This window comes from Celeribacter sp. (assembly GCF_048259695.1).
GTDB lineage: Bacteria > Pseudomonadota > Alphaproteobacteria > Rhodobacterales > Rhodobacteraceae > Celeribacter.
Window position 1 is genome coordinate 1 of the sequence record NZ_JBLXHL010000006.1, and the last position, 57,355, is coordinate 57,355.

Consider the following 57,355-nt stretch of genomic DNA (forward strand, 5'->3'; position numbering starts at 1 on the left):
GGGGCGGGCGTTAGAACCCCAACCGCCCCTCCATCATCCGCCGCGCGTGGCCCCCGATGGTCACACCGGCGCTGTCCACAGTCACGGCAATGCGGGACGGGCGCCCCATGTCGTCGCCCTGGTGGATCGTGAGCGAGAGCGGTGCGTTGGCCTCGGCGCACAAAAGGCGCCCCAAGGCGGCCGCGGCCGATCCCGTGGCGGGGTCTTCGGGGATGTTGTCGAGCGGGGCGAACATGCGCATATGTACGGTGTCGCCGTCGCGCCAATAGGGCGCTTGGGCAAAATCGAGCCCCATGGGATAACGGGCGTGTCCCTCACGCATCGCGGCGATGTCGACGCAGGCCCGCGCAAGCGCCGCGCGGCTGGCCAATTCGGAGAAGGTAAAGGTCAGCCCCATGCCGGCCATGACCGGCGCACCTTTGAGGTCGGACGGGGCGAGGCCAAGCGTGCGGGCCACGAGGTCCGCCTCGGGACGGGCAAAGATATCAAGGGCTTGCGTGGCGGTAAAGGTGGCATGGCCATCCGCCGCTTGGGCCATGATCAGCCCGACATCAAGTTCCAGCCGTAGCGCGGGGCCGTGGCCCGCCTCCGATAGCGCCACCGCCGCGCCAATGGTCGGGTGACCGGCAAAGGGGACTTCCATTGTCGGGGTGAAAATCCGCAACCGCGCGGTATTGGCGGGGTCGCGGGGGGGCAGGATAAACACCGTTTCCGAGTAATTGAATTCGCGGGCGATCTGTTGCAACTGCGCCTCGGGCAGGGCGGCGGCCTGCGGGATCACGGCCAGTGGATTGCCGCCGAACGGCGTGTCGGTAAAGACATCATAGGTGAGAAACTGCGTCATACATCCAACTCCGGTTCACGGCCCAGACGGGTGGCCAAGGGGGCCACGGTCAGCCCCTGTACGATGATTGAAAACACCACGACGATATAGGTGGCGGTCAGGATCAGCGATTTCCATTCGCCATCGGGAAGCGATAGGGCAAGGGCCACGGAAATCCCGCCCTTTAGCCCGCCCCATGTCATGATCGGGATCACGCCTTTGGAGAAGGTGCGAAACGGTTTGAGCAGCATCACCGGCACCGCCACGGCAAAGAACCGCGCGACGAGCGCCAGGACGACGGCCATGAGGCCCGCAAGGACGGCCTGCAGGTCAAAGGTGACGGCGAAGACCTCGAACCCGATCATCAGGAACAGCACGGCGTTGAGGATTTCGTCGATCATTTTCCAAAAGGCGTCGACGTAGTGGCGGGTTTGTTCGGACATGCCGAATTTGGTGCCGACATCGCCGATGAGCAGCCCCGCCACCACCGCCATGATCGGGGCGGAGACATGCAGCGCCACGGCCAGTTCGTAGCCGCCAAAGGCAAGGCCGAGGGTCAGCAGCACTTCGAGGGAATAATCGTCAATGCGCCTCATCAGGCGAAAGGTCAGCCACCCGAGCACGAGGCCAAGCACCGCGCCGCCCACGGCCTCCTGGAAAAACAGCTGTGCGGCGGCGGCGAGGGGACTGGCCTCGCTTGTGGCGTGCGCGTCGCCGTGGCCATCCGCGCCGCCCGTGGCGGAAAAGGCCAGACCCGACAGGACCAGAAACACGACATAGCCGACGCCGTCATTGAACAGGCTCTCGCCCGCGATTTTGGTTTCAAGGGATTTGCGCAACGCGGCCCCGCGCAGCACGCCCAGAACGGCCACGGGATCGGTCGGGGAAATCAGCGCCCCGAATGTGAGCGCGATCAGCAGCGGCATGCCCGTGAGCCATGAAAAGCCTACGCCGACGATGGTGGTGGACAGCGCCACGCCAAGCGTGGCCATCAAGAACACCACCCGCCATTCGCCGCGCAGGTCGGAGATCTTGACATGCAGCGCACCGGCAAACAGCAGCAGCCCCAACATGCCCTCAAGCAGCGCGTCCGAGAAATCAATCGCCGTGACCTGTGCGCGGATGGTTTCCTCGACGCTCATGGCGGGCCAGATGGCGTCCAGACCGATGATGGCCAAAGAGGCGATGAGCGACACGATCAGGATGCCGATTGCGGAGGGCAGTTTCAAAAACAGGTAGTTGATGGCCCCGAAGGCCCCCGCCAGAACGATGAGCAAGGAGGCGATTTGAAGGAGGGTCATGGGCAGGCCTTTTGCGATGGGGTTGCCTGTGTCTAACAGAGATCCGTGCAGGGCCAAACACAATCAGGGGCTTGGCCGGTGGACTGCCTCACCGCGCCGCCTCACCGTGCCGCGTGGCCGTCTCCGTGGGTATTAGGCCTGTACCCCTGTCAGGTCGGCCCAGATCGGCAAGTGGTCCGAGGCGCGGCGTGACAGGGCGGTTTCCACCACGCCCGCGTCGTACAAGGTGAGCGCGTGCGGCACCGCGATGCGGTCAAGGGCGGCCATGGGGCGGGCGGCGTGAAACGAGCGTCCGGGGGCCACGATGTCAAAGGCATCGCGCAGGGGGTCAAGCCCGTGGGTGGGCGACCATTCGTTGTAATCGCCCATGATCACCGTGGGACGGTCGTCAAGCGTGGCCAGACGGGCGCGAATGGCGTGCAGTTGCTTTTGGCGCGAGGCACGCAGGAGGCCAAGGTGGACCCCGACAATGCGCAGGCCCGCAAGGTCGACGGCAACGGCACCGCGCGGCTCCAACCCCGGCAGGTCAATGCGGTGGGTGGCGGTTACGGCCGCCCCTTTGCGCACGAGGATCGCATTGCCGTGCCACCCGAGCGAGACGGGCGAGGTGGCCACGGGCAGGGCGGTGAAATCGGTATGCGTCTCGATCAGCCGCGCGGGCAGGGCGGCGGGGCGTGCGCCAAGGCGCATATCGGCCTCTTGCAGGGCGACCACATCGGCCTCGATCCCGTTGATCACGTCCAGAATCCGCGCCGGTGCCCGCGCGCCATCCGTCCCGCGACATTTGCGCAGGTTATAGGAGGCAAGGCGCATCGCGCCGGTTTGGGTTTTGGGTCTCATGGTGTTAACATAAGGGCGGGCGCGTTGCATTACAGCCCCTTTGTGACCATATGACCCCTCATACCCTCCCGAAGGCCGTCCAGAGAAAACCGCCCACAGAAAGCTGTCCCTTTTGATTGTATCGCGTGCCACATTCCATTCCGTGCTCAAATCCGTGCCGCGTCCGACATGGGCGATCTGGGTGCTGTTGTTGGGCGAGTTTGTCGCGGGGCTCTGGACCGCGCGGTATTCGGCGTCCTTTGTGGCGCTTGGCACCTTGGCGCTGACACTCGCGCCGATCTTCTTTGCCCGCCGGTACCACATCTACGTCCCGCGCAGCTTTATGGGGATGATCATCCTGTTCATCTTTGCCACGCTGTTTCTGGGCGAGGTGGGTGATTTTTACGAGCGCTACTGGTGGTGGGATGTGGTGCTTCATGGCGGGTCGGCCATCGGGTTCGGCCTGATCGGGTTTGTGGCGATGTTCATGCTGTTTCAGGGCGACAGGTTCGCCGCACCGCCTTTGGCCATCGGGCTGTTTGCCTTTTGCTTTGCCATGTCCATCGGCGGGCTGTGGGAGATATTCGAGTATCTCATGGATCAGTTTGTTGGCACCAATATGCAAAAATCCGGCATCGACGACACCATGGCCGATCTGATGGTGGATGCGGTCGGCGGGGTGATCGGCGCGGGCGCCGGCGTGCTGTACCTGTGGTACGAGCGCTCGGTGTTTCTCGCCGGTTGGATCGGTGAATTTGTCGACCGCAACCGCCGCCTGTTTTCCAAATACCGCTCTAAATAGCGCTTAAGTCCCGCAAAAGGTTGCCGGCACGATCTCGTCGCGGCTGGGCGGGGCCATCAGGTCACGGTCGGTGTCCGCGACGGCAAAGGGCGCGGACAGGACACGCGCCAGTCGCTGTGCTTTGGTGAAATCGCCCTCGGTCGCCGCCACAATCGCCGCCTCCAGACGGTGGGTGCGCGGGATCACCTGTGGGTTGGCCCGCGCCATCAGGTCGGCCCCCTCGGCACCACGGTCGCGCCGTGCGTGCCACCGTGCGGCCCATGCGTCAAAGGCGGGGCGGTCGGTGAACTCGTCGCGGGCCGTTTCGGTGCCCAACCGCGCGAATACATTGGTGAAATCGGCGTATTGCGCGGCCATCATGGTCAGCAGGTCCTGCGCCAGATCCTCGTCGCCATCGCGGGGTGTGACGATCCCGAGCTTGGCGGCAAAGACATCGCGCCATGCCGATTGATAGAGCGCGGGAAAGCCGTTGAGCACCTCGGTGAGGGCCTCGATTGCGGCGTCTTGCGACCCTGTTTCCTCGGTGATCATGCCCACGAAACAGGTGCCGAGTTGGGCCAGATTCCATCCCGCGATACTGGCCTGTTGGTCAAAGGCATAGCGGCCGTTCCGGTCGATGGAGGAGTAGCATGCGTTCGGGGCATAGGCGTCGATAAAGGCGCAGGGGCCGTAATCAATCGTCTCGCCCGCGATGCTTGTATTGTCGGTGTTCATCACGCCATGCACAAATCCCAGCCCCATCCACCGCGCAACCAAAAGCGCCTGAGCGGCGACGATCTCGCGGTAGAGATCCAACATGGTGCGGGCCTGCGGGTAGTGGCGGTCGCGGACGTGTCCGGCCAAAAGCCGCACGGCCTCGGCGTCCTCTTGGGCGGTGAAATATTGGAATGTGCCAACGCGGATATGCGAGGCGGCGACGCGGGTCAGCACCCCGCCCGGGTAGGCGCGTTCGCGTTGGACCCGTTCGCCCGTGGCCACAGCGGCCAAGGCGCGGGTGGTCGGCACGCCGCACGCGGCCATAAATTCGGAGACAATGTATTCGCGCAACACCGGCCCGAGCCATGCCCGCCCGTCGCCGTTGCGCGAATAGGGCGTGCGGCCCGCGCCTTTGAGCTGGATGTCGAACCGGCCCGTTTCGGTGACGACCTCGCCCAGCAGGATCGCACGGCCATCGCCCAAACGCGGCACCCATCCGCCGAACTGGTGCGCGGCGTAGACCTGTGCCAGTGGCGCGGCACCCTCGGGGATCACATTGCCCGCAAACACCGCCGCGTCGCGTTCGGTCACGCCGAGGCTGTCGGCGAGCGCATCGTTGAACAGGATCATCTCGGGCGCGTCTACGGGATCGGGGTCGATGTGCGCGAAAAAGCGGTCGGGCAGGCGGGCGTAGCTGTTGTCGAATTGGGTCATGTGATCTTACTTAGCCCGCCTTTGAGATGCGTAAAGAGGTCGCGTAGCCGTGGGTTACAGCGTGGCGAGCCGTGCCGTCAGCAGGGCGAAAAACGCATCGGCATCCACTTCGCTCATGAATGTGGCGTTGGGCGCACGGTCGGTGACGCCCCACCAATCGGCCACGGTCATGCCGCGTGTCAGCTCCGAGCCCGTCTCGATCTCGACGTTGATGAAACGGCCGGAGAAGATTTCGGGCGCGACGAGATAGGCAATCACGGTCGGATCATGCAGCGGACCACCCGCCGAGCCGTATTTTTCGATGTCGAAGCGTTCAAAGAAATCGAGCCATCCGGCGACCACATCGCCCACGTGGTTGCCAAAGGCGGCAAAGGCCTCGAGGCGCGGTTTGGTTACAAGCACTTTATGGGTGACGTCAAGCGGCATGACGGTGAGTTTGACGCCGGATTTAAACACGATATCAGCGGCTTCTGGGTCGACGTAGATGTTGAATTCGGCGGCGGGCGTGATGTTTCCGACTTCGAAATAGGCCCCGCCCATCAGCACGATTTCCTGAACGCGCGCGATGATGTCGGGCGCCTTTGTGAATGCGGTGGCGATGTTTGTGAGTGGCCCGAGCGGACAGAGCGTTACCGTACCTGCGGGCTGTGTGCGCAGGGTGTCGATGATGAACTCGACGCCGTGTTGCGGGTGCAGCGCCATCGTGGGGGCGGGCAGCTCAATGCCGTCGAGGCCGGTTTTGCCGTGGACATGTTCGGCGGTGACAAGCGTGTGGGCCAGCGGGCGGTCGCAGCCTGCGAATACTTTGACATCTGGACGTCCCGCCACTTCGCAGACCTTGAGCGCGTTTTCGGTGGTACGCGCAATCGGCACGTTTCCGGCCACGGTGGTGATGCCAAGCACATGCACCTCGGGCGAGGACAGCGCCAGAAGGATGGCCACGGCGTCGTCCTGTCCGGGGTCGGTGTCGATGATGATGTTACGGGCGTCCGGGTGCGGGTGTGTCGTGGCCATGTGTCGTGTCCTTTGAAGGCGTCAGAGGGTCACACTGGCCAAGCCGCGCGGGGATGTAAAGCGCTCAGCGCCGTATTTGACGCGATCCGTTTGCGCCACGCACGACGATGCGTTTGACGCCCTCAAGCTCGGGGAAGGTCAGCGAATAGGCCGCGGTGATGCGGCGCTGTTGCGCGGTACCCAGACCCGGTGAGGTTTGCGGCGCACGCACGCGGAAATCATAGGTCAGCGTGCCTGCGGCCTCGGACGGGACCGGCACCAGTTGCGCGTCATAATAGCCAAGCGCGGGGACAAGGCCGGTGGCGGTGACAATCGCGCCTGTGGTCGAGCGGGCGATGGACATATCCGCGATGGCGGGGATCAGGGGGCGGGTGTCGACAAAGTCGGGGAAGCCCTTGCGCGGGGCGAGCGATTTGAGCACCGTCACGGATTGGCCGTCGACGGATGTGGTGACCGCTTCGGATTTGCCGAACCAGTTGAGAGGGTTGAGTTTTGATGTGCTCATCGTGGCGCAGCCCGACAGGCCAAGCACAACAAGTCCAGAAAGTAATACCTGACGCCGCATCGGAAATTCCCCTTGCCCTCAATTCAGTCGTTGGCAAATGCGTAACGGATGTGACGCGGCTTGAAAAGGGGGCGCAAGGGGGCGGTGTGTTGCGAGCGGTGTCTGGACGTCTGATCCGTGGCGGATTATGTCCAAGGGAAGCACGACTGCGCTAAAGTGAAAAGGATGAGCGACGATGGCCAATGCCCGTTTCGAAGATCTCGTAGAGACGTTTGAATTTCTGGATGATTGGGAAGACCGCTATCGCCATGTGATCGACATGGGCAAAGCGTTTGCGCCGATGGACGAGGGGCTAAAGGTGCCCGCGACCAAGGTGGAGGGCTGTGCGTCGCAGGTCTGGATCGTGCCGACGGTCGAGGGTGGCAGGTTCGCATTCGAGGGCGCGTCGGACGCGATGATCGTACAGGGGCTGATTGCGGTGTTGCATGAGTTGTATGCGGGTCTGAGCGTGGCCGAGGTGCGTGATGTGAACGCGGTGGCCGAATTGGGTCGCTTGGGGTTGAACGAGCACCTCTCGGCGCAGCGCTCCAACGGATTGCGGGCGATGGTCGAGCGCATTCAGGACACGGCGGCCCGCGCGGCGGGGTAAGCCCGACGACAAGCAAAGCGCGGGTTATGGCGCGAGGAAGCGGTCCAGATCGCCATAACCGGTAAAGCGCCGCTCGAACACGAGGCCAAGGCGGTCGGCACAGGTTTGCGCCGTTGCGGTCAGGTCGGGATCTTCGGTCTGGGCCAGATAGACCAGTTTTTCGTAATTGCCGAAATACATCTCCAACAGATCGGGATAGCGATCAAGGCCCAATGGCCGCCATACAAAGGCGTCGAATTGGCGGGCAAGAAAGTCGGTGAGATAGAAACTGGTGACTTCGCCGCGTTCGGCAAAGACGGCAGACCCGTCAAAAAACGCATAACAATGCGGGGCATCGATCATCTGTGCGCCGTATGTGTTACATAAATCAAGCAATTGCCCGCCCGTGCCGCAATCGCCGTAAGCCACAAGGATATGGTCATAGGCGGCGCGGTGTTCGCGGATTGCGGCCTCGACGGCGGGGGTGATTTTATCGGGCGTGTTGTGCAGGATCGCGGGCAGGCAGGTCAGCGTGAGATGCGACAGGCCGTTGGCCTCGATCAGGGCGAGCACCTCACGCGCCAAAGCCCCGCAGGCGATGACAAGGGTTTTCCCGGCGCCAAACTGCGCAAGGCCCCGCTCGCGCAGGGCCTCGTCACTGATGTCATCGGGCGGGGTCACGGCGCTCAGGCGTTCGGTTGGCGGGCCGCGATCAGGCGTTTTGCCGTTTCCACCGCAATCGCCGCGTCGTCGCAATAGGCGTCCGCACCGATGGCCTTGCCGAACTCTTCGTTCAGGGGCGCACCGCCGCATAGCACGATGTATTTGTCGCGCAGCCCTTGGGATTTCAGGCTCTCGATCACGGTTTTCATATAGGGCATGGTGGTGGTCAACAGGGCGGACATGCCGATGATATCCGCGCCTTCGGCCTCGGCCGTGCCGATGTATTCGGCGGCTTCGGTGTTGATGCCAAGGTCGATGATTTCAAAGCCCGCGCCCTCCATCATCATCGCGACAAGGTTCTTGCCGATGTCGTGAATGTCGCCTTTGACGGTGCCAATGACCATTTTGCCCATCTTGGGCGCACCTGTTTCGACAAGCAGCGGTTTGAGAATGAACATGCCGCCCTTCATCGCCTGCGCGGCTTTGAGCACCTCGGGGACGAACAAAATCCCGTCGCGGAAATCGTCGCCCACGATCTGCATCCCCGCGACGAGGGATTTGGTGAGGATGTCGTAGGGGGTCCATTTGCGGTCCAGCAGGATGCGCACGGCCTCTTCGATCTCGTCTTTGAGACCGTCATAGAGATCGTCCATCATCTGTTCGCACAGATCGGTATCGTTGAGGTTGGAGAGGACCAGATCGTCGTTGTCATCAGACATGTGCGTATCCTTTTTCGCCCGCTTGGCGGTGTCGTCAGGAGGGAATGTGGCGGGTCAGCCCCGCCACATCAATCAGTCAGCTGCGGCGCCCGCGGCGCCCTGTGCGTTCGCGGGCGCTTGGCCCCTTGTCGTCGGTGCCGTCGGAGGCCGATGAAAATGCGCCGAGTGTTTCGACGATCTGCTCGAGGGTGGGACGCTCGCCGCGTGGACGGGTTTCCAACGCGGCCTTCATCGCGACCAGATGCTCGGGCGTGGTGCCACAGCAGCCGCCAATGATCCGTGCGCCGGCGTCACGCGCCATGCACGCGTAATCGGCCATCAGTTCGGGGGTGCCATCATAGTGGATGTGGCCGTCCATATAGCGCGGGATGCCCGCGTTGCCCTTGGCAATGAACGGACGTTCGTTCCCTTGGGCGGCAAAGCCCAACACGGTGCGCATCAGGTCGGAGGACCCCGTGCCACAGTTGGCGCCGTAGGCCACGGGCGGGGTGGGCAGTTTTTCGACCATATCGGCCAGTTGCGCCGAGGTGACGCCCATCATGGTGCGCCCTGCGGTGTCGAACGACATGGTCCCGACCCAGGCCAGACCTGCTTTGGCGGCGCCTTCGGCGGCGGCGGTGTATTCCTCGGGGGCCGAGATTGTCTCGATCCATGCGACATCCGCGCCGCCCGCCTTGAGGCCCTTTGCCTGCTCGTAAAACATTTCGACGGCGGCCTCATAGCTCAACGCGCCCATCGGCTCCATGATTTCGCCTGTCGGTCCCATCGAGCCCGCGACAATCACGGGGCGGCCTGCGGCGTCGGCAACTTTGCGGCCGATTTCGGCGGCGGCCTTGTTCAGTTCGAACACGCGGTCCTCGGCGTTGTGCAGTTTAAGACGCGCGGCGGTGCCCCCAAAGGAGTTGGTCAGGAAGATGTCGGAGCCTGCGTCCACGGCGCCCTGATAGAGGGCGGCGATGTTTTCGGGGCGGTCGACGTTCCACAATTCCGGTGAGTCGCCCGATTCCAGTCCCATGTTGAACAGGGTGGTCCCTGTCGCGCCATCGGCCAGAAGCCACTCGCGGGTCTCAAGCAGTCTGGTCAGGGCATCTGGGGTCTGGGCGGCGGTCATGGGCGGGTCTCCGGAACTGGGCGAGGGCGCGTGCCATGTGGCGCACACCCGTGAAACATTGCGCCCATGTGCCATGCGGGAGCGGATTTGGCAAATTCATTCCCGTCATAACGATTATGAACCATCCGCACATTCCGGCCGCATACGGTCTGTGCGGGGGGGGGAACGCGGGGCCAAAAGCGGGCGCGTCGGGGGCGGGTTAGCCCGGGCGTTTGCGTTTGAACGCGTGCCACACGGGATGCGTGGCAAAGCGGCTTGCCTTCATCGGGTTGGTGGCGGGTTTGCGCGGCGGTGCGGTGATGCGGCGCAGGATGTCCATCGCGGCCACGCTGAGCGCCAGACGGGAGGGGGCGGCGAGATAGAGCACCTCCCATTCGGGGCCAAAGGCGGATTTGAACCGCCGCAGGCCCGCTGCGCCCGATTTGGCGAGCATTTTGGTGCGCAACCGGCCAAGCAGCGGGTTCGTGTCGGTGCCTGACCATGGCACAGCGGCCAGAGAGACGCGCGGACAGCCATAGGCCTTGGCGGCATCAATGGCATCGAGGATGAGCTGTTGAATGGTGCCGTCGGGCGCGTCGGCGGTTTGGCGCATCAGGTCGAGCGTCATTTCGGCGCGGGTTTCGTGGAAGGTGACAAAGGCCACAAGGCGGTCGCGGCGGTAGGCCAGAAACACCCGTTGGCACGACACATAGTCGCGGTCATAGGTCCCCATGGAGAACCCGCGTTCGCCGCCACGGGCGTCTTTCCAGTCCTGCGCCACACGGTCCATGTCGTCGAGCGGCAGGACGCGACCGCCCTCGCAGGTGGCAATCTCGGCCTCCTGGACTTTGCGCAGTACGCGGCGCAACTGGCGGCGGTTTGCGCCGTCGAGGGTAAAAGAGCCCGGGGTGATCCATGCCTCTTCGGCGGTGGGGATGACGGCCCATCCCGCGCGGCGTGCGCAGGCGGCCATGCGACGTCCGCATTTGTAGATGGCGGGCATCCGGAACCGGTCGCGGGCGGTGCGGGTCAGCACATCGCGGGCCGCCTCGGGACAGCCACTGCGCGGCAGGGGATCGGAGAGCATGACAAGCGATTGGCCGATGGGCGCGGCCAAGGCGATGGCGGCATTGGTATCATCGCGCAGCACCGAAAAGTCGCGGGTGCGCAACAGGTTGGCTTCGGCCCGTGGGGCAAAGAACACCTGACGTTCCAGTTCGGGTGGCAGAAAGGGCGAATGCGAGGTCCGCGACAGGCGCGGCTCGGTGGCCAGATTGCAGCGGCGCGGCCCGAGGGCGACAATCACCGCCGAGAGGGCCGCGGGCAACAGGTAATACACGGCGCGAAACGCCAAGACCGAGCCAAGCAGCACTTCGAGCGGAACAGCGGGCAGCAAATGGGCCAGGGTGGCCTCGAACGGGCCGACGCCACCGGGGGTGGAACCAACCAGACCCGCACCAAGGGCAAAGAGATAGGCGGAAATGGCCTGGGCCACGGAGACCGCCACCTCGGGCGGGAGCAGCACGAAAAAGGTCGCCCCCGCAAAGACCGTATCAATCCCCGCAAGCCCGACCACGGTGGCCATCGTGCGCAAGGACGGCCATGGCAGGCGGACAAGCGGGGCGGGGGGGTAGACCGATATGGCGGCCATGCCCGCGGCGAGCACAATGGCGAGGGTGGCGAGGGTCTTCATCCATGGCAGGTCCGGTTGCAGGACCAGAACGGCAAGGGCCGCCACCATCGCCCAACCGGCCAGAAACGACAGGGCCACCGCACCGGACAGGCGCAGGGATTGCCACAGGGACAGTTCGGGCAACAACCGCCACCGGATGAGACTGCCGGTGAGGGCGCCAAAGCCGAGGAATTGCGACAGGCCGATGGCGGCGATGCCGGAGCGGCGTGCGGCGGTGCGCGAGATGCCGGTGTCGAGTTGGGCGTGTAGCACGGCGTCATAGCGGCCCACCGCCCAAAAGCTGACGGCGGCAAACAGCACGGCCAAGGCCCAGTTGACGGGGGCGATGTCGGCCGCGGAGGCCCGGATCGCGCCAAGGTCGAGGGCGGCGGCATGGTCCCAAAAAAACCATCCCATCCCCACGACCATCGCCAATGGCACAAGCTGTTTGCGCAACAGTTCGCTCCACACCACGCCCGTCCCCGCCGCCGGTTTATCCGTGCCGCGCGAGGGGGCGGCGGACACGGGGTCGGGCGGGGTGATCAGGTCGCGATCCGGATGTGTGTGGCGCATAGCGTAAAGCGTGCTCCTGTGGCTCAAGGGTTGGCTCAAGCTATAGGCCTCCATTCGCGAAGATCGGGTTAATTGACCTGATGGTCGGGGCTGTTACGGGCGGGCGTTGCGTGCGGGGGGGGGCAGGGGACAGGGCGGGGTGACAGGGCTGAGGCGTGCTATGGGCTCTGCGCCGCCCTGCAAATCACCCCGCAAGCCACCTGTGCCACACGCCACCTGTGTTGGCCGTAGGCGGCGCCCCATAAAAAAGACCCGCAAAACGGTGCGGGTCCTTGCAATGTCGTGGGCAATGTCGTGAGCCATGTCATGGCGCATCTGTTCGGGGCCTGCCCGGTTACAGCCGCGTGACAGCGCTGTGACGTCCCGTTCGGGGGCTTAGTGCTCTTCGAACAGTTGGGTTTTGGCAATCGCGAGGCAGTTGGCGCGTTTGGCGCGGATTTCGTCCTCGGTGGCTTTCGTGGCCAAATCGCCTGCGACCTTGCGGATCACGTCATCGTGGCCGGCTTCCTCGAAATCGGCTTTGATCACTTCGAGCGCATAGGCATCGGCATCAGCGCCGGTTTTCCCGAGCATTTCAGCGGCCCAAAGGCCCAGAAGTTTGTTGGCGCGGGCGTCGGCCTTGAACACCATTTCGGCGTCATGGGCGAATTTGTTTTCAAATGCGGATTCGCGGTCATCGAAACTGGACATATCTTTGGGTCTCCTCAGAGTAAGTGTTACCTAACCATATGCCCGTGCGGGCGCTAAGGTTCAAGTCGCGAATTGGCCCTTGAACGGGGGCGGGGCGTGTGCGGACGGGGCGGGGACGGGGGGCGCACGCGGGTTCGCCGTGCAAAAGGGGCGGCTGTCCTTGCTCCTGTGCGCCCCTTGGCCTAAAGAACCCCTAACGGGGGCGCGATCCCATGATTCTGCGCCTTGCAATCCATTGGAGGCCCACATGGCGCGCCGTAAAAAGATTTACGAAGGCAAAGCAAAGACACTCTATGAGGGTCCCGAGCCAGGCACCATTGTTCAATATTTCAAGGACGATGCCACCGCGTTCAACGCGGAAAAGCGGGCAACGATCGAGGGCAAGGGCGTTCTGAACAACCGCCTGTCCGAGTTCTTTATGAACGGGTTGACCAACCTTGGCATTCCCAACCACTTTATCCGCCGTCTCAACATGCGCGAGCAACTGTGCCGCCAGTGCGAGATTGTGCCGCTCGAAGTGATCGTGCGCAACTATGCCGCCGGATCCATGTCCAAGCGTCTGGGGATCGAGGAAGGCACGCGCCTGCCGCGCCCGATCATCGAGTTCTCGTACAAAGATGACGCGCTGGGCGATCCGTTGGTGCCGGAGGAATATATCATCGCTTTCGGGTGGGCCTCGCAACAGGACATGGACGATATCGTCGCACTTGCCCTGCGGGTGAACGATTATCTGTCCGGTGTGATGTACGGCGTGGGGATCAAGCTGATCGATTTCAAAATCGAGATCGGCCGTGTGTGGGACAATGATTTCATGCGCCTGATCGTGGCCGACGAGATTTCGCCCGACAGCTGTCGTTTGTGGGACATCGAGAGCGGGCAGAAGCTCGACAAGGATGTGTTCCGTCGCGATTTGGGCAACCTCACCGACGCCTACACCGAAGTGGCGCGCCGCCTTGGCGTTTTGCCGACCAACGGTCCTGTTTCTACGGGCGACAAGCCCACATTGATTAACTGATCCAAAGACAAGAAGGTTTGAGCCGATGAAAGCCCGCGTACATGTCATGTTGAAAACTGGTGTTCTGGACCCGCAGGGCGCAGCCGTGCAACACGCCCTTGGTGCGTTGGGGTTCGATGGCGTCAACGAAGTGCGCCAAGGCAAGGTGATCGAGCTTGATCTCGCCGATGGCACCACGGAGGCGACGATCAACGAGATGTGCGACAAGCTGCTCGCCAATACCGTGATCGAAAGCTACACGGTCGAAGTTCTCTAAGGCGGCGACGCCTGATACGGTTGAAGCCGACACGATTGCAAAAGCCGCTCCTCATCAGGGCGGCTTTTGTCGTTTTGTCGTTTGGTTCTGGGGCGATGGGGCGTTTGGCGATGGGGGGCGGGCGTGCGGGTCAGGACAGGGGCGCGATGTCGAGGGTCGCGGCCACGCCACGGTCGCACGCCACGGGGGTCCATGTCCCGCCAAGCTGTGCCGCCGAGGCCTCGATCACCCGCAGCCCAAGGCCCGATCCGGTGGCGGCACCGTCAAAACCCACGCCATCGTCGCTAAAGGTCAGGCGGATTGCGCCCCCGGGCGTCATTTTCCCCGTCATAGACACCGCGCCTGTGCGCCCGTCCGGAAAACCGTGTTTGAAGGAATTGGTCGCAAACTCGTTGAAAATAACCGCCACGGCGGAGGCCTGTTCCGAGGTGAGCGTCAGCGCGGGAAGATCGGCGGTGAGGGTGACGCCTTTGGGCGCAATCGCGGCGATGATATGCACCAGTTTGCGGGCGTAGTCCGCCATGTCGATGCGGTTGCTGGCCGAGGTGCGATACATGGCCTCGTGCAGGGCGGCCACGGTTTGAATGCGGGTTTCGACCTGTTTGAGGGCCTCGCGGGTGGTGTCATGGTGGCTTGCGCGGGCTTTGAGGCGGATCTGGGCGGCCACGGATTGCAGCGAGTTTTTCACGCGGTGATCCACCTCGTGGCGCAACAGTTCGGCATTTTTGACGGCGCGGCGCAGGGCAATCTGGCTGCCGACCTGGGCGGCAAGCGTGGTGAGGGATTTGCGTTGCAGCGGGGTCAGGCGGGCGGGGGCCATGCCGATAACACAGACCGTTCCCATCAAGGCCCCCTCGGAGGTGCGCAGCGGCACGCCGGCATAGAACCGTGCGCCACCGTGGGTCACGGGGGCCAGTCCCTTGGTGCGCGGATCAAGGCGCAGATCGGGGATTTCCACCATTCCGTCACCGGTCAGAACATGGGTACATAGCGCGTCCTCGACGGTGTTGGACGGATCGGTCAGCCCGCAGGCCGCCTTGAACCACTGGGTATCGCCGCCGATAAAGCTGACAAAGGACACGGGCATTTCGCAGATGTCCGAGAGCAGTTCGGCCACATCGTCAAACATTTCCTCACGCTCGGCATTGAGCAGGTTGAGGCCTGCGAGTGTGTCGAGGGGGGCAATCGTTACGCTGTGCGGCGCGGGGGGCGCATCGGTCATGGGGCGGCGTCCTTGTCGTCGGGTGTTGTTGGGGCGTCGGATGGGGATGGCGGGTCGCAACCGGAGCGGCAGCGGTCCGGTGCGTGATTAGTAATGGAGACCGGACGGGATATTCAATGGCGTCTCCCGACGGCGATGTTCATTTTCGCGTGTGCCACGTTTCGGCTGCATCTGTCGTGTCGGGCGCGCAGGGATCACGGTCGGGGCAATGATCTGTTCGCAGCGCGGGTTTGGCAAGTGCCAAAGCGACCTGTGCTTGCCCCGTGCCAAAGCCGGACATCCCGGTCAGGGGGGAGGGCGGCACGAGACGACAGGGGGGGGGCGCAAGAGGCGGGGCCGCTTTTGCGCCTGAGGCCCGTTTCAACCTGTATCCGCGCTTGAATGCGCGCCGGACCTGCTTTATTGCCTGCGGCAAGACAAATCCAAGGCGCACCCGCGCCGCTGCCCTTGTGCTGACCTGTCAGTGCTGACCCATCGGAGACGCCCCATGAAAGCTGCTGTCCTGCAATTCCCCGGTTCCAACTGTGACCGCGACATGGCCGTGGCCCTGCGCAATGCGGGCGCGGATGTCACGATGGTCTGGCACAAGGATGCCCAACTGCCCGAGGGGCTTGATATCGTGGGGGTTCCGGGTGGATTTTCCTACGGCGATTATTTGCGCTGTGGCGCGATTGCGGCGAACTCGCCCATCACAACAGCGCTCAAGGCGCATGTGGAACGCGGTGGCTATGCCTTCGGGATTTGTAACGGCTTTCAGGTGTTGACCGAGGCGAAGCTCTTGCCCGGTGCCTTGCTGCGCAATCAGGGCGTCAAATACATCTGTAACACCCAGGAGTTGATCGTCGAGACCACCGATAGCGCCTATACCGCCGATTACGCGCAGGGTCAGCGCATTCAAATCCCGATTGCCCACCACGATGGCAATTACACCGCCGACAAGGACACGCTTGACCGTCTTGAGGGCGAGGGCCGTGTGGCGTTCCGTTATGGGGCCAACCCCAACGGTTCGGACCGCGATATCGCGGGCATTCTGTCGGAGAACCGTCGCGTGCTTGGCATGATGCCCCACCCCGAGCGGGCCGCCGAACCTGCGCATGGCAACGAGGATGGCAAAGCCTTCTTTACCTCGCTGCTTGCCGCTGTTGTGTCGGCCTGACGCAGTCCCCGACGGATCTCGCGCCGTGACGGGCGCGGTCAAGCCGTGCGCGTTGAGTAACTGATTTCAAGCGGAAAACCGCCAGATCACGGGGCCGTGGGACAATCGTGTCGCACGCCCTCTTGCGGCTGCCGCGCCCGCGTGCATACCCTCTTGCCATGAGTGATCACGGGCTTCCAACACACCACGGCACCGCCGAGGTCCAGAATGCGTCTTTGACGTGGCTGGGGCGGTTTGCCATTGCGGGATTTGTCGCGGTGGCCATTGCGGTGGTCTGGGTGTCGAACCTGTTGTTGACCGAACGCTATACCATTTTGACGCGCAACCGTGCCGAGGTGCGTCAGGCGCTCTATGCGGGCAACCTGATGTCCGAGTTGCAACGCAATTCCATCGTGCCGTTGTTGTTGTCGCGCGATCCGGTTCTGGCCTCGGCCCTGTCGACGGACGATTATGTCACGACCTCGCAGCACCTGATCACCTATGTCGATGAAATCGGGGCTGCGGCCTTGTTGTTGCTCGACGAATCCGGCCGCGTTGTGGCCGCCACCGATCGTGCGGAACTGGGGCGCAACGGGCGTTTGAGCCCGTATTTCGTCGATGCGTTGCGCTCCAACGACACCACGTTCAAGGCCTCGAAACTGGAAAGTGGCGCCTATGAGTTCACCTATGCCCGCCGTATCGAGGTGGGCGGCGTTCTGGCGGGGGTGATCGTGGTCGAGGTCGATCTGGCCAAATTCGAGACCCAGTGGGCAAGCATTTCGGACGCGGTGTTGGTGGTCAACTCCGAGGGCGATATCATCCTGTCGACGGAGCCCAAATGGCGCGCCCGCAAAGAGGCGGATGCTTTGGAGGTGCGTGATGCGCCCACCGCGATCGAGCGGGCGTTGCGGGCCACGTCCGATTGGACCTACCCCACGCCAGAGGTCTATTTGGGCGGCGAGGCCGTGATGCGGTTGGAAAGCCGGATCCCGTTTCGTGGGTGGCGCATGGCCTCGTTCACCACCTACACCTCGGTGCGCGAGCGGGTGAACGGGTTCCTCGCGTTGGAGATCATGGGCTTTGCCATTCTGTTGTCGCTCGGCTTTTACCTGACATCGCGGCGCGCTGTGTCGCGTGCGGGCCTGTTCCAACGCGAAAGTGCCGAGTTGCGTCAGCTCAACACGCGGCTGCAACGCGAGATCGCCGAACGCGAGCGGGCGGAAAAGAACCTTGAGGTTGCCGAGCAAACCCTCGCCCAGTCAAGCAAACTGGCGGTTCTGGGGGAAATGTCGGCGGCGGTCAGCCATGAGTTGAACCAACCGCTTGCGGCGATGAAAACCTATCTGGCGGGGGCAAAGCTGTTGTTGCAGCGCAAGCGCCCCGACGAGGCCCTTGCCTCCTTTGGCCGTGTTGACGACCTGATCGAGCGGATGGCGGCGATCACCAAGCAGTTGAAATCCTACGCCCGCAAAGGCTCCGAGCATCTCGAACCGATTGATCTGCGCGGCTGTGTCAATGCGGCGCTGTCGATGATGGAGCCGCAGATGCGCCAACGCGCGGTGGAGATCACGCGGACCTTGCCGCCCGAGCCCGTCATCGTCGACGGCGACCGTGTGCGCCTTGAACAGGTGCTTGTGAACCTGCTACGCAACGCCTTTGACGCGGGCAAAACCGCGCCCGACCCACAGATCGACATTATCGTCGCGGGCGGGGCGCATGCCTCCGTGTCGGTGCGCGACAACGGGTCGGGGATTGAAGATCTCGATACCCTGTTCGAACCGTTTTACACCACCAAGGCGCCCGGGGACGGGGTGGGGCTTGGCCTTGCGATTTCCTCGGGGATCGTGACCGAGCTTGGCGGGCGTCTCACGGCGCACAACCGTCCCTCGGGCGGCGCGGTGTTCGAAATGATCCTGCCCTTGTCCAGACGGGACGAGGACGCGGACACCACAGATATACGCGCGGCGGAATAACCCGATCCGCACCGTTTCCCAGACCTAAGACCTCGAAGAGGAAGTGACCAATGGCCAGTGCAATGAAAATCGCAATCGTGGATGACGAACAGGACATGCGCCAGTCGATCAGCCAGTGGCTTGCCCTGTCGGGCTTTGACACCGAAACCTTTGCCAGTGCCGAGGATGCGGTCAAGGGGCTTGGACCCGATTACCCCGGTGCGGTGATCACCGATATCAAGATGCCGGGGATGGACGGGATGCAGTTTCTCAAGAAACTGATGAGCGTCGATAGCGGCTTGCCCGTCATTATGATCACGGGCCACGGCGATGTGCCGATGGCGGTGGAGGCGATGCGCATCGGCGCGTTCGATTTCCTTGAAAAGCCGTTTAACCCCGACCGGATGACCGAACTGGCCAAAAAGGCCACGAATGCCCGTCGTCTGACCCTTGATAACCGCGCGTTGCGGCGTGAATTGTCGGGGGGGACGGGGATTATGAACAAACTCATCGGCGCCTCCGATGTGATGGAGCGGCTGCGCGAGGATATCCTCGATCTGGGCCAAGCCGACAGCCATGTGTTGATCGACGGCGAAACAGGCACGGGCAAGACGCTTGTGGCGCACGCGCTGCACGCGGTGGGGGCGCGGGCCTCGAAGAAATTCGTGACGTTTTCGTGTGCGGGGCGCGAGGAAGCCGCGCTGTCCAAACGTCTGTTCGGCCCTGATCCCGATGGCGCGGCGCAACCGCTCATTGAGGAGGCCCGTGGCGGCACTTTGGTGATCGAGGATATCGAGGCCCTGTCCGAGGGGTTGCAGGCGCGTTTGCTGACGTGGATCAACGAACAGGGCACACCGCCCGAAACCCGTGTGATCGCGATTTGTAACCTGCAAGAGCAGGGGCGAACCTGTGAAAGTGCGCTGCGGCCCGACCTGTATTTCCGTCTGGCCGCGATGAAAATCACCACGCCGCCGCTGCGGTCGCGGGGCGAGGATATCCTGTCGCTGTTCACCCAGTTGAGCCAGCAGTTCTCAGAGGAATACGGCTGTGACGCCCCCGAGATTGCCGCACAGGAGGCCGCGCAGTTGCTACAGGCCCCGTGGCCGGGCAATATCCGTCAACTGATCAATGTGGCCGAGCGGGCCGTGTTGCAAAGCCGGCGCGGGTCGGGATCGATTGCCTCGCTGCTGTTGGCCGAGGACGACTCGCCCGAGGCGCAAACCATGACCACGGACGGCAAGCCGCTCAAGGAGTATGTCGAGGCGTTCGAGCGGATGTTGATCGACAACACCATGCGCCGCCACAAGGGATCGATCGTGGCGGTGATGGACGAGCTGTGCCTGCCGCGGCGGACGTTGAACGAGAAAATGGCCAAATACGGCCTGCAGCGTTCGGATTATCTCGGCTGATAGGCGCGCTGTTGCGCACTGGCACACCAAGGGCTCCGATAGCGGAGCCCTTTTGTCATTTGTCCTGATCGGGTGTGCGGGCTGCGGTGTCAGGGGGGGGCGGGGGATTTGCGCCGCGCGTCAAACCCCGCCTCCCTGTGGATAAATGCGGCGCGGTTCAAATTGCGTGTTGTATTTAAAGGGGCGGATCACTACTGATGGGGGACGCAGGTCTCGAACTTGCATCGCCTTAGGGTGCTGCTGCTTTGGGAAACCGCGACGACAGATTCGCTGCGCACGTGTGCAGGACGTTGCCTTAGGCCCGTGAACGAACGGGAAGGCCATCCGCCCGTACCGCAGACCGATACCGCCGCGTGGCACGACAAAACCGCATGGCATTGAACGCTCAGACCCACTTTTAAACGGGAACGAGATCTTAAACTGGGCGCCGGATAACATGCTGTTACTCGGACGCCGGAGAAAAACGCGATGCAACGCGCAGAGGCAAATTCAGAGCACATGACGGGCGCTTGCGCCCGCGCGCTCTCGCCCGCGCTGTCACTCGCCCCTAACAATCACCCGAAACCAGCCCCGCTTGCGCATGCGCATAACGGGCCACCTTTGGGTGTCGAAAGACAACAATGGCTAAGAAAATGCTCATCGATGCCACCCACGCGGAAGAGACCCGCGTTGTGGTGGTCGACGGAAACAAGGTCGAGGAATTCGACTTTGAATCGGAAAACAAACGTCAGCTTGCTGGCAACATCTATCTCGCAAAAGTAACACGGGTCGAGCCGTCGCTTCAGGCGGCGTTCATCGACTATGGCGGAAACCGTCACGGTTTCCTCGCCTTCTCCGAGATCCACCCCGATTATTACCAGATCCCTGTGGCCGACCGTGAGGCGCTGCTCAAGGAGGAACTGGAGTACGCCAAACAACAAGAGGAAGAAGAGGACCGCGAGAAGCCGAAGCGTTCGCGCCGTCGCCGGTCGTCATCCTCATCCTCGTCACGCGGGCGCAGCGCGTCGGTTGCGGCCGATGCCTCCAATGATGATGCGGTCGAGACCAAAGAGGTCGCCCCTGCGTCCGATGACCTGTCCGGCGAGGCCCCCGCGGGCGTCAAGGGCATGGATGTGGTCGAGCCCGAAGCCTCCGAAGCGGATGCGCTGATCGCCGATACCCACGAGCCTGTCGAAGAGGGCACATCGCCCGCTTTCGCCGTGGCCGAGACCCCTGTCGAGGAGCCATCCGAGGATGAGGCCTCCGACGATGACGCGTCCGAAGACCGGTCTGGCGAAGACCAGTCTGACGATGATCAGGACAACGATGATCAGGACAACGAGTCCTCTGATGACAGGTCCGAGGGCGACGAGGACGACGATGCGGAAACCGCAGCGGAGAAAGACGACAGCATCGAAAGCGTTGCCGACGATGACACCGCCGAAGAGGTCCGCCGCGTGCGCAAGCCGCGTCCCCGCCGCTACAAAATCCAGGAAGTCGTGAAGGTCCGCCAGATCCTGTTGGTTCAGGTCGTCAAGGAAGAGCGCGGCAACAAAGGCGCAGCCCTCACCACCTATCTGTCGCTTGCCGGTCGCTACTGTGTCCTGATGCCCAACACCGCACGTGGTGGTGGCATTTCGCGCAAGATCACCAATATTGCCGACCGCAAGAAGCTCAAGGAAATCGCGCAGGAGATCGATGTGCCACAGGGCGCGGGTCTGATCGTGCGCACCGCCGGCGCGCAACGCACCAAGACCGAGATCAAGCGCGACTACGATTACCTCAAACGGTTGTGGGAACAGATCCGCGAATTCACGCTGAAATCCACCGCGCCCGCCAAAATCTACGAAGAGGGCGACCTCATCAAACGCTCGATCCGCGATCTCTATTCCAAGGAGATCGACGAGGTGATCGTCGAGGGCGAGGGCGGATACCGCATCGCCAAGGACTTCATGCGGATGATCATGCCGACCCACGCCAAAAACGTGGTCAACTACAAAGAGCAACTGCCGCTCTTTGCCCGCTATCAGGTCGAAACCTACCTTGGCTCGATGTTCAACCCGACCGTTCAGCTGAAATCGGGTGGCTATATCGTGATCGACTGGACCGAGGCGCTCGTCGCCGTCGACGTCAACTCGGGGCGTGCGACCAAAGAAGGCTCGATTGAGGAAACCGCGCTCAAGACCAATCTCGAGGCCGCCGAAGAGGTGGCCCGTCAGGCCCGTCTGCGCGATCTGGCCGGTCTGATCGTGATCGATTTTATCGACATGGAGGACCGCCGCAACAACGCCGCCGTTGAGAAGCGCCTCAAGGACAAGTTGAAAACCGACCGCGCCCGCATTCAGGTGGGTCGCATTTCGGGCTTTGGCCTGTTGGAAATGTCGCGTCAGCGTCTGCGCCCGGGCATGTTGGAAGCCACGACACAGCCGTGTCACCACTGTCACGGCACGGGTCTGATCCGTTCCGACGACAACATGGCGCTCACGATCCTGCGCCAGTTGGAAGAAGAGGGCACCCGCAAGCGGTCACGCGAGGTGCTGCTCAAGGCGCCTGTTGCGGTCATCAACTATCTGGTGAACTACAAACGCGAAGCGATTGCGTTGATTGAAAGCCGTTATGGCATGGCGGTGCGCCTCGAGGCCGATCCGTTCATGATTTCGCCTGATTTCTCGATCGAGAAATTCAAAACCGCGACCCGTGTGATCAAGCCCGAGACCAGCAATGTGATTTCCGCATCCGCCGCGCTGATGTCCGAGATCGATGACGAGGCCGATGCTGTAGACGTCGATGCCGGGGACGTCACTGACGAGACCGCCGACGAGGCACAGGCCGATGCCGCCGCCACCGACGAGACAGGTGACGACGAGCAAAAGCCCAAAAAACGCCGTCGCCGTCGTCGCCGTCGCCGCAAATCGGGTGACGAGGATGACAACGGTGAAAACGGGTCTGATGCGCAGTCCGAGAGCGAGGGCGAGGGCGAGGCCGCACAGGCTGCGCCATCTGATGTCGCGGCACAGGCCGATGGCACCGATGCGCCAACGGATGAAAAACCAAAGCGCAAGCGCACCCGTTCGCGGTCACGTAAATCGGGTGCCACCGCAGAGGTGACGGCAACGGAAGCGACCACCACGTCAGACGAGGCCCCCGAGACCGCTCAGGACGCCGATACAGCTGCACCCGCCGAGGCCGAAAAGCCCAAGCGGACACGCTCGCGGTCGAAAAAAGCCGCGCCCGCTGTTGAGGGCGACCCTGTTGCAGAGGCCTCCGCCGAAGAGGCGCCCAAGCCAAAGCGCAAGCGCCGCACCAAAGCCGAGATCGAGGCCGACAAGGCCGCGAAAGCGGCGGGTACGGATGCGAAGGCGGAGGCCGCGCCGAAGCCAAAACGCAAACGCCGCACCAAGGCCGAGATCGAGGCCGACAAGGCTGCGAAAGCGGCGGCTGCCGAGGCTGCGACAGATGCGGCTCCTGCACAGGATGCCGTCGTCGCAGAGGTCGCGGCGCCCGCAGAGGCGGCAAAGGTCGAGGCGCCCGTGGCCGCAGAGCCCGTACCTGCGCCAACGCCGGAGCCTGCGCCTGTGGCCGAGGAAAAGCCGAAGCCCAAGCGTAAGGGATGGTGGAGTTTGGGGTAACCCGATCCGCGAACAACATGACATCTTGCGGCTCGCCCTTCGGGGCGGGCCGTTTTTCGTTGCGGGGCGCGTGCGCGTTCATCGGGCAGGGGCGGGATGAAAAAGGCGCGCCATACGAGAAAGTGACCCGCTGCGACATATCCGACGCTTTGCTTGGCGTGCGATCCGTGGCATGAGCTACCCATGTTTGGAATCGACCTCTTTGACGCCTCGATGCTGCCCGCGATGTTCGTGGCTTTGGCCGCTGGCATTGCGTCCTTTATCAGCCCCTGTGTTTTGCCCATCGTGCCGCCCTATCTGGCGTATATGTCGGGGATCTCCATGGGCGAAATGCAAGAGGGCAAAGCCGCGCGCAAGGCCATCGGCCCCGCGATCATGTTCGTGCTCGGCCTGTCGACGGTGTTTTTGTTCCTTGGCTTTACGGCCTCGGTGTTCGGGTCGTTTTTCCTGCAAAATCAGGTGCTTTTCGGGCGTATTTCAGGCGGGGTGATTGTCATTCTCGGGCTGCATTTCCTGTCGGTGTTCCGGATTCCCATTCTCGACCGTGAGGCGCGTCTGGATGCGGGGGACCGTGGGGGCACCGCGCTTGGGGCCTATGTGCTCGGGCTTGCCTTTGCCTTTGGATGGACGCCGTGCATCGGCCCGCAACTGGGTGCGATCCTGTCGATTGCCGCCCAGGAGGGCTCGCTGACCCGTGGCACCACGCTTCTGGCCGTTTATGCCTTTGGGCTTGGCGTGCCGTTCTTGTTGTCGGCGCTGTTCATTACCCGCGCGATGTCGGTGATGAACCGTCTCAAACGCCACATGGGTTTGATCGAAAAGGTCATGGGCCTGATGCTTGTCAGCGTTGGCCTGATGCTGCTGACGGGGGCGTTTTCGCGGCTGTCCTACTGGTTGTTGGAAACCTTCCCCGCACTGGCCGCCCTTGGCTAAACTCCCGTCAGTTTGTGCTTAATCTTGTCACCGATCTGGTCTAACGTGAGCCAAATCGGCAGCAAGGCCAGAGCGGTATGAGTGATCAGGTGACACAAGAGGTCAAACGGCGGCGGATGTTCTACATCTCCGGCTATGACCCCATTCCGCCGCGTCGCTACCGCGAGCTGTACCGCACCGAGAGCGCCAAACAGGCCGGTATTTCCGGTTATTCCCTCACCATCGCGCCCAAATCGGGCGAGCGCTTCGGCTGGTCCGTCGACAGTGAGATCGACGGGGCAAAGGTCCACACCGAGATTGACGTGTTGGTATGGTCCGACATCGTTCAGCAAAGCATGGACGCGGGGATTTTGCGGACCTACGGCGTGTTGGCACGTACCGCGTGGATCTACATTTCGACAGGGGCGCTGTTCCGGTTGATGCGATTGCGCAAAGGGCCGGTGATTGCCGCGCTTTATCCCGTTGGGATGTTGGGGTTTCAGGCCCTATTGGCCTTGGGTGTTTTGGTCGCCTGCCTCGCCTTCGGTGCGCGGTTCGGCGGTGTCGGTGCGGCGCTCGGGGCGGCATCGGGCGCGGGGCTTGGCGTGGCGCTTTTGCGGTGGTTCAAGCGACAGGACGGCAGGTTTTTCGCCTATTATCTGATGCATGACTACGGGTTTTCGGCGCGGTGGCGCGGGGCCGATCCGCCCGCATTGACCGCGCGTATGGCACAGTTTCGTGCCGCTGTGGCGCAGGCCCTTCGTGAGGATTGGGACGAGGTTCTGGTCGTGGGCCACTCGTCGGGGGCGCATTTGGGCATTTCGGTTCTGGCCGATCTGATCCGCGCGGGCGAGGCCCCCGATCAGGACCGTGATGGCGGGCCTGCGCTGTCGTTTTTGACATTGGGCCAAGTGGTGCCGATGGTGTCGTTTTTGCCCGAGGCCAAGGTGCTGCGCGGTGATCTGGCCTATCTGTCGGCCACGGATGCGCTGTTCTGGCTTGATGTGACCGCCCCCGGAGATGGCTGCGCCTTTGCGCTGTGCGATCCGGCGGGGGTGACGGGGGTGGCCCCCGCGGCGCAGACCGGCCCGCTCGTGATTTCGGCGGCCTTTACACAGTCCCTCAGGCCCGAGACGTGGAAACGTCTGCGATGGCGGTTTTTCCGGCTGCATTTTCAATACCTGTGTGCCTTTGATGCGCCACAGGCCTATGACTATTTCAAAACGACGGCGGGGCCGCAAACGCTCGCCGCCCGCTACGCCTCACACGCCCCGTCCCCGAGCCGGCTCACCGATGCGGTTAACATCTACACGGAGACAGCGCCATGAGCGGGTACACGGAGACAGCACCGTGAGCGGACGGGCGAAAATGATCCCGCCCAAGCCCGCCGCGCGGCCGGAAAAGACAAGCCTGATCAATTATCTGCGGCTGTTTCGAAAGGATATCCTGTCGGCGCAACCCGCGAAATTATACCGCGCGTGGATGGCCGAGTTCAAAACGCCGTTCTTTCGCTCGTTCCTCGTGAACCAACCCGATCTGGTCAAACGTGTGCTTAATGAGCGGCCCATGGATTTCCCCAAATCCAACCGCATCGCCGAAGGGTTGCGGCCCTTGCTTGGCAATTCGGTGTTTCTGACCAATGGCGATACGTGGCGGCGGCAACGGCGTATCATCGACCCCGCGTTCGAGGGCGGGCGGCTCAAGGATACCTTTCCCGCCATGCTCGCCGCCGGTCAGGACGTGGTGGCACGTCTGGGCGCGATCGAGGGGGCGTTCGATGTGGAGCCGCATACGAGCCATGTGGCGGCGGATGTGATTTTTCGCACCCTGTTTTCGATCCCGATCACCGATGAGACGGCCACGGCGGTGTTTTCGGAATTTCAGGCCCATCAACGCGCACAGCCGATCCTCAATTTTGCTGCCTTTGTGCCGCTGCCCAAATGGGTGCCACGGTTCCATTCGCGCGAGACAAAGCGCACGGCGCGGGTCATTCGTGGCTTGATCACGCAACTGACAACCGCACGTATGGCACAGATCGCGGCGGGCACCGCGCCCGACGATTTGGCGACCAAGATCATGACAACGGCCGATCCGCAGACGGGGCAGCGGTTTGACACAGGCGAGATGGTCGATCAGGTCGCGATCTTTTTTCTGGCGGGGCATGAGACCTCGGCCTCGGCGCTTGCGTGGGCGTTGTGGCTGTTGGCGGCCAATCCCGATGTGGCGGACAGGGTGGCGGGCGAGGGGGCGGCCCTTGGGGATGCGCCGGCGTTTTCGGACCTGTCCAAGCTGCGCTATACCAAGGACGTGTTCCGCGAGACCTTGCGGCTTTATCCGCCTGTGCCGATGATGGTGCGCGAGGCGGCATGCCCCGAACAGTTCCGCGACCGCGAGGTGCCAAAGGGCAGCCAGATCGTGCTGAGCCCGTGGCATTTGCAACGCCACGAGCGGTTCTGGGACGATCCCGATGTGTTCGACCCCGACCGGTTCAAGACCGACAACGGCAAGCAGTGTCTGCGCGATGCCTTTATCCCGTTTTCGGGTGGGCCGCGTGTCTGTACGGGGGCGGGATTTGCGATGGTGGAGGGGCCATTGATCCTTGCGTTGATTGCCCGCGCGTTCCACATTCGCACAGTGGCCGGAGCCACGCCTGTGCCTGTGGCGCATCTCACGGTGCGGGCGCAAAACGGGATTTGGATCAGGTTGGACAAACGCGATGCAATGGCCGGGGCTGAAGCGTGAACGCATGTTCCGTAGCGCCGTTGTTTTGTGGAATGCGGTCCTTGACTGGGGCGCGGTGGCTTGAGTTCCCGAAACAAGCGTCCTACACATTTCAAGACTGCCATATGAAAAAGGATCGCGGCCCATGCGTGTGAACAAAGACCTCATCGACACAATCGGCAACACCCCTTTGATCCGGTTGAACGGACCATCGGAGGTCACGGGCTGTGAAATCCTCGGCAAGGCGGAGTTCCTCAACCCCGGTCAATCGGTCAAGGACCGTGCCGCGCTCTACATCATCAAGGATGCGGTGGAAAAGGGCCTGTTGAAACCCGGCGGCACGATTGTCGAGGGAACCGCGGGCAACACGGGCATCGGTCTGGCGCTTGTGGGCGCGTCCTTGGGGTTCAAAACCGTGATTGTGATCCCCGAAACGCAATCGCAGGAGAAAAAGGACATGATCCGTCTGGCCGGCGCCGAGTTGGTTCAGGTCCCTGCGGCGCCGTACAAGAACCCCAACAACTATGTGCGCTATTCCGAACGGTTGGCGAACGCGTTGGCGCGTACCACCAACGAGGGGGTGATTTGGGCCAACCAGTTTGACAACGTCGCTAACCGTCAGGCCCATATCGAAACCACAGGCCCCGAGATCTGGGAGCAAACCGACGGTAAGGTCGACGGCTTTATCTGTGCCGTGGGCTCGGGCGGCACGCTTGCGGGTGTCGGTATGGCGCTTCAACCCAAGGGCGTGAAAATCGGTCTGGCCGATCCCATGGGCGCGGCCCTTCATAGCTATTACACCACGGGTGAATTGAAATCCGAGGGCTCGTCCATCACCGAGGGCATCGGTCAGGGGCGCATCACCGCCAACCTCGAAGGGTTCAAACCCGATTATTCCTATCAGGTCACTGACAAAGAGGCCTTGCCCGTGGTGTTCGATCTGTTGCGCGACGAGGGTCTGTGTCTTGGCGGGTCGTCGGGTATCAACGTGGCGGGCGCGATGAAAATGGCGCGTGACATGGGGCCGGGCAACCGCATCGTGACCATCTTGTGTGATTATGGTACACGCTATCAGTCGAAACTGTTCAACCCCGAGTTTTTGCATGAAATGGGGCTGCCCGTGCCGCAATGGTTGGCGCGTGCTCCGCAAATTCTCCCCGACGTTTACGAGGGCTAATGCGCCACGCCATCACCCGCTTGATCCTGATTCTTGCGCTGTGCCTGCCGCTTGCGGCGGTGGCGCAGGATATTGTTGCCCCCGACTATGACACATGGGAGGGCGTGGCGAGTAGGGCCGAAACAGCGGTAGAGGGCGGGGCCGCGGATGACGCCACACTCGATGCGCTGCGCACAGATCTGGCGAAATGGCGCGACCAGTTCCTAAGCGCCGAAGGCATCAATGCGGCGCGGATTTCGACCCTGCGTGCACAGGTCGCCACATTGGGTGAACCGCCCGCCGAGGGGGCCGAGGAACCCGCCGATGTGGCGGCGCGGCGCAAAGAGCTCAACGATCAACTCGACCGCGCTCTGGCGCCGGTGCGCAGTGCCGAAGAGGCCTATACCCGTGCTGACGGGTTGATCGGCGAGATCGACGATGTGTTGATCACACGTCAGGCCGATGCGCTGATGGAATTGGGACCAACGCCGCTCAATCCCGTCAACTGGCCGACGGCGCTCACCGATTTGACCTCCACCGCCCTGACAGCATGGACCCGTATCGTGGACAACGCCGGATCGGCGCGTGGGCTGTCCACCCTGAAATCCAACGCCGCCACGATCATTTTCTTTGCGATGGTCGGGTTTGTCCTGATCTTGCGCGGGCGGGTCTGGTCGGTGCGGGCCTCCGACAAGGTGCAAAGCCACGTGACGGGCAAGGCGGGGCGTGGCGTGTCCGGTTTCGTGGGCTCGCTCGGACTGGTCGTCCTGCCCGTGGCGGGCCTGTTTGCGCTCTCGCAAGCGGCGCAATCCACGGGGCTGCTCGGGGCGCGGGGCGAGGCGGCGTTCGAGGCGCTGCCGCGGATCGGCCTGTTCTATTTCACCGCGCGGTGGTTGGCCGTGCGGGTGTTGGGGGCAACGGAAACCTCCGAGCCGCTGTTCGATCTCACCCCGCTGCAAACCCGCGAGGCCTCGGGGCATCTGTCGTTGATGGCGGTGATGTACGGGCTGAGCCTGTTGCTTGATGACTTGGCTGTGATCGACAAATTCACCCCGGCGTCCCTCAACGTTCTGAGTTACCCGCTTGTGGTGCTGACCGCTTTGTCGTTGTTCCGCTTCGGCCAGATCCTTGCCTCCTCGGGCAAGCGCCAGTCGGCGGCGATGGAGGTCGAGGACAGTGAGGCCCCCCCCTCGCAAGGGTTCGTGGCCTTGGTCAGCAGCACGGCGGCGCGGGTCATTCGTCCGGGGGCCGCTCTGGCCGTTGTTCTGGGGGCTGTCGGCTATATGTCGGCGGCCAAGGGGTTGGTTTATCCTGCGGTGCTCACGCTTGCGCTGTTTGGCGCTCTTTTGGTGATCTCGCGCTTTATTTCAGACCTTTATGCCGTGATGACGCGCCGCCCCGACGGGGTCAGCGAGGGGTTGGTTCCTGTGCTTGTGTCCGTGGTGCTGTTCGGGGTGTCCTTGCCCGCTATGGCGCTGATCTGGGGCGCGCGCGAGGAGCAGTTGTGGGAGGTCTGGGCGCGGATGAAAGAGGGGGTGTCCTTGGGCGATGCCCAGATTTCCATCACCGATTTCCTGACCTTTGCCATTGTGTTTGCCATCGGATTCGGCCTGACACGGTTGATCAAGGCGGCCTTATCCTCGTCGATCCTGCCCAAAACCAAACTCGACAAGGGCGGCCAGAACGCGATTCTCGCAGGCACCGGATATCTGGGGATTATCCTCGCGGCGATTATCGCCATCACGGCGGCCGGCATTGATCTTTCGGCTCTGGCCATCGTGGCGGGGGCGTTGTCCGTCGGGATCGGTTTCGGCCTGCAAAACATTGTCCAGAACTTTGTCTCCGGTATTATTTTGCTCATTGAGCGCCCCGTGTCCGAGGGCGACTGGATCGAAGTGGGCGGGCAAATGGGCTTTGTCCGCAATATCTCCGTGCGCTCGACGCGGGTTGAGACCTTTGACCGTACCGACGTGATCGTCCCCAACGCCGATCTGATTTCCAACGCCGTGACCAACTACACCCGCGGCAATCTCATCGGGCGTGTGACGGTCAAGGTCGGCGTGGCCTATGGCACCGATACGCGCCGTGTCGAAACCATTTTGCGCGAGATTGTCGAGGCGCAGCCGATGGTGCTTTTGAACCCTGCGCCGCAGGTGCTGTTCACGGGGTTCGGTGCCGATGCGCTTGACTTCGAGGTGCGTGCGATCCTGCGCGATGTGACCTATATTATGGTCGTGACCAATGACGTGAACCACGAGATTGCCAAGCGGTTTGGCGAAGAGGGCATTGAAATTCCCTTTGCGCAGCGTGACATCTGGCTGCGCAATCCCGAGGCCCTCACGGGGCGCACCCCGCCCGCAACGCATAAACCCGAGGATGATGCGCTTGTCGATGTCGAGGCGCTCACCGAGGGCGATGCGGCCACCCCCGACGGGGCCACGGATGGCGATGGAGATGGAGATAGCATATGACGACACGCCCCCTGTTTCGCGACGACGCCTATCAGGCGGAGTGCACCGCACAGGTCACGGCCCTCACACCCGAGGGCGGAATCATTTGCGATGCGTCGGTGTTCTACCCGACGGGGGGCGGTCAGCCGGGCGATAGCGGACGTCTCGATTGGGAAGGGGGCGCGATTTCGATTGCGACCGCGGTGAAGGGCGACAATGGCGCGATCATCCTCGTTCCGGCCTCGCCCGTGGAATTGCCCCCCGTGGGGACACAGGTCACACAGCGCCTTGACTGGGCGTTGCGCCACCGTCACATGCGTGTCCACACCGCGCTGCACCTGTTGTCGGTGGTGATCCCGTTGCCCGTTTCCGGCGGCGCGATCGGGTCGGAAAAGGGCCGTCTGGACTTTGATATGACCGAGCCGCCCGAGGACAAACAGCAGATCGAGGACCGCCTCAACGCGCTGATCGAACAAGATCTGAAGGTCAGTGACGACTGGATCACCGATGCGGCGCTTTTGGCCAATCCGGCGCTTGTCAAAACCATGTCCGTCATGCCGCCCATGGGGCAGGGGCGCGTGCGCCTTGTGCGGATTGGTGACGACACGACCCAGGTGGACCTGCAACCGTGCGGTGGCACCCATGTGGCGCGCACGGCGGAAATCGGGCGTATTCGCATCGGAAAAATCGAAAAGAAAGGCCGCCAGAACCGGCGCGTCACGATCCATCTCGATTGACCGGTTCAAGGCGGTGTAGAGCGCAATATCGCGCCGGATTAAAAAACTACAAAATCCGCAAAGTCAGGGGTTGCACACCCCGCGCTTTCTAAAATATAGACGCCCCACGGACAGGTGGCCGAGTGGTCGAAGGCGCACGCCTGGAAAGTGTGTAGGCGGGAGACCGTCTCCAGGGTTCGAATCCCTGTCTGTCCGCCACTACCCCCCCCTTCAAAAATCGTGAATACGACATGCGGCTCCGGTGCGGGCCTTTTTCCATTTCGGGTCATCGCAGGCAGAAGGCCATCGGGTTTTCGCAAGTTTGGCCGTGCGGCCGGAGCCGGTCGCCGTGCGTCATTGCGGCGTTTGTTTGTGTCGTGTTTTGTGGGGGCGGGCGTGTTGCTTTCGTACCCTGTCGCCATCGGGTGGCGTACCTGTTCGGGTGTCAGCTGTGTGCCGGAACCGGTCTGTGGTGTCTCGTTCGCGCAGGGCAAAGGACGGTGGTTTGTGTCTGGCCATTGTCACGGCCAGACACGCGATGATGTGGGCCGGTATCAGGCCTTGGCGCGGTTGTATTGCACGAACACAATCGGGGACATGAGCGCAAGGCCGAGGAGCATTGTGGTCAGGCCGGGTGCGATAAAGAGGAACGACACCATTGCAACCCACCAACGTTCCCATGTTTTGAGCGGGGCCAGAAGGAAGCCGGAGAACGACACCCCGAGCGAGGCAATCCCGAGCATGGCGCCGAGCAGTGTCACCGTGAACAGGTACCATGTGAACCCGTCCGCAACCAGTAGCAAGGCGGGCGAATAGACGAACACGAACGGCACAAGGGCCTTGGCGATGCCAAGCCGGAAGGCGGTGTTCCCCGTCTTGAACGGATTGGATCCCGCGATGCCCGCAGCGGCGTAGGCGGCCAGTGCCACAGGCGGGGTGATGTCCGCCAGAACGCCGTAATAGAACACAAAGAAGTGCGCCACGAGCGGTTGGATTTCAAGCACGGCGAGGGCAGGGGCGGCCACGGCAACCAGAATGATATAGGTCGCGGTGGTGGGGATGCCCGCGCCCATGATGATGCACGCGACGGCGATCAGGATGAGCGACATGAACAGGGCCCATTGTGTTACCGTGAAGTATCCGAGCACGGGCAGGGCGCTGAGGAATGTGCCGATGTCGGTTGCGGTTTGCACAACGACATAGCCAAGGCGAAAGCCGACGCCGGTGAGGGTCACAACACCAACGACAACGCCGACGGTCGCCGCTGCGGCGCCCACGGCAAGGGTATTCTTTGCCCCCGAGGCCAAGCTGTCCCACAGGTCTTTGACGTTGAGGCGGTGGGTGGGGTTCAAGAACCCGACCACGACGCAGGCGATGATGCCATAGACCGCAGCAAAGTCGGGGGTTTTGCCCGAGAGGATCATATAAACGAGGATGATCAGCGGGATGAGGCTGAGCCAGTGATCTTTGAGAACCACGCCGAGTTTTGGCAATTCTTCGGCGCGCAACCCGCGCAGGCCCAGTTTTTTGGCCTCGAGGTGGACCATGATGAAGATGCCGAAATAGTGCAGCAGCGCGGGAAAGAGGGCGGCGGCGAGCACATCACGCAGCGGGATTTCCAGATATTCGACCATGATAAAGGCCGCCGCCCCCATGATGGGCGGGGTGATCTGGCCGCCCGTGGACGAGGTGGCCTCGACCGCGCCCGAGAAATGCGCGGGGTAGCCGACGCGTTTCATCGCGGGGATGGTCAGGGCGCCCGTGGTCACGGTGTTGGCAATGGAGGATCCGGAAATCGTCCCCATAAAGGCGCTCGAAAAGATCGCGACTTTGGCGGGGCCGCCAGAATACCGGCCCGCAATCACCATCGCCAGATCGATGAACAGCTGGCCCAGGCCGATGCGGGTGGCCAGAACGCCGAACAAAATGAACAAAAAGACATATTGCGCCATCACGCCGATGGCGATGCCGTAGATCCCCTGGTTCGTCATATACAGGTGGTTGATGATGCCCAACCACGAGGAGCCGCCATGTTTCAATGCGCCGGGCATCCACGGGCCGAAATAGGCAAAGCCGATGAACAACAGGCCGATGATCGGCAGTGTCGGACCAACGCTGCGGCGGGTCGCCTCTAACGTCAGCACCAAAAGCGCTGTTCCCATAAAGATGTCGGTGGAGGATGGATTGCCAACCCGTTGGCCAAGGGCCGATGCGGGCAAGAGCGGCAGATACATCGCCGCCCCGACGGCAAGCAGGGCAAAGACGATATCAAACACGGGGATCCCATCCACGCGGTACCATGCTTTGGCGGGCAGGGTGTCGTCGGATCTGCGCAGGCCGAACAACAAGAACACAAGGCCAAGCACAAAGGAGAGGTGAATACCGCGATGCACCAATTCGCGGACAAGGCCAAAGCCCGAAGCATAAAAATGGTAGACGGACATCGATACCAATATGGCCGCGATCAGAAATCCGATCTTCGCCCCCGTTGGACGAAACGCCGTTTCCGGATCAAATTTGCGTTCGATCTCGGCCAGTTGTTCTGGCGTAAGCTCGGGTGTGGTGTCTGCGGTCATGGCCAAATTCCGTATCAGATTTTAAAAATGGCCCCGGTCACAAAAGGTGTCCGGGGCCGATATCATGATGTGTTCGGTTTACTTGAGAACACCGGCTTCGCGGTAGAACCGCTCTGCACCGGCATGCAGCGGAACGCCAAGACCGTTCAGGGCTGTATCAACGGTGATGTTCTTGCCTTTGGCGTGACCAATGTCGAGCAAGGTGCGGGACTCTTCGTTCCACAGAGCTTTGGTGATGTTGTAGATCAGCTCGTCATCTTCCTTGGCGGAGGTGAACCACTGTGCGCCAACAGCCACGGTTGTGGTCGCGTCTACGCCCTCATAGGTCCCCGCAGGGATGTCGGAGGACGAAAAGAAGCCGTGCTTTTCGGTCAAGGCCGCGGCACCTGCGCCGTCAATCGGCACCAGTTTGATGTCGGCGGCGGAGGCGAGTTCGACAAGCGACCCTGTCGGGTAGCCAGCAACCACAAAGAAGGCATCGATCTTGCCGTTGCGCAGGGCTTCGGACGCTGCGCCGCCTTTGAGGGCTTCGGCGGTGACGTCGTCGATGGTGAGGCCGTTGGCCTCGAGGATCAGGTTGGCGTCGACATATGTCCCCGAGCCGGGCTCGTCCAGAGACACGCGCTTGCCCGCCAGATCGGCCACGGAATCAATACCGCTGTCGGCCATGGCCACGAGGTGGATATGCTCGTCAAACAGCGCTGCAATGGTGCGCAGGTCGGTGACGGGATCGCTGCCTTCCATCGTGCCTGTGCCGGTGTAGGCCCAATAGGCGACGTCGGATTGTGCAAAGCCGGAGTTGCGCAGGCCGGACACAATGGCGTTCACGTTGTCGACCGAACCGCGTGAGGACACGGCGGATGCAATCAGACCCTCAACTCCGCACGAGCCGCCTTCGCCGCATTCGCGCGATCCGGGGGGCTTGGAAATGGCGTTCGCGATGACGCCGCCAACGGGGTAATAGGTATAGGCCGTGCCGCCTGTGCCGATTGTAAAGAAGTTCAGGTCCTGCGCGGATGCGGCGCTTGTCAGGCCGAGGGCCAGGACGGCGCTCACGGCGGCGGTTTTCAATGTCGAGATCATATGATCCTCCCTTGTGGTTCTTGTTCGAAGCCCGGTCATTATGTTGACCTGTCGAGTGATGCCAATGCCATCACGGGCTGTTGAGGCGTTATTGATACCTGAAACTCACCGGAATGCGATGGGTTTTTCAACAAAAACACCCGTGCCGTCGCGCAACCCGCCACAGATGTGTCGCGGTTTGGCATTGCGTCCCGATGGGGGATCATTATGACGGATTGTGAGGAGCAATCGGTGCTCTGCTCAGGAAAAGAGGCTGAAATGTTTGTACGCTGTGCGTTTTTCAAAGGCAAAATCAAACCGGGTATGGACGAGGCGTTTCATGCCCATTGGCGCGAGAACCTTGTGCCGCTCTGGGGCGCGTTTCCCAAATTGTTGGAGCTGCGGGTGATGCGTGAAGTGGAAAGTGACGATCCCGAAAGCCCGTTCCCGCTTGTCATGGCGATGAAATTCGAAACGCGCGATGACATCGAGGAGGCGCTGGCCTCACCGACCCGTTGGGCCAGTAAAGAAACCTCGAAAAAACTGTTCGAGATGTTCGATGGCCATGTCATTCACACCGTGTTTGCCGCCGATCAATTCGACCCGATTGCCTGACCGGACTGCCTGACCGGTTCGGGCCGGTATCAAAGGAGACGACACCATGTTGATGTATGGATTAAGCACCTGTGCGCTGTGCCAACGGGCGCGCAAGACGCTTGAGGCCGCGGGCAAAGAGGTGACGTTTCGCGATGTGCGGGCCGAACCGCTCGGTGCGGCGGAACTGTCGGAGTTGGTTGTCGAATTCGGCGACCGTTTGGTGGATCGCACCACTCCCGATTACCGCGCGCTCAGTGACTGGTTGAAGAACTCGGACGTTGACGCGCAAATCGAACAAAAGCCAAAGGTGATGGCGCGTCCGGTGATCCGCGATGGCGACACTTTTTACCTCGGGTGGGATGACGCGGTGCACGCTGCGCTGATCTAGGCCGGGTTTTGTGCGCACAAATATATATGTGCCGCACGGAGGCGCGGCACATATTTGAGCGGGACTCTTGCGCGGGTTGAGCGGGCTAAATCACCGCCTGTGTGTCATGCCATGCCGCGGGGCGGGCGGTCATTGTCCTTGGTGAAGATCATGCCGTCGAGCAACTCGGCGAGGTCGGGACGCGCCGAGGGGCCGTTGGAGATCGACACCAACAACAGGCTGCCGTCCGGACGGGTCACAAAGACCGCAGGCTCGGCAAATCTGCGGTCGGTTTCTGTTGCGCTCAACGGGTCGGAAACATAGACGCCAAGCGTGGCCATCTGGTCCTCTGACAGGCCGTAGCCGGTGTCGAATGCCCACCCGAATGCGTCGCGGTCGGCTTGGGCCTTTTCCTCGGGATCGGCCGAAACCACCGCGATGTCGAACCCTGCATCATACCATTTCTGGCGCATGTCGTTCAAAAGGGTAAGGTACTTTTTGCAACGGCCACAATGCTGTCCACGGTACACCACGATCAGGGACCACCTGTCGCGCGCCCCTCCGAGGGTGATCTCTCCCCCGCCAAGTTTGGCAAGGGTCAGGGGGGGAAGTGTGGAGCCGGCAACGGGTTTGGGTGTGGGCATATGTCTGGTTTCCTTATGGGACAGGGCAAGGGTAGCGCCGCACCACGCAGCCTGCAATGCGGGTGTGCGCACATGGCATTTGCGCACACCGGTCATCGGGTTACATCACGCCGCTTTGGCCAGAGTGCTCAGGCCGAGATCATCCAGAATGGCGTAAATCGCAGGCAGAACGAACAGCACGACAACACTGGCGCTGAGCAAGCCAAACACCAGACTGGCCACCAACGGGATCAGGATTTGCGCCTGTAGACTGGTCTCGGTCAGAATCGGCAACAGCCCCGCCGTGGTTGTGGTGGTGGTCAAAAAGATCGCTCTGAACCGCGCCCGTGCCGCGCGGGCGGCGGCCTGCGACACGCTTGTCGCGCCGGTGTGTTCATGTTTGACGAAATCCACCAACAGGATCGAGTTGTTCACCACGACACCGGCAAGGGCGATGAACCCCAACATGCTTGGCATCGAAAAATCCAGTCCCATTGCCATATGGCCGAAAATGGCCCCGGGCAGGGAGAGCGGGATGACGAGCATCACCACGATGGGTTCCAAATAGGACCGGAACAGAAAACTCAGCAGCAAGAACACCCCCAACAGCCCGATCACAAACCCTTTGAGCATGGATTTTTGCGTTGTGGTGGCCTCGGCATTCTGGCCCTCGATATCCAGTGACACGCTCGGGTATTGCGCCAGAAGCGTCGGGATGAACCGCTCAAGGGTGTCGCCCACGATGGCGTTGGCATTCGCGGTTCGGGTGTCGATCGACCCCTGAACGGTGACCGTGCGCACCCCGTTTTCGCGGTTGATCCGGCTGTAGCCCTGACCAAGGGTGACATCGGCCACAACGCGCAACGGCACGTAAGATCCGTCGGCGCGGGTGAGGGTGAAATCGTCAAATACCCTGCGGTTGCTGCGATCATCGGGGGTCAGGTGCGCGGTCACTTCGACGAGATTGCCGTTGAGTTGCAGCTCGCTGATTGTGGTGCCGAAATAGGCGGCCCGCAGTTGATCCGCCACCATCGCGGCGGTGATCCCCATCGGTCCGGCCGCATCGGTGAGGGTCACGCGCAATTCGCGTTTGCCCGGACGTAGATCATCCAGAACCGAGGTGACGCCATCGTATTGCCAGAGCCAGTCCTGAAGCGCGAGGGCGGCGGATTTCAGGGCCGTCAGGTCATCGCCTTTCAGGTGTAGGTCAATCGCGATCCCCGCCGGACCAATCGTGCTTTCGGCAAATTTCAGGCTGATGACATCCGGCACGGGGCCAACACTGTCGCGCCATGCCGCCATGATGTCATCGGGGCTTGAGACCCGTTGCGCCGAAGCCAGGAGATCGACACTGACCGTGACCACATGCGCCCCCGTTTCAAACGCGTCCTGATTGACGCCGTGAAAGACCGAGACATGTTGCACCAACGCCGCCCCGTCGGGTTGCGCGGGGCTCAAGGTGGCGTTGACCGCGTTCAGGCCGGTTTCGAGGCGGGCCACGATCTGGTCCGTGCGCGACAGTGGCGTGCCCTGGGGCAACAGGACGCGGGCGACAATGGTGTCGCCGTCCAGTTCGGGAAAGGCGGTGAATTTGAGGTAGCCGCCCGCCAACATACTGGCCGAGATCAACAAAATGGCAAGTGACACCCCCGCCGTGGCATAGCGCCACCGGATGGTCAGATCGACCAGTGGCCCGACAACACGTTCGCGGGTCCAGTTCACAAATGCCTCGACCCGCGCCCGAATGCCCGTGGCATGGTCGGAGACTTCGAGGCTGTGGATCAGGTGGTGGGGCAGGATCAGAAAGGCTTCGATCAGTGACACCATCAGAACGAACAGCATCACAACAGGGACCACACGCAACACCGCGCCCAGATCGCCCGACAAAAAGGCGAGCGATCCGAAAATCATCGCGGTGGTGCCAAAGGAGGCGACCACATTCGGGAACACCTGTGCGGCGCCCTCGACGGCGGCGTCCAGAGCGCTGCGCCCCTTTTCGCGCAACCGCGAGATATTTTCGGCAATGACGATGGCGTCATCCATCAACAGGCCGATCACGATCAATAGTCCCAGTGTCGTCATCAGGTTGAGCGAGTAGCCGACAAGCCCCATGAGAGCGACGCCGCCCATAAACGAGACGGGCAAGCCCATGGCCACCCAGAACGAAAACCGAAAGCCAAAGAACAACCACAGCACCGCAAACACGAGCGCCAATCCCTGTGCGCCATTGATAATCACGAGGGTGAGCCGTTCGCGCACCACCGATGCGCCATCCGCGGTGATGGTCAGGGTCACGCCGGCGGGGGCCCGGGCGCGTTCGGCCTCCAGATAGGCCTTGAGCGCGTCGAGTGTGCGCAGGCTGTCTTCGGCGCGGGTTTTGGTGATGTCCAGAATCGCGGCGGGTTTGCCATCAAAGGTGATGACGTCATCGTCGGCGGCAAACCCTGCGGTAATATCGGCAAGGTCACCGAGCCGCACCACGCCGCCTTGCGCGGTGGAGCGCACAATGAGTGCGGCCAGAGTGTCGGGCGTGCGCCGTTCCTCGTCCACGCGGATCAACAGGGTTTCGGTTGCGGCCTCGATTGATCCGGTGGGCAATTCCAGACTGGCGGCCTGAACCGCGCGGGCGACATCCGCCACGGAGACGCCGAATTTCCGAAGATCTGCGGCCCGCAGGTCGATCTGGAATTCGCGCGTGGAAAAACCGCGGATATCAACGCGGTCGATGCCGCCCCACCGCCTCATATCCGTGCGGATTTGATCGGCGTAGGCGTGAAGGTCGCGGCGCGAGGTGGGGCCGGTGATGGCGACGGAGGCGACGAAATCAGTGAGGCCCAGTGGTCTGGTGGTGGCGGCCTCGGCGCGTTCGGGAAAGTCGGTGATGGCGTCGATTTCGGATTTCACCTCGGCCACGAAGGCCTGAAAATCATCGCCTTCGCGCATCCGTACCACGGCGCGGGCGGCGTTTTCGCGGGCGTCACAGGCGTGGCGCTCGATCCCCGTGACCGCGTCCAGAGCCGTCTCGATCCGCTCGCATATCGCGGTTTCCACATCTTCGGGACGCGCGCCGGGGTAGGGGACGTTGATTTCGACCTCGCTCGGTTCCGCGTGCGGAAAGGTTTCGCGCAGCAACGAGGGGCTGACCAGAACACCGGCGGCCAGAAACAGGATCATCAGCAGGTTGGCAATCGTCGGGTGGGCCGCAAAGAACCGGATCATGGGCGGGCATCCTGCGCCAGAAGGTCCGGCATCAAACCGGTGTCGGGATGGGGATCGAGCAGCAGCCCCGCAATCACGGGGGTCGGGGTGGCGAGCACGATCCGGCTGCCATCGGGCAGGGTGCCGGATGGCGTTGGCATGAACAGGGCGATATCCCCCTGAACCAGATAGGGGGTCGCGGGGGTGATCCGCAGCCGGTTGGCATCGTCCACGGTGTAGAGTGCCTCCCCGTGCAGGGCGCTGCGCGGCACCACAAGTCCCGTGATGGGCGCGGCCTGCAGGATCACATCGACAAACATGCCTTTGGTCAGGGGCGGGCGGGTGCCGACCGCGGTCTGGCTGTAGGCGGCGTCCACCTGAACCACCACGCCGACGGTGCCGGTTTGGGGGTCGATGCCATCGCTGATCCGGTCCACCGAGGCGGGCCATGTGACCACATCGCGGCCCAGACGCAGCTGCACCCGGGCCGTCAGCCCGAGATCGCGTAGCGCACCGGTCATGTGGGTCGGGTCAACGGACAGGGGCGCGGTTTGGTCTGTGGTGGTGGCGGCATCGGAGGTGTCCGCTTCGGGCGCGGGATGCGGTCGCATCAGGTCACGGAGCGCCGTCATCGGCACCTGAACCTCGATCTCGGCGGTGTCGATCCCGTCAAACAGGGCGGTGGTTTGCCCCACTTTGACGACCTGTCCGACCTCGACGCTATGGGCCGCAACCCGCGCGGTGAACGGCAGGGTTATGTGGGTGCGTGCCAGATTGCGTTCGGCGGTGGCAAGGGTGGTTTCATACACGGCGATCTGTTCGGTTTGAACCGCGCGTTGGGTCGGAATGAGGGCCAGTGTGCCTTCGGCGTTTTGCACCTTTTGACGCTGTGCCAGATGGGCGGCCTGTGCCGCATCCCGCGCCGTTTGCGTCAGTGTTCCCGCCGCAAATAACGTCTGCGCCCGTGCCAGTTCCGCCGTTTTCACCGCAAGCACATCGCGCTCGATCGCCAGTATCGCCTGTTGATTGGCCTCGGACACGTCGAGTTCGGCCAACCGAGCCCGAGCGGAGCGGATATTGGCGTTGGCCTGTGCGATGGCGAGGTTGAAATCAATCGGTGACAGGCGCAGCACCTCGGCCCCTGCGGGCAAAATCGCACCGTCGCGCAGCTGCGGGTTGACGGCATCAACCGTTCCCCCGACCTCGGCGATGGCCTCGAATGTGCGCGCAGGCGTCACCCGTCCAAAGCCCACAATCGTCGGCACGATGGTGTGGTGTTCGGCGGTAACGACCCGCACCGCCGTGGCGCGTTCCGTCAATTCGGTGCGATCGGGCGTCGGGCTGTTGGCGATGATAAAGGCCAGAGTGCCGATGCCGATTGCCGTGATCGGAAGCGTGATAAACGCCAATTTGAAACCGGTTTTCATCGCGGGGCGTCCTCGTTTTCAAAAAGGGCCAGTTGGAGCGCGAGAAGGCGCGCCCCGTCGTCCAGAAGCGGGGCCGGATTGCGGGTCACAATCAGGCGCAACACCAGACTCTGGATGATGCCGAACACCAGTATCGCGGCGTCTTCGGCCAAAAGGTCCGCCCGCAAATGCCCCGCCGACCGGGCCTGTGTCAAAGCGTCCACGAGGGCGGCGCGAAAGCCGGTGACGGCGGCCTGAATGTCGCGGCGGGCATCGGTCAGCGCCCCCGTCGGGTCGCGTGTCACCATCAGTTCGGGCAGGGCGGGCGTGTCGGTCACAAGGCGCAGATGTCCGAGCACCAGATGGCGCACATTGTCCAACGGCGGCACGGCCGGGTCCATACCCGCACGGGTGTTGTTGCGAATACGGGCACAGAGCGTGCGGGCCGCCGCGTGCCAGATGTCTTCCTTTTTGGGGAAGTGTTTGTAGATCGCGGGTTGGCTCAACCCGAGCCGCGCCGCGATCCGTCCCGTTGTGACGTGATCGGGGCCGACCTCGAACGCCAGATCGAGGGTGGTGGCCAGAATTTCGGCCTTGCGGTCGGGGGATGATTTGCGCGTTTGTGTCACGGGCGCAGCGCCCGTTTCGCGAGGGATGCGGTTATGGCCCAGAAGGCAAAGCGGACGCCCAACGCGCCGACTGTGCGCATCTCGAACGGGGTGCCGCGCATCACCACGATTGCGAATCCTGCCGCGACGATGGCGGTGGCGATGGCAATCAACGCGGCAAGGCGTGCGGCCCACGGTTTGCCGCGCAACAGTCCGATGCCCGCCACGATATAGGCGGCCCCTGCGCCGAAATTGAACCAGACGACAAAGCCGATGTAGTTGCCCGCCCATGTGTGGGATGCTGCGGGTCCGAAAAGGACGCTGCCGCCTGAAAAGAGCGTCATTGCGCCAAACAGGATGGCAAAACCGGCGAGAGGTTTGAGCCAGCGGCGGGCGGGGGGGGATGTGTCAGTCTGGTGTGTCATAGCGAATCCTCCGTAAAGGTTATAGTGCTATAACTATCCGTGTGCGCCCCGTGGCGCAAGGTCTGCGGTGTGCGATCCCTCGCAATCGGGCCAGGTCGGAACGGAGTGGGACGCAACGGTAGCGGGCGTCGCCGTTACGAAAACAGCGCCAACCAGAGGCCCGCGAACATCGCGATGCCGCCGAAATTGACCCAGATGTGCCATATGGCATAGCGGAACGGCATGGATTTGCGGGCATAAAACCCCGTGCCAATGACATAGCTCGCGGCCCCGCCAAGGATGCACCACACGGTTGCCGCCGGCACATCTGTGAGGTCTGGCACGGCACACAACCCGATGGCCCCGAGGCCAAGGTAGGAGGCCGTCGACCACTTTGACTTGACCGCTGCGTTGGTGATTTTTTTCCAGATCGCCACCGCTGTCAGCGCCCAACAGATGCACAGCAAAGTGAGCGACCATGTGGTCCCTGCTTGCACAAAGAACGGCGTGAATGTACCTGTAATGCTTGGATAAATTGCCGAGTGATCAATGCGGCGCAACCGTGTGCGGTGGCGATGGAACGGCGAGAAATGATAGGTGAGCGAGGCGAGGTTGGAGGTGAGCGCACAGGCGACATAGACCACCACCGCCACGATCAGCGCGGGGTCAAGGGTGTGTGCGGCCTTGAAAATCAGCACGCTGCCCGCGCCGAGGATCAGGCCCAGACCGACGAGATGCACGGCCAGATCGGCGCGGCGATGCGACAGGATCGGGCTTGGGTAGGTCGGTGTCGTTGCGGGCATCGTCATGGCGGGCTCTCACGCTTGGGCTGCTCTGCGATACGTGGGATTGCCCGCGATGTCCATGATCCCGGCGCGTCACAAGGGATGTCCCTCCGCGCCCGAGGGCCGGCGCGGAGGGACACGTTTTCCCGTCGTCGGGATTAGCGCAGGCGCGCTTCGGTGGCGGCGTCAAACAGCATGACATCTTGCGGATCGAAATCGAGCGACACAGGATCGCCCTCGCGCATCCGGTCAAGGCCGCGTTCCTCGACCACGACCTTTTCGCCCGTTGATGTCACGACGTGGGTGTAGCTGACGCCGCCGAGCGCCTCGGACAGATCGACCGTGAGCGGGCCGTCACGGGTGATGGTGCATTGCTCGGGACGGATACCGACATGGACCGCGGTGCCATCGGCGGGCAGGGGCATCGCCACGGAAATGGTGCGGTCCAACGCGTCGATTCGCACCGCCCCCTTGTCGACCACGCCGTTCAAAAAGTTCATCGAGGGCGAGCCGATAAAGCCCGCGACGAATTTGTTGTCGGGGTCGCGGTAGAGGTCAAGCGGGGCGCCGACCTGTTCGATCCGGCCCGCCCGCAGCACCACGATTTTATCGGCCAGTGTCATGGCCTCGACCTGATCGTGGGTCACGTAGATCATCGTCGCGCCGATCTCTTTGTGCAGCCGCGCGATTTCCACCCGCATCTCGACGCGCAATTCGGCGTCAAGGTTGGACAGCGGTTCATCGAACAAGAACACCTCGGGGCCGCGCACAATGGCCCGCCCGATCGAGACGCGTTGGCGTTGGCCGCCCGAGAGGGCGGAGGGTTTGCGTTTGAGATAGTCGTCGAGTTTGAGAATACGGCTGGCTTCGGCGACTTTGGCCTCGATCTCGGCCTTGGGATAGCCGTTCATTTTCAGGCCGAACCCCATGTTTTCCTTGACCGTCATATGCGGATAGAGGGCGTAGGTCTGGAACACCATCGCCACCCCGCGCTCTGCGGGTTCCATGCGGGTCACATCGCGTTCCCCGATGACGATCTGGCCGGCCGAGGTCTCCTCCAGACCGGCGACCATGCGCAAAAGTGTGGATTTGCCACAGCCCGACGGGCCGACAAAGACGCAAAATTCCCCGTCATCGATCTCGAGGTCAACGCCGTGGATCACCTGTATGTCGCCGTATTTCTTGATTACGTTCTGTAGCGTTACACCTGTCATTGGGTCCTCCCTAGGCGGTCATTTTTGTTTCCGGGAAACGCCAGTTTTGCGCCTCTCGTGCGATGTGGTCGGCTGTGTCGCGAATGAGCGGCACAAATGTATCGAGGGTGTCGAGCGAGGATCGTAGTGTCGATGAGGTCACCGAGATCGCGCCAAGGACCCGTCCGCGTTCGCTGCGAATCGGCAGTGCCACACAGATGATTCCAAGCTCGTGTTCTTCGCGGTCATAGGCATGGCCACGCGCGCGAATGGCCGAAAGTTCCGCCTGGAGCGCGGCGGCGTCGGTCAATGTGCCATCGGTAAAGCGGTGCCATGATTGTTGCGCCAAAACACCCGCCAATTCATCCTCGGGCAGGTAGGCCATCATCGCTTTGCCAACGCCTGTACAATAGGCGGGGCCGACTTTTCCCGCTTCGGAATACATCGGTAGCGGTTGCAAGGCATTGCGTTTGTCGACGTAGATGACCTGTGCGTGATCGAGTTGTGCCAAGTGGACTGTTTCGCCAATTTTTTCTGACAAAGCATCAAGATAGGGACGTGCGATCGGTGCGAGGGAACTGGTGCGCCACGCATCATGGGCCAGTCGGACAAGGCGCACGCCAAGCGTATACATGCCCGTGTCGGGGTCATGCGACAACATGCGTTGGTTGGTGAGCGTTTGCAGCAGGCGGTAGAGCGTCGCCTTCGGGTAGGCGCTTGTGGCCAACAGATCGCTGAACCGGACAGGGCGGCCAAAGTGCGCAACCTCGTCGAGCACGGCGAGGGCCTTGCCCACGGTTCCGTCTATTTTGCTCTGCATTTTCCCTCCCTCGCCCAGGTGATCCTAGGAAACTGTTGACAAGACTATAGTCATTCGCGTTTAGTTTTCAATATTAGAAACGCAGTTCCACTATATGAAACTTACGGTAGGGGTCAAGTGGGCTGCACGGAAGCGTAAAGGGAGGACACTATGCGTTCCATGAAGAAACTGATGTTGGCCGGATTGGCGGCAACCACGATGATGAGCGGCGCGGCCTTTGCCGAGGGCCTGTCGGGCGAGTTGAGAATCTTCTCCGACATGTCGAACCCTGCGCCCCGCGCCGTGATGGAGGGCATGGTCGACCGCTTTGGCGCCTTGCACCCCGATCTCGATATCGAGCTGACAATCATCGACCGCGAAGCCTACAAGACCCAGATCCGCAACTTCCTGACCGCCGATGCGCCCGATGTGGCCAACTGGTACGCGGCAAACCGTATGGGGCCATACGTGAACGCCGGCCTGTTCGAGGACATCTCGGATCTGTGGGCCGAGCCTGCATTCGCCGATCTGGCCTCGACCAAGGGTGCGATGACCATCGACGGCAAACAGTGGGGCGTGCCCTATACCTACTACCAGTGGGGCATCTACTACCGCGAAGATATCTTTAAGGAATTGGGCCTGTCGGTTCCGACCACCTTTGACGAAGAGCTTGCAAACTGTGAGAAAATCGTGGCCTCCGGTCGCGCGTGCTACACCATCGGGTCCAAGTTCCTTTGGACAGCCGGCGGTTGGTTCGACTACATGAACATGCGCACAAACGGCTATGATTTCCACATGGCGCTTGCCCGTGGCGAAGTCGAGTGGACCGACGAGCGCGTGCGCGCCACCTTTGCCAACTGGCGCAAGCTGATCGACATGGGGGCCTTTGTGGCCGACCACCAGACCTATAGCTGGCAAGAGGCATTGCCGTTCATGATCAAAGGCGAGGCAACGGCCTACCTCATGGGCAACTTTGCGGTGCCGCACCTGCGTGAGGGTGGCCTGACCGATGATCAACTCGGGTTCTACCAGTTCCCTGCGATCAGCGAGGGTGTTGCCATGGCCGAAGATGCGCCGACCGACACGTTCCACATTCCTGCGAATGCCAAGAACAAGGAAGCAGCACGCGAGTTCCTGCGCTTTGTGACATCCGCCGACAACCAGACCATGATCAACGCCGGCGATGCGTTGGGTCAGTTGCCTGTGAACGCGGCGTCTTCGGTGGATGACGACAAGTTCCTTGAAGCAGGGTTCAACATGCTGTCCAACGACGCCCCCGGCGGTGTTGCCCAGTTCTTTGATCGCGACTTCTCGGCTGAAATGGCGGCTGCGGGCATGGAAGGTCTGCAAGAGTTCATGGTTTACCCGGATAACCTTGACGACATCCTTGAGCGCCTTGAGGCTGTGCGCCTCGAAATCGCTGAATAAAGCAATGATCAGGCGGGGTGGCTTTGGCTGCCCCGCTTTTTTACCCCTAATAATCACCCCGACTGAAAACGCCTGTGTGCAGACGTTTTCACTTGGGACCGGAGGAGACAGGTATGACCGATACGTCCGTGACGCCGCGGCCACGCAGTTGGTATCATAGAAACAGGCAAACAGTGACCCCGTGGTTGTTCCTGTTGCCCGGCATTCTGTTTTTCACACTCTACGTGGTCTATCCGATCATCGAGAGTGTGAGCCTGTCGTTCTACAAATGGGACGGTCTGGGCGAGGCCGAGTTCGTCGGCACCCGCAACTATGAGAAACTGATGGCGGACCGCGCCTTTTCGGTGTCGCTGTTCAATAATATGAAATGGCTGCTGCTCTATTTGCTCGCCATTCCTGCGGGGTTGTTCATCGCGCTGTTTCTCAACCAGACGGTACGCGGCATCCGTATCTACAAGTCCCTGTTTTTCTTTCCGTTTGTGATTTCACAAGTGGTGGTGGGTCTGGTGTTTACGTGGTTCTATGATCCGAATTTCGGTCTGTTGAACTCGGTTCTGGGCCTTGTCGGCCTTGGCCCGATCAACGTGTTGGGTGATCCGGCTCTGGCCACCTATGGCATCATCGCGGCGGGTCTTTGGCCGCAAACGGCCTATTGCATGATCCTGTATCTGACGGGCCTCAACGCGGTGGACCCCGAACAGATCGAGGCCGCGCGTCTGGACGGCGCAAAGGGCGGACGGATGTTGTGGCACATCATCATCCCACAGCTCAAACCCGCGACCTTTATCGCCTTTGTGGTCACCATCATCGGCGCGTTGCGCTCGTTCGACCTGATCTCGATCATGACCAATGGCGGGCCGTTCGGGTCGACGCGCGTGTTGAGCTTTTACATGTTCGAAAAGGCGCTGTCGGAATACGGCTTCCGCATGGGCTACGGCGCGGCGATTGCCGTTGTGTTGTTCCTCATCATGCTGTGCTTCATCGCCTATTTCCTGTGGTCGATGTATCAAGAAGAGAAAGGGCGCTAAGATGTTTCCCACCCCCCTCGCAAAAACATCGCGCACATGGCAGATCGGCTACCAGAGCCTGTTGCCCGTGGCCCTTGTCGCATGGCTGTTGCCGCTGATCGCGGTGGCGCTGTTTTCGATCAAACCCGCGGCGGATTTCACCGCAGGCAACTACTGGAACCTGCCGTCGCGTTTTGCCGGATTTGAAAACTATGGCCGCGTGTTCATGGACAGCCCGATGCCGCGCTACATCCTGAACTCGTTCATGATCACCATCCCCACCGTGATCGGCGCCGTGGCGTTGTCGTGCATGACGGGGTTTGCGCTTGGGATTTACCGGTTCAAATTCAACCTGTTGGTCTTTTTTCTGTTCATCGCGGGCAATTTTGTCCCGTTTCAGATCTTGATGATCCCTGTCCGCGATCTGACCGTGGATATGGGGCTGTACAACACCAAACTGGGGCTTGTTTTGTTCCATGTTGCGTTCCAGACGGGGTTTTGCACCTTGTTCATGCGCAACTTTATCCGGGCGCTGCCGTTCGAACTGGTGGAGGCCGCGCGGGTTGAGGGCATCACCGAATTCCAGATTTTCTGGCACATTGTGCTGCCGTTGATGAAACCCGCCATCGCGGCCCTGTCGGTTCTGGTCTTTACCTTTATCTGGAACGACTATTTCTGGGCCGTGGTGCTGACACAAGGGCCACAAGCCCAACCCGTCACGGCAGGGATCACAAGTTTTAACGCGCAGTTCGGTGTGGCCTATCAAATGCTGTCGGCAGGCTCGATTGTGGCGGCCTTGCCCCCTGTGTTGATGTTCTTTTTGATGCAGCGCCACTTTATCGCTGGTCTCACCCTTGGAGCCGTCAAATGATCCAATGTTGGCGACTGGACGATGCCCGTCAAACCCTCGTGTTGGGGGTGCGCGATGGCCACCTCGCACAGGCGATCTATTGGGGGCCGCGTTTGCCCGATGGCGAGAACCTCGAGACGCTGTTTGCGGCGCAGGAGATTGATGTCACGGGCGGGATGCTTGACGTCACGCCCGCGCTGTCGATCTGTCCCGAGGCGCGTCGCACCTTTTCGGGGCAGGCGGGGATGGAGCTGCGTGATGACACCGGCCGTCCGGTCTTGCCGGTGTTCCGCTTCGAGAGCGCCGCGCCGCGCCCCGATGCGCTGACGCTGACGTTTCGCGATGACGGGAACGGGCTGACCTACCGCGCCCATGCGGCGATCGACCCGCAAACGCATGTGATCACGCTTTGGGCCGGTCTGGAGGGTGCGCAGCCGTTCTCTGTAAACTGGTTGGCGGCTCCGGTTTTGCCCGCGCCACAATTGTCCGACGAGATGATTGATTTTGCGGGGCGGTGGTGTGGCGAGTTCCAGATCAACCGCACGCCGTGGTCGGCGGGGATGCGCGTGCGCGACAACCACACGGGCCGCTCTGGCCATGAACATTTCCCCGGCCTGATCATTCCGTGCCGTGGTGCGACCAATACCAAAGGCGAGGCCTACGGGTTCCACTACGGGTGGTCGGGCGGCCATAAAATGGTGGCCGAAGAGCTGCCCGACGGGCGCCGTCAGATCCAGTTCGGCAACGCCACGGGGATCGAACCCGAGGCGCGGACCGCGTTTGAAACCGCGCCGCTTTATGTGACCTATTCCGACACGGGCCTGAACGGGTGCGGTGTGGCGTTCCAGACCCACGTGCGTGACCGCGTGATCACATGGCCCGATCCCGACCGTGCGCGGCCTGTGCATTACAACTGTTGGGAAGCGATCTATTTCGATCACAGCCTGCCCGAACTCAAAGAGATCGCGACCCGAGCGGCGGATCTGGGGGCGGAGCGCTTCGTGCTTGATGACGGGTGGTTCGGGGTGCGCGATGACGACACCACATCGTTGGCCGATTGGGTGGTCGATCCGCGCAAATACCCCGACGGTTTAACCCCGCTCATCCGCCATGTGCGCAGCCTTGGCATGTCGTTCGGCATCTGGTTCGAACCGGAAATGATCAACCCCGACAGCGATGTCTACCGCGCCCATCCCGACTGGGCCTTGGGCGATGCGGATCAGGTTCTGGGCCGGCAACAAATGGTGCTCGACATGGCGCGGCCCGAGGTGCGCGATTACCTGTTCGGCTGCATTGGCAAAATTCTGGCCGATCACGACATTGAATACATCAAATGGGATCACAACCGTGTGCTGCCGGCGGCGGACGCCGGACAGACGCGCGGCACCTATGCGTTGTTGGACCGGTTGCGCGTGGCCTATCCCCATGTCGAGATTGAAAGCTGCGCCTCGGGGGGCGGGCGGATCGATTTCGGGATTTTGCAGCGCACCCAACGGGTGTGGCTGTCCGATAGCAATGACGCCTTGGAGCGGTTGAAAATCCAACACAATGCCGCGCTGTTTTTGCCGGTGTGCGTGACGGGCAGCCATGTCGGGCCACGGGTGTGCCATACCTCCGGTCGCGTGCTTGATATCCGGTTTCGCGCATGGGTCGCGGCACAGCGCCACATGGGGTTCGAAATGGACCCGCGCGAGTTGAGCGCGGAGGAGGCGGACGTGTTGCGCCGTGTGACCGCGTGGTGGAAAGCCAACCGGAACTGGATGTTGCGTGGTGATATCTTGCGGTTGGATGCCGCCGATCCTGCGGTTCTGGCCGAGCAGCATATGTATGAGGACCGGTTTGTGGTCTTTGCGGGCAAGGCCGGAACATCGACACAGATTTCACCGCGTCCTTTGCGCCTCACGGGGCTGTTGCCCGACGCGATGTACCGGATTGATCTGGCCAACCGTGACGAAATCGCACGGGCGGCGTTGTCGCGTGGGCCATCGGCCCTGAAATCGGGCGCGATGGAGGTCAGTGGCCGCTATCTGATGCACCACGGTGTCACCTTGCCGTGGAGTTTTCCCGAAACCATGTGGGTGATCGAGGGGCAAAAGCTATGAGATGCGAACCGCACAGCCGTCAGGCGTGTCAGACCACAAACAGGGCGATGTTGCGCATCACGCGGGGGAGACTCTGATGGGGACGGCTCTGGACCATGATGATTGGATTGCGGTGGATTGGGGGACGTCCAACCTGCGGATCTGGGTGATGCGCGGGACACAGATTATCGCGCGGTTGAGCTCGGATCAGGGCATGGGACGTATCACGCCACACGATTACGAGGCCGTGCTGTTGGACCTCGTGGAGCCGCATCTGGGTGCGGCGACGACACGGGTTCTCGTCTGTGGCATGGCCGGATCGCGTCAGGGATGGGTTGAGGCCCCCTATACGGCGGTCCCCTGTGCGCCGCCGTCATTGGCCACCGCCGTGTCGGTCAACACCGCGGATCCGCGTCTCGGCGTGTCGATCCTGCCGGGGATGAAACAGGGCGCGCCTGCGGATGTGATGCGCGGCGAAGAAACACAAATCGCCGGATATCTGGCACAGAAACCCCATTTCGAGGGCGCGATTTGCCTCCCTGGAACGCACTCGAAATGGGCCGAAATCCGCCACGGCGCGGTCACGCAGTTTCGCACCTTTATGACGGGCGAGGTCTATGCGCTCCTGTCCGAAGCGTCGATCCTGCGCCATTCGGTTGGCGCGACCTGTGATCTTGCGGCCTTTGATGGTGCGGTTGAGGATATGATGCGCCACCCCGAGATGTTCTCGGCCGAACTGTTCGGTTTGCGGGCGGGGACACTGGTGGCGGACCTCGGGGCCGATGCGGCCCTGGGGCGGTTGTCGGGGTTGATGATCGGTGCCGAACTTGCGGGCGCGCGCACCTATTGGCAGGGTCAAAACGTGGCCCTGATCGGGGCTTCGCGCATCGGGGCGCTCTACGGGCGTGCCTTGGCCGCGCAGGGTGTGACGGCCGATATCACATCCGGCGAAGAGATTGTCGTTGCAGGGCTGAGCGCAGCCTATCACCAAACGGAGGCCCAAAAATGAGCCGGAATATTATCGCGATTTTACGCGGCCTTGAGCCGTCACAGGCCCACGACATGGGCGCGACATTGATCGAGGCGGGCATTGACCACATCGAGGTGCCGCTTAATTCGCCCGACCCGCTGCACAGCATCGAAACCCTTGCGCGGGACTTTGGCGACCACGCGGTGATCGGCGCGGGGACGGTGTTGAGCGTGGCGGATGTGGCCGATGTCATGGGCGTGGGCGGGCGGCTGATCGTGTCGCCCAATTGCAACCCGCAGGTGATCATGGCGACCAAGGCGGCGGGGGGGCTTAGCTACCCCGGCGTGATGACGCCGACCGAATGTTTTGCGGCGCTTGACGCCGGTGCGGACGGGCTCAAGTTTTTCCCCGGCTCCCTGATCGGTGTCGACGGGTTCAAGGCAATCTCCGCCGTGTTGCCGGCATCGGCGCAATGCTATGCCGTGGGCGGCGCGGGGCCGTCGAATTTTGCCGACTGGATCGCGGCGGGTGTCGTGGGTTTTGGCATTGGATCGGCGCTGTTCAAACCGGGGATGAGCGTGGCTCAGGTGCGCACGAATGCCGAGGCCATCGTTGCCGCTTATGATGCGGCGCATAAGGCGGCATAGATACAAACCGCGGCGTATGCCCCCCCCCATGGATCTCTCAATCCCGTACTGAATATTAGGTGATTTTTCAATGACATCAACCGGTCTGCCGCGTGCGCTTGGAACCTGTTATTACCCCGAACACTGGCCGCAAGAGATGTGGGCCAAAGACGCCCGCATGATGGTGGAGAGCGGCCTGACGTGGGTGCGCATCGGTGAATTTGCGTGGTCGCGTCTTGAACCCAAGCCGGGTGTGTTGGAGTTGGAGTGGCTTGGCACCGCCATTGAAACGCTGACGGCGGCGGGGTTGAAGGTTGTGCTTGGCACGCCCACGGCGACACCGCCACGATGGATGTTGGACAAGCACCCCGATATGTTGGCCGTGGACGTCGAGGGGCGCCCGCGCGGGTTCGGGTCGCGCCGCCACTATTGTTTTAGCCACGCGGGATATGTCGCGGAAAGCCGCCGGATCACGGCGATACTGGCCGAAGCTTTCGGCGGTTCGGTTGCGGCATGGCAGACCGACAATGAATACGGCTGCCACGATACCGTGCTGTCCTATTCCGATGCGGCTCGCGGTGCGTTTCACGACTGGCTGGAGGCGCGCTACGGCACGATCGAGGCGCTCAATGCGGCGTGGGGCAATGTGTTCTGGTCGATGGAATATGACCGTTTCGACCAGATCGGCCTGCCCAATCTGACCGTGACCGAACCCAACCCCGCCCATGCTCTGGCGTTCCGGCGGTTCTCGTCTGATCAGGTTGTGGCGTTTAACCGCGTGCAACTGGACGAAATCCGCAAGTTTTCCGACGCGCCGATCAGCCACAACTACATGGGGCGGGTGACGGATTTCGATCACTACGAGCTTGGCCGCGATATGGAGATCGCGACGTGGGACAGCTATCCGCTTGGCTTTTTGGAGGACCGTGTGGGCGCAAGCCCCGCGCGTCAAAACGCCTTTGCACGTCAGGGCGATCCGGATTTTCAAACCTTTCACCACGATCTGTACCGTGCTGTCGGCAAGGGCCGGTGGTGGGTGATGGAGCAACAACCCGGTCCGGTAAACTGGGCGCCCTATAACCCTGCGCCCTTGGCGGGGATGGTGCGCCTGTGGAGTTGGGAGGCCTTTGCCCACGGGGCCGAGGCCGTGTGCTATTTCCGGTGGCGTCAGGCCCCGTTTGCCCAGGAGCAAATGCATTCCGGCCTGTTGCGCCCCGATAGTGTTCCCGCCGCGGGCATGGCCGAAGTGCTGCAAGTGGCGTCCGAATTGGCGCAGGCCCCACAGGTGGAGGCCAATGTCGCCGATGTGGCGCTTGTGTTTGACTATGACGCGGAGTGGGCGTGGACGGTGCAGCCGCACGGGCAGGGGTTGAGCTATTTCGATCTGGTGTTCGAACACTACCGTGCGCTGCGGCGGGCCGGATTGAATGTTGATATCGTGGCGCCGACCCATCGCGATTTTTCGGGATTTCAGGCGGTGTTCGCGCCGGGGCTGATGCATTTGAGCGATGAGCTGCGCCATGCGCTTGCGGCGTCGGATCGTCTGTGCGTGTGCGGCCCGCGCACAGGGGCGCGTACGGTTGATTTCGAGATGCCCGTGCCACTTCCGCCCGCCCTTGAGGGGCTTGAGGTGACGGTCACGCAGGTGCAAACCCTGCGTCCTGATCGCCCTGTGGCGCTTGATGGCGGGGGCCATGCGGTGGGATATATCGAAACTCTGGACAGTTCGGCGGATGTTATTTTGCGCGATATATCAGGGGCTTCTGTCGCGGTGCGAACCCGAAACATGATCTATTGCGCGGCGTGGCTCGATGAGGCGGGGCTTGACCGTTTGGTGGAACTGGTTGCGGGCCAAGCGGGTCTGACGCGGCGGGTGATGCCCGAGGGCGTGCGGGTGCGGCGTACCCCGACACAGGAGTTCTGGTTCAACCACAACGCCCGCCGTGTGGACACGGACGCGGGGCCGATGGACCCCGCATCGGTGATCTGGCGCGCTCTATAAGCGCCGGTCAGCTTGGGTGAAACGTCAGGCTGACGCCGTTGAGGCAATGGCGTTTGCCCGTGGGTTTTGGCCCGTCGTCAAAGATATGGCCAAGGTGGCTGCCGCAGCGGCGGCAATGCACCTCTGTGCGGGTAGAAAAGAGCGATTTGTCCTCTTTGGTGCCAATGGCATCGGGCTGGGCGCGGAAAAAACTGGGCCATCCCGTGCCGCTCTCGAATTTCGTCGCGGCATCATACAGGGGCAGGTCACAGCCCTTACAGGCGTAAATCCCGTCGCGTTTTTCGGCATTCAACGGGCTTGAACCGGCGCGTTCGGTCTTTTCGCGGCGCATCACATCGTATTCGGTGTCGGTGAGCATGGCGCGCCATTGCGCCTCGGTGCGGGTGATTTCGAACGGGCCGTCGGCGGCCTGTGTGCGGGTGGCCAACAGGGCGGCGGCGGTGCCGGACAAAAGGAACATGCGGCGTTTCATCGGGGTCTCCTTTGGACGGGGCGCGTCCGGATGTTCCGGAGGCGCGGTGTGAGCGTGGGCACGGTGTGAGAGCGTCCCACCCTTGCCTTTCGGGTGCAAGCAAGGGTGGGGATCTGTTGCGCGGGGCGTCGTCTCGCCGGGTCGAGAGCTTATTTCGGCAACAGAACCTTGTTCACAACGTGGATCACGCCGTTGGATTGGTTGACGTCTGCAATGGTGACGCGGCTTGCGTTGCCGCTTTCGTCATAGATGTAGACGTTTTTGCCTTTGACCTGTGCGGACAGGGCATCGCCTGACACGGCTTTGAAGTGGTAAAAGCCATCGGGGCTGTTGCGGGCTGCCTTGACGATGTCGGCGGCGGACCAGTTGCCCGCAACCACATGCGCGGTCAGGACTTTGGTCAATGTGCCTTTGTTTTCCGGCATCAACAGCGTCTCAACGGTGCCTGCGGGCAGGGCGGCAAAGGCGGAGTTGACGGGGGCGAACACGGTAAAGGGACCATCGCTTTGCAGCGTTTCAACCAGACCTGCGGCCTGTACGGCGGCGACGAGTGTGGTGTGATCGGCCGAGTTCACGGCGTTCTCGACGATGTTTTTGCTTTCGAACATGGCCGCGCCACCCACCATCGGGTTTTCGGCCTGTGCGGCGGTCGCCATAAAGCCGGCGACAACGGCAATGTTGAGGGCGTGGAATGCGGTTTTTGCGAATGTGCGTTTCATCTGTGCGTCCTTTTCTAGGGTTGGTTTGTTTTGGTTACGGTGAAGACACGAACCGGACCCGGGAGAAGTTTCAAACAAAGTTGAAAAAAACTGAAAAAGCATTTTAATGCTTTGTTTTTATTGTTTATTTATATTGGCGGCGGGCTGTTTTGCTCCGGCCGCACCACCGGTTCAGGACGCCACAACCGTCCCTGCGGCCAACACGGCGCCGGTGGGGGCGCCCGTGGGCGAGCCGCCCGTGGGTTCGTCGCTAATGGCCAACGTCGCGCCCTGCATCTGCTCGCGCAGCCCCTGCGGGACGCGGATCATCGCCACGTCTGTGTCGGGCAACACGCCAAGGGACACAGGCGCGTCTGCCCCGTCGGCGATCAGCCACAATTCGAACACGCGGCCTGTGGCGGCGGTGCCGGTGGTGCGGGTGAGGTCGATGGCGCCTGTGGCGGGGTCAAATCGGGCCTCGACCACCAAGGCGCGATCCTGCGCCGCAATTTCGGCGGTCATCATCGGGCCTTGTGGTGCGCGCATCGCCATCGGGGCCACAAAGAGCGCCACGGCAAGGAGGGCGGCGGCACCGAACAGGGCGCCACGACGGCCAAACAGCCATGCCCACACCCGCGCCGGTGCGCCGCGCTCTGTGGCGGCCTCGGGGCCAAACAGCCGCGCCTCGATGGCGGCCTGAACGCGGGCGGGCGGGGGTACTTCGGCAATTTCGTCGCTCAATCGCACCAACCGGTCGTCCCAGTCCCGCAACAGCGCCCGCAGGTCGGGGTCCTCGCGCAGACGGGCCTCGACCGCCGCACGACTGTCCGCATCCAACAGGTGCAGCGCATATTCCCCCACGAGGGCGATATCGTCGTTATGGTCGTCAGGCGCGGTCATTGGCTCATACAGTCTTTCAGTTTCGCAAGGCTCCGGCGGAGCCATGTGCGCATTGTGTTGATCGGCACACCGGCGCGGTCTGCCAGATCCTGGTAGCTGGCCCCCTCAAGGTAGGCCCCGCGCACCGATGCGGCGTGCCGCGTGTCCAACGCGTCCAGACAGCGGTTGATCTGCGCGTCTTGCCCGCTTTGCACCACCGCCTCCTCCGGAGTGGGGCCGCTATGGGCCAGATCCACCATGTCCTCAATCGGCTTGGCCGGCGCTTTGCGGGCGCGCAGCCGGTCAATCGCCAGATTGCGGGCCAAGGTGATCAGCCATGTCATCGGGCTATAACCGTTGACCGCATAGCGATCGGCCTTTTGCCAGATGCGGATGAAGACATCCTGCAAGGCATCCTCTGCTTCGGCTCTGTTGTTCAAGACACGTAGGCACACGCCGAATAGTTTCGCGGAGGTCGCAGAATATAACGACGAGAACGCCGCACGATCGCCCAGACCGGTCCGGAGGATATAGGTTTCGATGTCTGCAACAGTGGTCATTGGCACAGGGTAAGGCGCGGATGGCCCCGCCGTAAACCCACAACGGTGTGACAGGGGCGTCTCATTCGGCGTCGATCTCGACGGCGCGGGCCAAAGCCGCCAGATCGATGTTGAAGCTGTCGAGGGAGTGGGCCAGAAACGGCTGTGACAGATCATAGGCGGGGGCGATATAATCGGGTTTGATCCGTCCGCGCACCCCCGTCCACCTGATCCCCAATTGCGTGGCCATGACACGGTAGACGTCCGTCATATGGCCACAGGGCATCAATTCGATCAGCCGCGCGGGGCGGGTTTTCGCGTGGGTATAGAGCAACGGGGCAAGGCCCGCACCGTGAATGGCCACAACCTCGCGGGCGGTGTTGAACAGGCGGAACTGGTCGGCGGCGCTGAGGTCCTCGACGTAGAGGGTGACAAAGCCCTTGGTGCGCAAAAACTGCGACACCTCCGCCTCGTTCTCCAGAGTGCGTGTGGCGCGGCGCGACACGAAGGCCTTGTCAGGGAGCGGCGTGCCATCGGGGCGCGTGTTGCGGGCCACGGTGCGGGTGCGGTGGCGCACCTCATCGGTATCGACCCAAAGGTGGCGTTCGGGGCGCAGACCTGTCCACGGGGTGACATCGTACAAAATGCCGTCCCCCTGTAGATGCGCGTCACTGGCCATGAGGGTCAGCCCCAACAGACCGGCGGCGGCGTGGATATAGGCGGGGGTGTTTTGCGGCACGATCAGCGTGACGGCGGAGGGATCAAGGTCCAGTTGCGCACAGATTTTGAACGTCAGCGGCAGATGGTTGTTGAGAAAATGTGCCCAGTTTTGGGGCGCGTCACGGCGCAGGTCGATCACGTCGCCGGCGGGGGCCGGTTCGCTTTTGCGGCGCGGTTTCAACAGCCGTGCGGTGCGGCCCGCGG

50 protein-coding genes and 1 tRNA gene (1 of these 51 cut by a window edge) are annotated in these 57,355 nt (G+C 62.2%); 24 read left to right on the forward strand and 27 right to left on the reverse strand.

The window, feature by feature from the left end; translation table 11 throughout:
• Positions 1-10: 10 nt before the first annotated feature.
• From ACN0Q0_RS11990 to ACN0Q0_RS12000, 3 genes are all read right to left on the reverse strand, one after another.
• Positions 11-844: a PhzF family phenazine biosynthesis protein gene (locus ACN0Q0_RS11990; RefSeq protein ID WP_417243635.1), complete on the reverse strand. Its 834-nt coding sequence runs from the start codon at positions 842-844 to the stop codon at positions 11-13.
• A complete protein-coding gene (locus tag ACN0Q0_RS11995; protein ID WP_417243636.1) occupies positions 841-2,124 on the reverse strand; it encodes a cation:proton antiporter in 1,284 nt (427 codons plus the stop codon). The genes ACN0Q0_RS11990 and ACN0Q0_RS11995 overlap by 4 nt, the downstream gene beginning before the upstream one ends.
• Before the next feature lie 132 nt (positions 2,125-2,256).
• Positions 2,257-2,964, reverse strand: a complete 708-nt coding sequence (locus ACN0Q0_RS12000) for an endonuclease/exonuclease/phosphatase family protein (protein WP_417243637.1) — start codon at positions 2,962-2,964, stop codon at positions 2,257-2,259.
• A gap of 112 nt (positions 2,965-3,076) precedes the next feature.
• Here ACN0Q0_RS12000 and ACN0Q0_RS12005 point away from each other — a divergent pair, with 112 nt between their 5' ends.
• The gene (locus ACN0Q0_RS12005) at positions 3,077-3,745 is read left to right on the forward strand and encodes a hypothetical protein (protein WP_417243638.1); all 669 of its coding nucleotides are present in this window, start codon (positions 3,077-3,079) and stop codon (positions 3,743-3,745) included.
• A 3-nt stretch (positions 3,746-3,748) separates the two neighbouring features.
• Here the strand turns inward: ACN0Q0_RS12005 and ACN0Q0_RS12010 are convergent, their stop codons facing one another.
• From ACN0Q0_RS12010 to ACN0Q0_RS12020, 3 genes are all read right to left on the reverse strand, one after another.
• A complete protein-coding gene (locus ACN0Q0_RS12010) occupies positions 3,749-5,155 on the reverse strand; it encodes a protein adenylyltransferase SelO (RefSeq protein ID WP_417243639.1) in 1,407 nt (468 codons plus the stop codon).
• Positions 5,156-5,209: 54 nt separating this feature from the next.
• Entirely contained in the window at positions 5,210-6,169 is a 960-nt protein-coding gene (locus ACN0Q0_RS12015) for a nucleoside hydrolase (RefSeq protein WP_417243640.1), read from the reverse strand.
• A gap of 64 nt (positions 6,170-6,233) precedes the next feature.
• Positions 6,234-6,734 carry a hypothetical protein gene (locus ACN0Q0_RS12020; protein ID WP_417243641.1) on the reverse strand — a complete coding sequence of 167 codons (501 nt, stop codon included), beginning with the start codon at positions 6,732-6,734 and terminating at the stop codon, positions 6,234-6,236.
• 175 nt (positions 6,735-6,909) lie between these two features.
• Between ACN0Q0_RS12020 and ACN0Q0_RS12025 the strand changes: the two genes are divergently transcribed.
• Entirely contained in the window at positions 6,910-7,323 is a 414-nt protein-coding gene (locus ACN0Q0_RS12025; RefSeq protein ID WP_417243642.1) for a SufE family protein, read from the forward strand.
• 24 nt (positions 7,324-7,347) lie between these two features.
• Here the strand turns inward: ACN0Q0_RS12025 and ACN0Q0_RS12030 are convergent, their stop codons facing one another.
• The 5 genes from ACN0Q0_RS12030 to ACN0Q0_RS12050 form a co-directional block, all read right to left on the reverse strand.
• Positions 7,348-7,983, reverse strand: coding sequence for a DUF1638 domain-containing protein (locus tag ACN0Q0_RS12030; protein WP_417243643.1), 636 nt, complete (start codon positions 7,981-7,983; stop codon positions 7,348-7,350).
• 5 nt (positions 7,984-7,988) lie between these two features.
• The gene (locus ACN0Q0_RS12035; RefSeq protein ID WP_417243644.1) at positions 7,989-8,684 is read right to left on the reverse strand and encodes a corrinoid protein; all 696 of its coding nucleotides are present in this window, start codon (positions 8,682-8,684) and stop codon (positions 7,989-7,991) included.
• Between the two features lie 76 nt (positions 8,685-8,760).
• A complete protein-coding gene (bmt, locus tag ACN0Q0_RS12040; protein WP_417243645.1) occupies positions 8,761-9,795 on the reverse strand; it encodes a betaine--homocysteine S-methyltransferase in 1,035 nt (344 codons plus the stop codon).
• 199 nt (positions 9,796-9,994) lie between these two features.
• On the reverse strand, positions 9,995-12,019 hold the full coding sequence (locus tag ACN0Q0_RS12045) for a phosphatidylglycerol lysyltransferase domain-containing protein (protein WP_417243646.1): 2,025 nt from the start codon (positions 12,017-12,019) through the stop codon (positions 9,995-9,997).
• Between the two features lie 375 nt (positions 12,020-12,394).
• Positions 12,395-12,709, reverse strand: a complete 315-nt coding sequence (locus ACN0Q0_RS12050; RefSeq protein WP_417243647.1) for a DUF1476 domain-containing protein — start codon at positions 12,707-12,709, stop codon at positions 12,395-12,397.
• Between the two features lie 247 nt (positions 12,710-12,956).
• Here ACN0Q0_RS12050 and purC point away from each other — a divergent pair, with 247 nt between their 5' ends.
• Positions 12,957-13,724: a phosphoribosylaminoimidazolesuccinocarboxamide synthase gene (gene purC, locus ACN0Q0_RS12055; RefSeq protein ID WP_417243648.1), complete on the forward strand. Its 768-nt coding sequence runs from the start codon at positions 12,957-12,959 to the stop codon at positions 13,722-13,724.
• Between the two features lie 25 nt (positions 13,725-13,749).
• Complete coding sequence (gene purS / locus ACN0Q0_RS12060; protein ID WP_417243649.1) at positions 13,750-13,980, forward strand: phosphoribosylformylglycinamidine synthase subunit PurS; 231 nt, start codon at positions 13,750-13,752, stop codon at positions 13,978-13,980.
• A 130-nt stretch (positions 13,981-14,110) separates the two neighbouring features.
• Here purS and ACN0Q0_RS12065 read toward each other — a convergent pair whose 3' ends face one another.
• Positions 14,111-15,202 carry a histidine kinase dimerization/phosphoacceptor domain -containing protein gene (locus ACN0Q0_RS12065; protein ID WP_417243650.1) on the reverse strand — a complete coding sequence of 364 codons (1,092 nt, stop codon included), beginning with the start codon at positions 15,200-15,202 and terminating at the stop codon, positions 14,111-14,113.
• A gap of 487 nt (positions 15,203-15,689) precedes the next feature.
• Here ACN0Q0_RS12065 and purQ point away from each other — a divergent pair, with 487 nt between their 5' ends.
• The 11 genes from purQ (at position 15,690) to ACN0Q0_RS12120 (ending at position 31,480) form a co-directional block, all read left to right on the forward strand.
• Entirely contained in the window at positions 15,690-16,358 is a 669-nt protein-coding gene (gene purQ / locus ACN0Q0_RS12070) for a phosphoribosylformylglycinamidine synthase subunit PurQ (RefSeq protein ID WP_417243651.1), read from the forward strand.
• Between the two features lie 158 nt (positions 16,359-16,516).
• The gene (locus ACN0Q0_RS12075; RefSeq protein ID WP_417243652.1) at positions 16,517-18,310 is read left to right on the forward strand and encodes a sensor histidine kinase; all 1,794 of its coding nucleotides are present in this window, start codon (positions 16,517-16,519) and stop codon (positions 18,308-18,310) included.
• Between the two features lie 50 nt (positions 18,311-18,360).
• Entirely contained in the window at positions 18,361-19,698 is a 1,338-nt protein-coding gene (locus ACN0Q0_RS12080; protein WP_417243653.1) for a sigma-54-dependent transcriptional regulator, read from the forward strand.
• A 620-nt stretch (positions 19,699-20,318) separates the two neighbouring features.
• Positions 20,319-23,306: an Rne/Rng family ribonuclease gene (locus ACN0Q0_RS12085; RefSeq protein ID WP_417243654.1), complete on the forward strand. Its 2,988-nt coding sequence runs from the start codon at positions 20,319-20,321 to the stop codon at positions 23,304-23,306.
• Positions 23,307-23,489: 183 nt separating this feature from the next.
• Entirely contained in the window at positions 23,490-24,239 is a 750-nt protein-coding gene (locus ACN0Q0_RS12090) for a cytochrome c biogenesis CcdA family protein (protein ID WP_417243655.1), read from the forward strand.
• Positions 24,240-24,316: 77 nt separating this feature from the next.
• Entirely contained in the window at positions 24,317-25,546 is a 1,230-nt protein-coding gene (locus ACN0Q0_RS12095) for a hypothetical protein (protein WP_417243656.1), read from the forward strand.
• Between the two features lie 40 nt (positions 25,547-25,586).
• On the forward strand, positions 25,587-26,960 hold the full coding sequence (locus ACN0Q0_RS12100) for a cytochrome P450 (protein ID WP_417243822.1): 1,374 nt from the start codon (positions 25,587-25,589) through the stop codon (positions 26,958-26,960).
• A gap of 124 nt (positions 26,961-27,084) precedes the next feature.
• Positions 27,085-28,116: a cysteine synthase A gene (locus tag ACN0Q0_RS12105; RefSeq protein WP_417243657.1), complete on the forward strand. Its 1,032-nt coding sequence runs from the start codon at positions 27,085-27,087 to the stop codon at positions 28,114-28,116.
• Complete coding sequence (locus ACN0Q0_RS12110) at positions 28,116-30,566, forward strand: DUF3772 domain-containing protein (protein WP_417243658.1); 2,451 nt, start codon at positions 28,116-28,118, stop codon at positions 30,564-30,566. The genes ACN0Q0_RS12105 and ACN0Q0_RS12110 overlap by 1 nt, the downstream gene beginning before the upstream one ends.
• Positions 30,563-31,282: an alanyl-tRNA editing protein gene (locus tag ACN0Q0_RS12115; RefSeq protein ID WP_417243659.1), complete on the forward strand. Its 720-nt coding sequence runs from the start codon at positions 30,563-30,565 to the stop codon at positions 31,280-31,282. Before ACN0Q0_RS12110 ends, ACN0Q0_RS12115 begins: the two co-directional genes overlap by 4 nt.
• A 108-nt stretch (positions 31,283-31,390) precedes the next feature.
• Positions 31,391-31,480, forward strand: a tRNA-Ser gene (locus tag ACN0Q0_RS12120).
• 335 nt (positions 31,481-31,815) lie between these two features.
• Here ACN0Q0_RS12120 and ACN0Q0_RS12125 read toward each other — a convergent pair.
• Positions 31,816-33,837 carry a TRAP transporter permease gene (locus ACN0Q0_RS12125; RefSeq protein ID WP_417243660.1) on the reverse strand — a complete coding sequence of 674 codons (2,022 nt, stop codon included), beginning with the start codon at positions 33,835-33,837 and terminating at the stop codon, positions 31,816-31,818.
• A 78-nt stretch (positions 33,838-33,915) separates the two neighbouring features.
• On the reverse strand, positions 33,916-34,920 hold the full coding sequence (locus ACN0Q0_RS12130; RefSeq protein ID WP_417243661.1) for a TAXI family TRAP transporter solute-binding subunit: 1,005 nt from the start codon (positions 34,918-34,920) through the stop codon (positions 33,916-33,918).
• Positions 34,921-35,178: 258 nt separating this feature from the next.
• On the opposite strand from ACN0Q0_RS12130, the gene ACN0Q0_RS12135 reads away from it, so the two are divergent.
• Positions 35,179-35,514 carry an EthD family reductase gene (locus tag ACN0Q0_RS12135; RefSeq protein ID WP_417243662.1) on the forward strand — a complete coding sequence of 112 codons (336 nt, stop codon included), beginning with the start codon at positions 35,179-35,181 and terminating at the stop codon, positions 35,512-35,514.
• Positions 35,515-35,560: 46 nt separating this feature from the next.
• Positions 35,561-35,884 carry an arsenate reductase family protein gene (locus tag ACN0Q0_RS12140; protein WP_417243663.1) on the forward strand — a complete coding sequence of 108 codons (324 nt, stop codon included), beginning with the start codon at positions 35,561-35,563 and terminating at the stop codon, positions 35,882-35,884.
• Between the two features lie 104 nt (positions 35,885-35,988).
• On the opposite strand, the gene ACN0Q0_RS12145 is transcribed toward ACN0Q0_RS12140, so the two are convergent.
• The 8 genes from ACN0Q0_RS12145 to ACN0Q0_RS12180 all read right to left on the reverse strand — a co-directional run bounded on the left by ACN0Q0_RS12145 (position 35,989) and on the right by ACN0Q0_RS12180 (position 44,900).
• Positions 35,989-36,507, reverse strand: coding sequence for a redoxin domain-containing protein (locus ACN0Q0_RS12145; protein ID WP_417243664.1), 519 nt, complete (start codon positions 36,505-36,507; stop codon positions 35,989-35,991).
• 105 nt (positions 36,508-36,612) lie between these two features.
• A complete protein-coding gene (locus ACN0Q0_RS12150) occupies positions 36,613-39,705 on the reverse strand; it encodes an efflux RND transporter permease subunit (protein ID WP_417243665.1) in 3,093 nt (1,030 codons plus the stop codon).
• Positions 39,702-41,111: an HlyD family secretion protein gene (locus ACN0Q0_RS12155; RefSeq protein ID WP_417243666.1), complete on the reverse strand. Its 1,410-nt coding sequence runs from the start codon at positions 41,109-41,111 to the stop codon at positions 39,702-39,704. Before ACN0Q0_RS12155 ends, ACN0Q0_RS12150 begins: the two co-directional genes overlap by 4 nt.
• Positions 41,108-41,719 carry a TetR/AcrR family transcriptional regulator gene (locus tag ACN0Q0_RS12160; RefSeq protein ID WP_417243667.1) on the reverse strand — a complete coding sequence of 204 codons (612 nt, stop codon included), beginning with the start codon at positions 41,717-41,719 and terminating at the stop codon, positions 41,108-41,110. The genes ACN0Q0_RS12155 and ACN0Q0_RS12160 overlap by 4 nt, the downstream gene beginning before the upstream one ends.
• The gene (locus ACN0Q0_RS12165; protein WP_417243668.1) at positions 41,716-42,123 is read right to left on the reverse strand and encodes a hypothetical protein; all 408 of its coding nucleotides are present in this window, start codon (positions 42,121-42,123) and stop codon (positions 41,716-41,718) included. Before ACN0Q0_RS12165 ends, ACN0Q0_RS12160 begins: the two co-directional genes overlap by 4 nt.
• Positions 42,124-42,257: 134 nt before the next feature.
• A complete protein-coding gene (gene trhA, locus ACN0Q0_RS12170) occupies positions 42,258-42,911 on the reverse strand; it encodes a PAQR family membrane homeostasis protein TrhA (RefSeq protein WP_417243669.1) in 654 nt (217 codons plus the stop codon).
• Between the two features lie 134 nt (positions 42,912-43,045).
• Positions 43,046-44,101 carry an ABC transporter ATP-binding protein gene (locus tag ACN0Q0_RS12175; protein WP_417243670.1) on the reverse strand — a complete coding sequence of 352 codons (1,056 nt, stop codon included), beginning with the start codon at positions 44,099-44,101 and terminating at the stop codon, positions 43,046-43,048.
• 10 nt (positions 44,102-44,111) lie between these two features.
• Positions 44,112-44,900, reverse strand: a complete 789-nt coding sequence (locus ACN0Q0_RS12180) for an IclR family transcriptional regulator (RefSeq protein ID WP_417243671.1) — start codon at positions 44,898-44,900, stop codon at positions 44,112-44,114.
• Between the two features lie 150 nt (positions 44,901-45,050).
• Here ACN0Q0_RS12180 and ACN0Q0_RS12185 point away from each other — a divergent pair, with 150 nt between their 5' ends.
• The 7 genes from ACN0Q0_RS12185 (at position 45,051) to ACN0Q0_RS12215 (ending at position 53,843) form a co-directional block, all read left to right on the forward strand.
• Positions 45,051-46,307 carry an ABC transporter substrate-binding protein gene (locus ACN0Q0_RS12185; protein WP_417243672.1) on the forward strand — a complete coding sequence of 419 codons (1,257 nt, stop codon included), beginning with the start codon at positions 45,051-45,053 and terminating at the stop codon, positions 46,305-46,307.
• A gap of 113 nt (positions 46,308-46,420) precedes the next feature.
• On the forward strand, positions 46,421-47,335 hold the full coding sequence (locus ACN0Q0_RS12190) for a carbohydrate ABC transporter permease (protein ID WP_417243673.1): 915 nt from the start codon (positions 46,421-46,423) through the stop codon (positions 47,333-47,335).
• A 1-nt stretch (position 47,336) separates the two neighbouring features.
• The gene (locus ACN0Q0_RS12195) at positions 47,337-48,185 is read left to right on the forward strand and encodes a carbohydrate ABC transporter permease (RefSeq protein ID WP_417243674.1); all 849 of its coding nucleotides are present in this window, start codon (positions 47,337-47,339) and stop codon (positions 48,183-48,185) included.
• The gene (locus ACN0Q0_RS12200; protein ID WP_417243675.1) at positions 48,182-50,266 is read left to right on the forward strand and encodes an alpha-galactosidase; all 2,085 of its coding nucleotides are present in this window, start codon (positions 48,182-48,184) and stop codon (positions 50,264-50,266) included. Before ACN0Q0_RS12195 ends, ACN0Q0_RS12200 begins: the two co-directional genes overlap by 4 nt.
• A gap of 76 nt (positions 50,267-50,342) precedes the next feature.
• On the forward strand, positions 50,343-51,254 hold the full coding sequence (locus ACN0Q0_RS12205) for a 2-dehydro-3-deoxygalactonokinase (RefSeq protein WP_417243676.1): 912 nt from the start codon (positions 50,343-50,345) through the stop codon (positions 51,252-51,254).
• Positions 51,251-51,862 (forward strand): 2-dehydro-3-deoxy-6-phosphogalactonate aldolase, encoded by a 612-nt coding sequence (locus ACN0Q0_RS12210; protein ID WP_417243677.1) that lies wholly within the window; start codon positions 51,251-51,253, stop codon positions 51,860-51,862. Before ACN0Q0_RS12205 ends, ACN0Q0_RS12210 begins: the two co-directional genes overlap by 4 nt.
• A gap of 70 nt (positions 51,863-51,932) precedes the next feature.
• Positions 51,933-53,843 carry a beta-galactosidase gene (locus ACN0Q0_RS12215; RefSeq protein WP_417243678.1) on the forward strand — a complete coding sequence of 637 codons (1,911 nt, stop codon included), beginning with the start codon at positions 51,933-51,935 and terminating at the stop codon, positions 53,841-53,843.
• Between the two features lie 7 nt (positions 53,844-53,850).
• Here ACN0Q0_RS12215 and msrB read toward each other — a convergent pair whose 3' ends face one another.
• The 5 genes from msrB to ACN0Q0_RS12240 all read right to left on the reverse strand — a co-directional run.
• The gene (gene msrB / locus ACN0Q0_RS12220; RefSeq protein ID WP_417243679.1) at positions 53,851-54,315 is read right to left on the reverse strand and encodes a peptide-methionine (R)-S-oxide reductase MsrB; all 465 of its coding nucleotides are present in this window, start codon (positions 54,313-54,315) and stop codon (positions 53,851-53,853) included.
• Between the two features lie 149 nt (positions 54,316-54,464).
• The gene (locus tag ACN0Q0_RS12225) at positions 54,465-54,971 is read right to left on the reverse strand and encodes a fasciclin domain-containing protein (RefSeq protein WP_417243823.1); all 507 of its coding nucleotides are present in this window, start codon (positions 54,969-54,971) and stop codon (positions 54,465-54,467) included.
• Between the two features lie 234 nt (positions 54,972-55,205).
• Complete coding sequence (locus ACN0Q0_RS12230) at positions 55,206-55,913, reverse strand: anti-sigma factor domain-containing protein (protein ID WP_417243680.1); 708 nt, start codon at positions 55,911-55,913, stop codon at positions 55,206-55,208.
• Positions 55,910-56,452: a sigma-70 family RNA polymerase sigma factor gene (locus ACN0Q0_RS12235; RefSeq protein ID WP_417243681.1), complete on the reverse strand. Its 543-nt coding sequence runs from the start codon at positions 56,450-56,452 to the stop codon at positions 55,910-55,912. The genes ACN0Q0_RS12230 and ACN0Q0_RS12235 overlap by 4 nt, the downstream gene beginning before the upstream one ends.
• A 61-nt stretch (positions 56,453-56,513) precedes the next feature.
• Positions 56,514-57,355 carry the 3' portion of a glycosyltransferase family 61 protein gene (locus ACN0Q0_RS12240; RefSeq protein ID WP_417243682.1) on the reverse strand. Its footprint extends 172 nt past the window's final position, so the window shows 842 of its 1,014 coding nt (coding positions 173-1,014); its start codon lies off the right edge, out of view — the gene reads right to left on this strand; it ends in the stop codon at positions 56,514-56,516.

Coding starts and splice junctions, on each gene's coding strand:
- ACN0Q0_RS11995 (WP_417243636.1), bottom strand. CDS start 2,124: ATGACCCTCCTTCAAATCGCCTCCTTGCTCATCGTTCTGGCGGGGGCC.
- purS (WP_417243649.1), top strand. CDS start 13,750: ATGAAAGCCCGCGTACATGTCATGTTGAAAACTGGTGTTCTGGACCCG.
- ACN0Q0_RS12180 (WP_417243671.1), bottom strand. CDS start 44,900: ATGCAGAGCAAAATAGACGGAACCGTGGGCAAGGCCCTCGCCGTGCTC.
- ACN0Q0_RS12115 (WP_417243659.1), top strand. CDS start 30,563: ATGACGACACGCCCCCTGTTTCGCGACGACGCCTATCAGGCGGAGTGC.
- ACN0Q0_RS12065 (WP_417243650.1), bottom strand. CDS start 15,202: ATGACCGATGCGCCCCCCGCGCCGCACAGCGTAACGATTGCCCCCCTC.
- ACN0Q0_RS12230 (WP_417243680.1), bottom strand. CDS start 55,913: ATGACCGCGCCTGACGACCATAACGACGATATCGCCCTCGTGGGGGAA.
- ACN0Q0_RS12125 (WP_417243660.1), bottom strand. CDS start 33,837: ATGACCGCAGACACCACACCCGAGCTTACGCCAGAACAACTGGCCGAG.
- ACN0Q0_RS12225 (WP_417243823.1), bottom strand. CDS start 54,971: ATGGCGACCGCCGCACAGGCCGAAAACCCGATGGTGGGTGGCGCGGCC.
- ACN0Q0_RS11990 (WP_417243635.1), bottom strand. CDS start 844: ATGACGCAGTTTCTCACCTATGATGTCTTTACCGACACGCCGTTCGGC.
- ACN0Q0_RS12095 (WP_417243656.1), top strand. CDS start 24,317: ATGAGTGATCAGGTGACACAAGAGGTCAAACGGCGGCGGATGTTCTAC.
- ACN0Q0_RS12075 (WP_417243652.1), top strand. CDS start 16,517: ATGAGTGATCACGGGCTTCCAACACACCACGGCACCGCCGAGGTCCAG.
- ACN0Q0_RS12025 (WP_417243642.1), top strand. CDS start 6,910: ATGGCCAATGCCCGTTTCGAAGATCTCGTAGAGACGTTTGAATTTCTG.
- purC (WP_417243648.1), top strand. CDS start 12,957: ATGGCGCGCCGTAAAAAGATTTACGAAGGCAAAGCAAAGACACTCTAT.
- ACN0Q0_RS12145 (WP_417243664.1), bottom strand. CDS start 36,507: ATGCCCACACCCAAACCCGTTGCCGGCTCCACACTTCCCCCCCTGACC.
- ACN0Q0_RS12100 (WP_417243822.1), top strand. CDS start 25,587: ATGATCCCGCCCAAGCCCGCCGCGCGGCCGGAAAAGACAAGCCTGATC.
- ACN0Q0_RS12105 (WP_417243657.1), top strand. CDS start 27,085: ATGCGTGTGAACAAAGACCTCATCGACACAATCGGCAACACCCCTTTG.
- ACN0Q0_RS12200 (WP_417243675.1), top strand. CDS start 48,182: ATGATCCAATGTTGGCGACTGGACGATGCCCGTCAAACCCTCGTGTTG.
- msrB (WP_417243679.1), bottom strand. CDS start 54,315: ATGAAACGCCGCATGTTCCTTTTGTCCGGCACCGCCGCCGCCCTGTTG.
- ACN0Q0_RS12045 (WP_417243646.1), bottom strand. CDS start 12,019: ATGCGCCACACACATCCGGATCGCGACCTGATCACCCCGCCCGACCCC.
- ACN0Q0_RS12035 (WP_417243644.1), bottom strand. CDS start 8,684: ATGTCTGATGACAACGACGATCTGGTCCTCTCCAACCTCAACGATACC.
- ACN0Q0_RS12175 (WP_417243670.1), bottom strand. CDS start 44,101: ATGACAGGTGTAACGCTACAGAACGTAATCAAGAAATACGGCGACATA.
- ACN0Q0_RS12130 (WP_417243661.1), bottom strand. CDS start 34,920: ATGATCTCGACATTGAAAACCGCCGCCGTGAGCGCCGTCCTGGCCCTC.
- ACN0Q0_RS12015 (WP_417243640.1), bottom strand. CDS start 6,169: ATGGCCACGACACACCCGCACCCGGACGCCCGTAACATCATCATCGAC.
- ACN0Q0_RS12085 (WP_417243654.1), top strand. CDS start 20,319: ATGGCTAAGAAAATGCTCATCGATGCCACCCACGCGGAAGAGACCCGC.
- ACN0Q0_RS12010 (WP_417243639.1), bottom strand. CDS start 5,155: ATGACCCAATTCGACAACAGCTACGCCCGCCTGCCCGACCGCTTTTTC.
- ACN0Q0_RS12090 (WP_417243655.1), top strand. CDS start 23,490: ATGTTTGGAATCGACCTCTTTGACGCCTCGATGCTGCCCGCGATGTTC.
- ACN0Q0_RS12210 (WP_417243677.1), top strand. CDS start 51,251: ATGAGCCGGAATATTATCGCGATTTTACGCGGCCTTGAGCCGTCACAG.
- ACN0Q0_RS12050 (WP_417243647.1), bottom strand. CDS start 12,709: ATGTCCAGTTTCGATGACCGCGAATCCGCATTTGAAAACAAATTCGCC.
- ACN0Q0_RS12020 (WP_417243641.1), bottom strand. CDS start 6,734: ATGCGGCGTCAGGTATTACTTTCTGGACTTGTTGTGCTTGGCCTGTCG.
- ACN0Q0_RS12235 (WP_417243681.1), bottom strand. CDS start 56,452: ATGACCACTGTTGCAGACATCGAAACCTATATCCTCCGGACCGGTCTG.
- ACN0Q0_RS12150 (WP_417243665.1), bottom strand. CDS start 39,705: ATGATCCGGTTCTTTGCGGCCCACCCGACGATTGCCAACCTGCTGATG.
- ACN0Q0_RS12215 (WP_417243678.1), top strand. CDS start 51,933: ATGACATCAACCGGTCTGCCGCGTGCGCTTGGAACCTGTTATTACCCC.
- ACN0Q0_RS12135 (WP_417243662.1), top strand. CDS start 35,179: ATGTTTGTACGCTGTGCGTTTTTCAAAGGCAAAATCAAACCGGGTATG.
- bmt (WP_417243645.1), bottom strand. CDS start 9,795: ATGACCGCCGCCCAGACCCCAGATGCCCTGACCAGACTGCTTGAGACC.
- ACN0Q0_RS12165 (WP_417243668.1), bottom strand. CDS start 42,123: ATGACACACCAGACTGACACATCCCCCCCCGCCCGCCGCTGGCTCAAA.
- trhA (WP_417243669.1), bottom strand. CDS start 42,911: ATGACGATGCCCGCAACGACACCGACCTACCCAAGCCCGATCCTGTCG.
- ACN0Q0_RS12000 (WP_417243637.1), bottom strand. CDS start 2,964: ATGAGACCCAAAACCCAAACCGGCGCGATGCGCCTTGCCTCCTATAAC.
- ACN0Q0_RS12110 (WP_417243658.1), top strand. CDS start 28,116: ATGCGCCACGCCATCACCCGCTTGATCCTGATTCTTGCGCTGTGCCTG.
- ACN0Q0_RS12205 (WP_417243676.1), top strand. CDS start 50,343: ATGGGGACGGCTCTGGACCATGATGATTGGATTGCGGTGGATTGGGGG.
- ACN0Q0_RS12155 (WP_417243666.1), bottom strand. CDS start 41,111: ATGAAAACCGGTTTCAAATTGGCGTTTATCACGCTTCCGATCACGGCA.
- ACN0Q0_RS12080 (WP_417243653.1), top strand. CDS start 18,361: ATGGCCAGTGCAATGAAAATCGCAATCGTGGATGACGAACAGGACATG.
- ACN0Q0_RS12195 (WP_417243674.1), top strand. CDS start 47,337: ATGTTTCCCACCCCCCTCGCAAAAACATCGCGCACATGGCAGATCGGC.
- ACN0Q0_RS12185 (WP_417243672.1), top strand. CDS start 45,051: ATGCGTTCCATGAAGAAACTGATGTTGGCCGGATTGGCGGCAACCACG.
- purQ (WP_417243651.1), top strand. CDS start 15,690: ATGAAAGCTGCTGTCCTGCAATTCCCCGGTTCCAACTGTGACCGCGAC.
- ACN0Q0_RS12190 (WP_417243673.1), top strand. CDS start 46,421: ATGACCGATACGTCCGTGACGCCGCGGCCACGCAGTTGGTATCATAGA.
- ACN0Q0_RS12140 (WP_417243663.1), top strand. CDS start 35,561: ATGTTGATGTATGGATTAAGCACCTGTGCGCTGTGCCAACGGGCGCGC.